This window comes from Nocardia nova (genome assembly GCF_002933465.1).
Classification (GTDB): domain Bacteria; phylum Actinomycetota; class Actinomycetes; order Mycobacteriales; family Mycobacteriaceae; genus Nocardia; species Nocardia nova_B.
Map to the genome: position 1 here is coordinate 230687 of NZ_PSZE01000001.1, position 57671 is coordinate 288357.

The 57671-nt window shown below is 67.9% G+C and carries 50 protein-coding genes, 4 tRNA genes, 2 pseudogenes and 1 riboswitch (1 of these 57 cut by a window edge); of the genes and pseudogenes, 28 read left to right on the top strand and 28 right to left on the bottom strand.

Annotated elements, in window-relative coordinates; genetic code table 11:
* Positions 1 to 2126: the 5' portion of a sacsin N-terminal ATP-binding-like domain-containing protein gene (locus C5E41_RS00900; protein WP_104373932.1), read on the bottom strand. The gene continues 757 nt to the left of window position 1, outside the view; the window shows 2126 of its 2883 coding nt (coding positions 1-2126); its start codon is at positions 2124 to 2126; its stop codon lies off the left edge, out of view.
* A 26-nt stretch (positions 2127 to 2152) separates the two neighbouring features.
* Positions 2153 to 3343 (bottom strand): DUF3027 domain-containing protein, encoded by a 1191-nt coding sequence (locus tag C5E41_RS35670; RefSeq protein WP_181063036.1) that lies wholly within the window; start codon positions 3341 to 3343, stop codon positions 2153 to 2155.
* 17 nt (positions 3344 to 3360) lie between these two features.
* Between C5E41_RS35670 and C5E41_RS00910 the strand changes: the two genes are divergently transcribed.
* From C5E41_RS00910 to C5E41_RS00920, 3 genes are all read left to right on the top strand, one after another.
* The gene (locus C5E41_RS00910) at positions 3361 to 4140 is read left to right on the top strand and encodes a glutaminyl-peptide cyclotransferase (protein WP_104373933.1); all 780 of its coding nucleotides are present in this window, start codon (positions 3361 to 3363) and stop codon (positions 4138 to 4140) included.
* An 89-nt stretch (positions 4141 to 4229) separates the two neighbouring features.
* Complete coding sequence (locus C5E41_RS00915; protein WP_258080650.1) at positions 4230 to 5978, top strand: MFS transporter; 1749 nt, start codon at positions 4230 to 4232, stop codon at positions 5976 to 5978.
* A complete protein-coding gene (locus C5E41_RS00920; protein ID WP_104373934.1) occupies positions 5975 to 6514 on the top strand; it encodes a DUF2771 domain-containing protein in 540 nt (179 codons plus the stop codon). The genes C5E41_RS00915 and C5E41_RS00920 overlap by 4 nt, the downstream gene beginning before the upstream one ends.
* Before the next feature lie 34 nt (positions 6515 to 6548).
* On the opposite strand, the gene C5E41_RS00925 is transcribed toward C5E41_RS00920, so the two are convergent.
* A complete protein-coding gene (locus tag C5E41_RS00925) occupies positions 6549 to 6977 on the bottom strand; it encodes a cold-shock protein (protein WP_174552762.1) in 429 nt (142 codons plus the stop codon).
* 206 nt (positions 6978 to 7183) lie between these two features.
* Here C5E41_RS00925 and C5E41_RS00930 point away from each other — a divergent pair, with 206 nt between their 5' ends.
* Both C5E41_RS00930 and C5E41_RS00935 read left to right on the top strand, forming a co-directional pair.
* Positions 7184 to 7417: a hypothetical protein gene (locus C5E41_RS00930; protein WP_030513265.1), complete on the top strand. Its 234-nt coding sequence runs from the start codon at positions 7184 to 7186 to the stop codon at positions 7415 to 7417.
* Between the two features lie 321 nt (positions 7418 to 7738).
* Positions 7739 to 7891: riboswitch (cyclic di-AMP (ydaO/yuaA leader) on the top strand.
* 9 nt (positions 7892 to 7900) lie between these two features.
* Entirely contained in the window at positions 7901 to 8542 is a 642-nt protein-coding gene (locus C5E41_RS00935; RefSeq protein WP_062961924.1) for a resuscitation-promoting factor Rpf1 domain-containing protein, read from the top strand.
* Between the two features lie 214 nt (positions 8543 to 8756).
* Here the strand turns inward: C5E41_RS00935 and C5E41_RS00940 are convergent, their stop codons facing one another.
* The gene (locus C5E41_RS00940; protein WP_104373935.1) at positions 8757 to 8945 is read right to left on the bottom strand and encodes a hypothetical protein; all 189 of its coding nucleotides are present in this window, start codon (positions 8943 to 8945) and stop codon (positions 8757 to 8759) included.
* Positions 8946 to 8986: 41 nt separating this feature from the next.
* Between C5E41_RS00940 and C5E41_RS00945 the strand changes: the two genes are divergently transcribed.
* Positions 8987 to 11341, top strand: coding sequence for a helicase-associated domain-containing protein (locus tag C5E41_RS00945; RefSeq protein WP_104374169.1), 2355 nt, complete (start codon positions 8987 to 8989; stop codon positions 11339 to 11341).
* 18 nt (positions 11342 to 11359) lie between these two features.
* On the opposite strand, the gene C5E41_RS00950 is transcribed toward C5E41_RS00945, so the two are convergent.
* The gene (locus C5E41_RS00950) at positions 11360 to 11878 is read right to left on the bottom strand and encodes an LppU/SCO3897 family protein (protein WP_104373936.1); all 519 of its coding nucleotides are present in this window, start codon (positions 11876 to 11878) and stop codon (positions 11360 to 11362) included.
* Between the two features lie 276 nt (positions 11879 to 12154).
* Between C5E41_RS00950 and C5E41_RS00955 the strand changes: the two genes are divergently transcribed.
* Complete coding sequence (locus tag C5E41_RS00955) at positions 12155 to 12943, top strand: hypothetical protein (RefSeq protein WP_104373937.1); 789 nt, start codon at positions 12155 to 12157, stop codon at positions 12941 to 12943.
* Positions 12944 to 12991: 48 nt separating this feature from the next.
* Here the strand turns inward: C5E41_RS00955 and C5E41_RS00960 are convergent, their stop codons facing one another.
* The 4 genes from C5E41_RS00960 to C5E41_RS00975 form a co-directional block, all read right to left on the bottom strand.
* A complete protein-coding gene (locus C5E41_RS00960) occupies positions 12992 to 14422 on the bottom strand; it encodes a M1 family metallopeptidase (protein ID WP_104373938.1) in 1431 nt (476 codons plus the stop codon).
* A gap of 85 nt (positions 14423 to 14507) precedes the next feature.
* The gene (locus C5E41_RS00965; protein WP_104373939.1) at positions 14508 to 15173 is read right to left on the bottom strand and encodes a DUF3239 domain-containing protein; all 666 of its coding nucleotides are present in this window, start codon (positions 15171 to 15173) and stop codon (positions 14508 to 14510) included.
* 70 nt (positions 15174 to 15243) lie between these two features.
* The gene (locus tag C5E41_RS00970; protein WP_104373940.1) at positions 15244 to 16902 is read right to left on the bottom strand and encodes a DNA repair helicase XPB; all 1659 of its coding nucleotides are present in this window, start codon (positions 16900 to 16902) and stop codon (positions 15244 to 15246) included.
* A 152-nt stretch (positions 16903 to 17054) separates the two neighbouring features.
* Positions 17055 to 17645: a GNAT family N-acetyltransferase gene (locus C5E41_RS00975; protein ID WP_258080651.1), complete on the bottom strand. Its 591-nt coding sequence runs from the start codon at positions 17643 to 17645 to the stop codon at positions 17055 to 17057.
* Between the two features lie 66 nt (positions 17646 to 17711).
* Between C5E41_RS00975 and C5E41_RS00980 the strand changes: the two genes are divergently transcribed.
* A complete protein-coding gene (locus C5E41_RS00980; RefSeq protein ID WP_104373942.1) occupies positions 17712 to 18653 on the top strand; it encodes a sigma-70 family RNA polymerase sigma factor in 942 nt (313 codons plus the stop codon).
* 172 nt (positions 18654 to 18825) lie between these two features.
* Positions 18826 to 19995 carry a pyridoxal phosphate-dependent aminotransferase gene (locus C5E41_RS00985; protein WP_104373943.1) on the top strand — a complete coding sequence of 390 codons (1170 nt, stop codon included), beginning with the start codon at positions 18826 to 18828 and terminating at the stop codon, positions 19993 to 19995.
* 69 nt (positions 19996 to 20064) lie between these two features.
* Here C5E41_RS00985 and C5E41_RS00990 read toward each other — a convergent pair whose 3' ends face one another.
* From C5E41_RS00990 to C5E41_RS01000, 3 genes are all read right to left on the bottom strand, one after another.
* Entirely contained in the window at positions 20065 to 21153 is a 1089-nt protein-coding gene (locus C5E41_RS00990) for a 3-deoxy-7-phosphoheptulonate synthase (protein WP_104373944.1), read from the bottom strand.
* A gap of 287 nt (positions 21154 to 21440) precedes the next feature.
* Complete coding sequence (locus tag C5E41_RS00995; RefSeq protein WP_104374170.1) at positions 21441 to 21911, bottom strand: carboxymuconolactone decarboxylase family protein; 471 nt, start codon at positions 21909 to 21911, stop codon at positions 21441 to 21443.
* A 121-nt stretch (positions 21912 to 22032) separates the two neighbouring features.
* Entirely contained in the window at positions 22033 to 22914 is an 882-nt protein-coding gene (locus C5E41_RS01000; RefSeq protein WP_104374171.1) for an oxidoreductase, read from the bottom strand.
* A gap of 166 nt (positions 22915 to 23080) precedes the next feature.
* On the opposite strand from C5E41_RS01000, the gene C5E41_RS01005 reads away from it, so the two are divergent.
* Positions 23081 to 24727, top strand: coding sequence for a (2,3-dihydroxybenzoyl)adenylate synthase (locus C5E41_RS01005; RefSeq protein WP_104373945.1), 1647 nt, complete (start codon positions 23081 to 23083; stop codon positions 24725 to 24727).
* A gap of 97 nt (positions 24728 to 24824) precedes the next feature.
* Here C5E41_RS01005 and C5E41_RS01010 read toward each other — a convergent pair whose 3' ends face one another.
* On the bottom strand, positions 24825 to 26150 hold the full coding sequence (locus C5E41_RS01010) for a salicylate synthase (RefSeq protein ID WP_104373946.1): 1326 nt from the start codon (positions 26148 to 26150) through the stop codon (positions 24825 to 24827).
* 258 nt (positions 26151 to 26408) lie between these two features.
* Here C5E41_RS01010 and C5E41_RS01015 point away from each other — a divergent pair, with 258 nt between their 5' ends.
* Together C5E41_RS01015 and C5E41_RS01020 are read left to right on the top strand one after the other, a co-directional pair.
* Positions 26409 to 28787 (top strand): glycerol-3-phosphate 1-O-acyltransferase, encoded by a 2379-nt coding sequence (locus tag C5E41_RS01015; RefSeq protein ID WP_104373947.1) that lies wholly within the window; start codon positions 26409 to 26411, stop codon positions 28785 to 28787.
* Complete coding sequence (locus C5E41_RS01020) at positions 28784 to 30232, top strand: HAD-IB family hydrolase (RefSeq protein ID WP_104373948.1); 1449 nt, start codon at positions 28784 to 28786, stop codon at positions 30230 to 30232. The genes C5E41_RS01015 and C5E41_RS01020 overlap by 4 nt, the downstream gene beginning before the upstream one ends.
* A gap of 44 nt (positions 30233 to 30276) precedes the next feature.
* Here C5E41_RS01020 and C5E41_RS01025 read toward each other — a convergent pair whose 3' ends face one another.
* Positions 30277 to 30978, bottom strand: a complete 702-nt coding sequence (locus C5E41_RS01025; protein ID WP_104374172.1) for a polyprenol monophosphomannose synthase — start codon at positions 30976 to 30978, stop codon at positions 30277 to 30279.
* 120 nt (positions 30979 to 31098) lie between these two features.
* Positions 31099 to 31278, bottom strand: coding sequence for a hypothetical protein (locus C5E41_RS01030; RefSeq protein WP_030517474.1), 180 nt, complete (start codon positions 31276 to 31278; stop codon positions 31099 to 31101).
* 269 nt (positions 31279 to 31547) lie between these two features.
* Between C5E41_RS01030 and C5E41_RS01035 the strand changes: the two genes are divergently transcribed.
* From C5E41_RS01035 to C5E41_RS01055, 6 genes and pseudogenes are all read left to right on the top strand, one after another.
* The gene (locus C5E41_RS01035) at positions 31548 to 32735 is read left to right on the top strand and encodes an acyl-CoA dehydrogenase family protein (RefSeq protein WP_104373949.1); all 1188 of its coding nucleotides are present in this window, start codon (positions 31548 to 31550) and stop codon (positions 32733 to 32735) included.
* Positions 32736 to 32802: 67 nt separating this feature from the next.
* A pseudogene (locus C5E41_RS36100) lies at positions 32803 to 32886 on the top strand (acyl-CoA dehydrogenase family protein); the annotation flags it as partial.
* Positions 32887 to 32958: 72 nt separating this feature from the next.
* Positions 32959 to 33621, top strand: a complete 663-nt coding sequence (locus C5E41_RS01040; protein WP_104373950.1) for a TetR/AcrR family transcriptional regulator — start codon at positions 32959 to 32961, stop codon at positions 33619 to 33621.
* Between the two features lie 316 nt (positions 33622 to 33937).
* Entirely contained in the window at positions 33938 to 34816 is an 879-nt protein-coding gene (locus C5E41_RS01045; protein ID WP_104374173.1) for a DUF1295 domain-containing protein, read from the top strand.
* On the top strand, positions 34813 to 34995 hold the full coding sequence (locus C5E41_RS01050; protein ID WP_104373951.1) for a hypothetical protein: 183 nt from the start codon (positions 34813 to 34815) through the stop codon (positions 34993 to 34995). Before C5E41_RS01045 ends, C5E41_RS01050 begins: the two co-directional genes overlap by 4 nt.
* Positions 34992 to 35678 (top strand): hypothetical protein, encoded by a 687-nt coding sequence (locus C5E41_RS01055; protein ID WP_104373952.1) that lies wholly within the window; start codon positions 34992 to 34994, stop codon positions 35676 to 35678. Before C5E41_RS01050 ends, C5E41_RS01055 begins: the two co-directional genes overlap by 4 nt.
* A 59-nt stretch (positions 35679 to 35737) precedes the next feature.
* On the opposite strand, the gene C5E41_RS01060 is transcribed toward C5E41_RS01055, so the two are convergent.
* From C5E41_RS01060 to C5E41_RS01085, 6 genes and pseudogenes are all read right to left on the bottom strand, one after another.
* A complete protein-coding gene (locus tag C5E41_RS01060) occupies positions 35738 to 37156 on the bottom strand; it encodes a phytoene desaturase family protein (RefSeq protein ID WP_104373953.1) in 1419 nt (472 codons plus the stop codon).
* Positions 37153 to 37559, bottom strand: a pseudogene (locus tag C5E41_RS01065) (DUF3556 domain-containing protein); the annotation flags it as partial. The gene C5E41_RS01060 and the pseudogene C5E41_RS01065, both read right to left, overlap by 4 nt.
* 150 nt (positions 37560 to 37709) lie before the next feature.
* A tRNA-Phe gene (locus tag C5E41_RS01070) sits at positions 37710 to 37783 on the bottom strand.
* Positions 37784 to 37815: 32 nt separating this feature from the next.
* A tRNA-Asp gene (locus C5E41_RS01075) sits at positions 37816 to 37889 on the bottom strand.
* 28 nt (positions 37890 to 37917) lie between these two features.
* Positions 37918 to 37990: transfer RNA gene (locus tag C5E41_RS01080), tRNA-Glu, on the bottom strand.
* Between the two features lie 91 nt (positions 37991 to 38081).
* On the bottom strand, positions 38082 to 38747 hold the full coding sequence (locus tag C5E41_RS01085; RefSeq protein ID WP_104373954.1) for a TetR/AcrR family transcriptional regulator: 666 nt from the start codon (positions 38745 to 38747) through the stop codon (positions 38082 to 38084).
* 919 nt (positions 38748 to 39666) lie between these two features.
* On the opposite strand from C5E41_RS01085, the gene C5E41_RS01090 reads away from it, so the two are divergent.
* The 5 genes from C5E41_RS01090 (at position 39667) to phoU (ending at position 45629) form a co-directional block, all read left to right on the top strand.
* A tRNA-Lys gene (locus C5E41_RS01090) sits at positions 39667 to 39739 on the top strand.
* Positions 39740 to 40075: 336 nt separating this feature from the next.
* On the top strand, positions 40076 to 41041 hold the full coding sequence (locus C5E41_RS01095; protein ID WP_104373955.1) for an acyl-ACP desaturase: 966 nt from the start codon (positions 40076 to 40078) through the stop codon (positions 41039 to 41041).
* A 144-nt stretch (positions 41042 to 41185) separates the two neighbouring features.
* On the top strand, positions 41186 to 42307 hold the full coding sequence (gene dusB, locus C5E41_RS01100) for a tRNA dihydrouridine synthase DusB (protein ID WP_219823074.1): 1122 nt from the start codon (positions 41186 to 41188) through the stop codon (positions 42305 to 42307).
* A 176-nt stretch (positions 42308 to 42483) separates the two neighbouring features.
* Entirely contained in the window at positions 42484 to 44859 is a 2376-nt protein-coding gene (locus C5E41_RS01105; RefSeq protein ID WP_258080652.1) for an LCP family protein, read from the top strand.
* 98 nt (positions 44860 to 44957) lie between these two features.
* Complete coding sequence (gene phoU / locus C5E41_RS01110) at positions 44958 to 45629, top strand: phosphate signaling complex protein PhoU (protein ID WP_104373957.1); 672 nt, start codon at positions 44958 to 44960, stop codon at positions 45627 to 45629.
* A 67-nt stretch (positions 45630 to 45696) separates the two neighbouring features.
* Here the strand turns inward: phoU and C5E41_RS01115 are convergent, their stop codons facing one another.
* From C5E41_RS01115 to C5E41_RS01145, 7 genes are all read right to left on the bottom strand, one after another.
* Positions 45697 to 47394, bottom strand: coding sequence for an MFS transporter (locus C5E41_RS01115; protein ID WP_104373958.1), 1698 nt, complete (start codon positions 47392 to 47394; stop codon positions 45697 to 45699).
* 245 nt (positions 47395 to 47639) lie between these two features.
* The gene (gene pstB, locus C5E41_RS01120) at positions 47640 to 48416 is read right to left on the bottom strand and encodes a phosphate ABC transporter ATP-binding protein PstB (protein ID WP_036497807.1); all 777 of its coding nucleotides are present in this window, start codon (positions 48414 to 48416) and stop codon (positions 47640 to 47642) included.
* A 19-nt stretch (positions 48417 to 48435) separates the two neighbouring features.
* Positions 48436 to 49335, bottom strand: a complete 900-nt coding sequence (pstA, locus tag C5E41_RS01125; protein WP_104373959.1) for a phosphate ABC transporter permease PstA — start codon at positions 49333 to 49335, stop codon at positions 48436 to 48438.
* A complete protein-coding gene (gene pstC / locus C5E41_RS01130; protein ID WP_104374175.1) occupies positions 49335 to 50306 on the bottom strand; it encodes a phosphate ABC transporter permease subunit PstC in 972 nt (323 codons plus the stop codon). The genes pstA and pstC overlap by 1 nt, the downstream gene beginning before the upstream one ends.
* Positions 50307 to 50412: 106 nt before the next feature.
* On the bottom strand, positions 50413 to 51525 hold the full coding sequence (gene pstS, locus C5E41_RS01135) for a phosphate ABC transporter substrate-binding protein PstS (protein ID WP_104373960.1): 1113 nt from the start codon (positions 51523 to 51525) through the stop codon (positions 50413 to 50415).
* 228 nt (positions 51526 to 51753) lie between these two features.
* Positions 51754 to 52824 carry a mycothiol synthase gene (gene mshD, locus C5E41_RS01140; RefSeq protein WP_104373961.1) on the bottom strand — a complete coding sequence of 357 codons (1071 nt, stop codon included), beginning with the start codon at positions 52822 to 52824 and terminating at the stop codon, positions 51754 to 51756.
* Between the two features lie 231 nt (positions 52825 to 53055).
* Complete coding sequence (locus C5E41_RS01145) at positions 53056 to 53829, bottom strand: winged helix-turn-helix transcriptional regulator (protein WP_104374176.1); 774 nt, start codon at positions 53827 to 53829, stop codon at positions 53056 to 53058.
* 310 nt (positions 53830 to 54139) lie between these two features.
* Here C5E41_RS01145 and C5E41_RS01150 point away from each other — a divergent pair, with 310 nt between their 5' ends.
* From C5E41_RS01150 to C5E41_RS01170, 5 genes are all read left to right on the top strand, one after another.
* Entirely contained in the window at positions 54140 to 54946 is an 807-nt protein-coding gene (locus C5E41_RS01150; RefSeq protein ID WP_030517446.1) for an LmeA family phospholipid-binding protein, read from the top strand.
* Positions 54943 to 55389: a TlpA family protein disulfide reductase gene (locus C5E41_RS01155; RefSeq protein WP_104373962.1), complete on the top strand. Its 447-nt coding sequence runs from the start codon at positions 54943 to 54945 to the stop codon at positions 55387 to 55389. The genes C5E41_RS01150 and C5E41_RS01155 overlap by 4 nt, the downstream gene beginning before the upstream one ends.
* A gap of 359 nt (positions 55390 to 55748) precedes the next feature.
* Complete coding sequence (locus C5E41_RS01160; RefSeq protein ID WP_258080653.1) at positions 55749 to 56234, top strand: DUF4395 domain-containing protein; 486 nt, start codon at positions 55749 to 55751, stop codon at positions 56232 to 56234.
* 64 nt (positions 56235 to 56298) lie between these two features.
* Positions 56299 to 57132 carry a sulfurtransferase gene (locus C5E41_RS01165; RefSeq protein WP_063018087.1) on the top strand — a complete coding sequence of 278 codons (834 nt, stop codon included), beginning with the start codon at positions 56299 to 56301 and terminating at the stop codon, positions 57130 to 57132.
* 6 nt (positions 57133 to 57138) lie between these two features.
* A complete protein-coding gene (locus C5E41_RS01170) occupies positions 57139 to 57444 on the top strand; it encodes a DUF1416 domain-containing protein (protein ID WP_036497793.1) in 306 nt (101 codons plus the stop codon).
* Positions 57445 to 57671 lie beyond the last annotated feature (227 nt).

Sequence of the window (57671 nt, forward strand, 5' to 3'; positions counted from 1 at the left end):
TGCGGCCAGGCGCCGTCGGCGACCAGATCCAGATCCCGCACCGCGGCGAACTCCGGCGGATCTTCCGGCAACCCCTGCCACCAGCGGTCCTCGTCGTCGAGGTCGTGATCGGGGCCGGTCGGGTCGGTTTCGGTGACGACGGTGAAACCCCAGCCGACGCCGATCGCGCGCAGGGCCGCCGCCGGATGCCGCTGCGCGACGGCGGTGTCGAGCGTGCCGAACGGGGAATCCGCGATCAGCACCTCGGCCAGCGGGGCATCCGGGAGTAGAAGTTCGTCGGCCGGGCGCAATTCGCCGGTGTCGTCGGGCAATTCGAGCGCGCCGAGCCAGGTCGGCAGTGTGGTGTCCGGCGGCAGGTGGGCGGCCAGGCCCAGCACTGCCTCGCGCAGCTCCTCGTCGTCGGATCGATAGTCCAGTTCGGCTCGCAGCGCGGTATCGGTCAGCAGATCCTCGACCCCGGCCTGCTGTGCGCCGAGCCGGCCGAGTAGTTCGTGCGCGGCCTCCGGGTGGACCAGCCGCGCCCACGGCACCGCCACCGCTTCCTCGAGCTGATCGTCGAGCACCACCGTGCGCGGGCCGGTGACCAGGCGGCCGTCGGAGAGCGGCACGGCCAGCGCGCCCAGCTCCTCGGCCGCGAGCGGATCGGTCACGAACGGTTCCAGCGCGTCGTAGAGCGAATACCACCACTGCGGCGGGCGCTGCACACTTCCGGTCAGTTCGGCCACCCGAGCCAGGCCGATGCGATGCACGTCCAGCACGCCCAGCAGTTCGGCGCAGGCGCGACCGGACAGCTCCGGGATCACCAGCGGGCCGAGCAGACCTGCCAGCAGGTCCGCCAGTTCGGTTGTGACGCCGAGGAATACGCTCGCGCGATTCGGAGCCGCGTCGGCACGCCGCGGCCCGGCGGTGGTCGACAGCCCAGCGATCTCGGCAGGCAGCGGCGCCACACCGGTACGCATCACCTCATCGATACCCGGCAGCGTGATCGCGACGTCCAAATCGGCGGGAGCACTGTCGGCGGAGGCACGGTCGGGATCGGTGAGCACCGGCAGCCAAGGATGTTCGCGCAACTCGTTCACCAGCGCCTCGCGCAGCAGACCGTCGGCCTCGCTGCGGGCGAAACCGGGCGCCGGAACCAGCGCCAGGCGATCCTCCGGTGGCAGGGCGCGGGCGAAACCCGCATAGCCCTCGGCCAATTCGGCCACCCGGGCGCCGGGCATCAGGCGGCGCCGATCCGGTTGCAGCGCGATATCGGCGATCACCAGGGCGGGCAGGGAGAGTTCCTCGTCGGTGCGGGTCGGTGCGCGCAGCACATCAGGGCGCGCCGCAACGGCCCGGCCGTCTCGCAGCGGGAGCAGCCAGCGCGCCCGCGCGGTGGTGTACTGCCACCACCGGAAGTCCTCGCCGGACGGGGAGGTGATACCGACCTGCTGCAAGCCGTTGCCCGCATCCTCCACCGCACGCCAGGATTCGTCGTCCTCGATCCGGATCGAATGCAGGCCCGGCAGTTCCAGCAGCAGATCCACCACCTCGGCTCGCATGGCCGCGAGCAGTTGCGCGGCGTCGACGTCCTCGCGCAACCAGACCACGATCTCGCTGTCGAACCCGGTTGCCGGTGCGACCGGCACCGACCAGGCCAAGCGCAGTACCGGCACGGCGGGGCCGTCCGCACCGGCGGGGATGTCGATACCGTTGTCGCGCAGTTCGATCAGGGTCTGAGCACGGGAGAATCGCAAAGACCCGGTGGTGGAGCGAAATTCCACCTCGTCACCGGCGGAGAGCACCGCCGTGAACCCGACACCGAATCGGCCGACCGAGGTACCCGTCTTGCCCGACGCTCGCAAGGCCGTCAGCGCGTGCACACCGGAAAGATCCAGCGGGGCGCCGGTATTGGCGATGTGCAGGGCGCGGCCGCGCAGCCGCACCGACACCCGGCCGGAGACCCCGGCCTTGACCGCGGCGTCGGCGGCGTTCTGCGCCAGCTCGGTCAGCAACCGATCGCGATATCCGGCCCGGACCAGATCCGCCTCGGTGGCGGCGTCCTCGCGCAGACGAGTCGGCGAATTCCGCCATGCGGTAAGTACTCCCGCACGCAAGTCCGCGGTGCCGAACGGATCCTGTGTCACCCCTACGGCTCCCCCGCTCGCGCTCGTCAGTTCTCCTCCGCCGCCCCGGTCTCGCCCGGCTGCACCCGCACCGCGGACACCGCCCAGGCATCGCTGTAGCGCGTGATACCGGTGCCGGCACTCTCGGCAGCTTCGGTGGCGGGGCGGCCGGTGGCAGCATCCACCTCAGCGGCATCGCCAGCGGCCTCCGCGCCGGCGGGATCGGAGTTCGCGCCCCCGGACATGCCGGCAACGGCGACTGAGGGAACTTCGGCATCCTCGACCGCAGCGGCACCCTTCGTGACCTCGCCGCTCGTGACGGCATCCGACGCGCTGTCGGCGTCGTCGTCTTCAGCGGCGCCCGTAGTGGGGTCCGTCGCAGCGGGGTCCGTCGACGACTCCGTGCCTGTCGATGACTCCGTGCCTGTCGACGACTCCGGCTCGATGGTGGACGGCGCCGCGGCCTCGGCGGACCCGTCCCGCGCGGTCAGTTCCTCTACCGGAACGACCTCGATCGCCGCATCGTCGTAGGCCTCGTACAGCGGTGAGCCGGCACCGGTGGGCATTTCGGTGTCGGAATGGGCGCCACAGCCGTATTCGACGTGGACCACCCGGCCGTCGGCGCCCATCGCGTTGGCGCAGACACCGAAGGCGGCGCGCAACGCACCGGCGAGGGGCACGAAGAACCCGCACACTCCGCAGGTTCCGGGGGCCGAACGCGCCATCTCGGTGTCGGGGCCGAATTCGGAGTACCAGCGCTCGGCGGCCTCCAGGCGGCCCGCACGGCTGAGGACCTGGCGGCGGCCGAGGCCGACCTCCTCGCACACCTCGTCGACCACCGGGTCGCCGGTCTCCAGATATCCCGGCACCAGGCGCGGATCGTCGACGCGCGGGGCGAGCAGATCGCCGGGGGCCAGATCGCCGGGGCGGATGCGCTGATCCCACGGCACGAATTCCGGGGCCACCAGTGCGTCCGGCCCAGGCAGCAGGGCGGATTCGCTGACCGTCGCGTATTCGGCATCGGGCGCGGCCGCGACCACGACCTCCCACCGCCAGCCGCGGTACCCCGGCAGGGTCGCCGCGAAGTGATGGGTGGCCGCACACTCGTTCTCGCCGGTGACGCCCAGATGTTCGCCCACACCCGTGGGCTGCAACTCCAGGAGCGCACGGCGAGCCAGGTCGACCGCCCCCGCCAGGATCGGTCGCACACCGGACTCCGAAACAGACACTGCGCTCACGTCCTACATTTTGCCGTATGAAACGCCAACGCCGTGCGGCGGCCGCAGCAGTGCTGATCGCGGCGGCCACAATGCTGTCCGCCACGGCCTGTGAGCGCGACGACAACACCCCGCGCCTACGGGTCGAGGTGGTCGCCACCCGCCCGCACGACCGCACCGCGTTCACCGAGGGGCTCGAGGTCGACGGCCCGGTTCTCTACGAGAGCACCGGGATGGAAGGCGACTCCGGTGTCCGGGCCACCGACCTCGCCACCGGCGCGCCGATCGCCGCCGCGAAACTCTCCGACGCCTACTTCGGCGAGGGCATCACCCGTGCCGGGGACACCGTCTGGCAACTCACCTGGAAGAACGAGACCGCCCTCGCCCGCGATCCGCGAACACTCACCGAACGCCGCCGCGTCCGCTACGACGGCGAAGGCTGGGGCCTGTGCACCCGCGGCGACCGCCTGGTGATGAGCGACGGCAGCGACACCCTCACCTTCCGCGATCCGAACACCTTCGCGACCACTGGCACGATCCGGCTCACCAGCCATCACGACGCCCGGCTCAACGAACTCGATTGCGCCGCAGACGGTTCGATCTACGCCAACGTCTGGCCGACCGATCAGATTCTGCACATCGACCCGGTCGGCGGCGCGGTACTCGCCGAGATCGAGGCGGGCGGCCTGTTGCGCCCCACCGAGCGCACCGGAGCAGACGTTCTCAACGGCATCGCCCAACTCCCCGGCACCGACCACTTCCTGATCACCGGAAAATACTGGCCGACCATGTTCGAGGTCCGATTCGTCCCGATGTGACGCGGCAGTCACCACGACGGCGGCGGACACGCATCGGATCACAGCCCGGCCGATGTCCACGCACCGGCCGAGTGCGAGAGAATCGACATGTGACTGCCTCCCGCGAACCCTCCGGCACCGAACCCGGTCCGCGGGACGGCGAGGAGTATCCCGCTACCCGGCGGCATCCCGGCTACGACCGTTACCCGCCGCCGAACACCCCGTCGTCCGCCTCGTCGTCCGCGCCCCTGCCTCCGCTGCCGCGCCGCAGCGGCGAACCGGACGTGCCCGAATTCGTGACCCGGCGCATGGCGACGGGTGAGCCACCGCGGGCCCTTCCGCCGCGCGGATCGCCCGGCGACGACCGTTCCGCAGAGGCCACCGAGGCACCGAGCGCAGCCGAGCGCCCCCGGCCCAAGGACGCGAAAATCGCCGAACGCCAACGTGTCCCTCGCAAGATGACCGTGACGCGGGTAATGGCGATGCGCACCAGGGACCTCACCGAGAAGGGTTTCCACACCTTCCAGCGCGCGGCGCGAGCCGACGGTGCGGGCGAATCCGGGCTCACCGCACTCGTTTACGCGACCATGGCCAACTTCGCCCTCGACGCCGCGATCGCGGTGGCGCTGGCCAATACGCTGTTCTTCGCCAGTGCCACCGCCGAATCCAAGACCAAGGTGGCGCTGTATCTGCTGATCACGATCGCACCGTTCGCGGTGATCGCGCCGCTGATCGGGCCGCTGCTGGACCGGCTGCAACGCGGGCGCAGGCTCGCGCTGTCGGCCTCGTTCGCGATCCGGGTGGTCTTCGCGATCCTGCTGATCTTCAATTTCGACAGCTGGGCGCTGTATCCGCTGGCGCTGTGCATGATGATCTCGAGTAAATCGTTCGCGGTCCTCAAGAGCGCGGTGACGCCACGGGTGTTGCCGCCCGGTATCGATCTGGTCCGCACCAATTCCCGGCTCACCGTGTTCGGTCTGGTCGGCGGGACGCTCGGTGCGGGCGCGGTGGCCGGAGCGGTCGCCGCGGTGGCCGGATCCGTCGGTGCGCTGGTGTTCGCGGCGTTGATCGCGGCGGCCGGGGCGTATCTGAGCCTGCGGATTCCGTCCTGGGTCGAGGTCACCGAGGGCGAGGTGCCGGCGACCCTCGGCTACCACAGCCGCAGCGGCACCGAAGTGCTGGACCGCGGTGAGAAGTCCGCGGCGAAACCCAGTCGGCGCCGGCAGCCGCTCGGCCGGTCGGTGGTCACCGGACTGTGGGGCAACAGCGCGATCCGGGTGCTGACCGGCTTCCTCACCTTTTATGTGGCCTTCGTCGCGAAATCGACCGAACACCGGCCGGTGCAGCAGGCCGCGATGCTCGGACTGGTCGGCGCGGCCGCGGCGATCGGCAACTTCGCCGGCAACGCGACCGGCGCCCGGCTGAAATTGGGCCGGCCCTCGCTGATCGTGGTGGGGTGCACCGCGGCGTGCACGGCCGTCGCCGTGGTCGCGATGCTGCTCGACAATCTGATCGGCGCCGCGGTCGCAGCGCTGGTGGCGGCCTGTGCCAGCGCACTGGCCAAGGTCTCGCTGGACGCCTCGATCCAGGACGATCTACCGCCGGAATCGATCGCCTCCGGATTCGGGCGCTCGGAAACGGTGCTTCAGCTGTCCTGGGTGGTCGGCGGCGCCGGTGGCGTGCTGCTGCCGACCGTGTACTGGCAGGGCTTCGCGGTGGTCACCGCGATCCTGGTGCTTGGTTTGGCGCAAACCTTCGTGAGCTACCGTGGGCATTCGCTGCTCCCCGGATTGGGCGGTAACCGTCCGCAGCACGTCAAACAGGAAGTCCCCCTACCGACAGGAAAACAGCCACAGTGACCAAGCCCAGCACCCGCACGATCCTCGCGCTGGCCCTGGCGGCAGTTCTGGTCGTCGCCGCGGCCGTCGCCGGCATCGTGGCGGTGGCGGTGCACAACGCGCACGAGGCCGATCCCACGGTTACCGCCTACGCGCACGGCAAGACCGTCACGGTTCCGCCCTATCTGTACTGCACGATCGGCGAACCGGATCCGCACGGCCGGGTTTCCCCGGACTGTAAGCGCACCGAGATCACCGCGGAACTGAATCCGCCGCTGGGCTACCCGGTGCAGCTGTCGCTACCCCGGCACATCGCCGACGCGCCCTGGGTGATGGTGCTGGAGTACCAGCAGATCGACAATCCGGGCAAGACCGTGCAGCACCTGGCGTCCTACCGCGACTACCCGCAGGGCACCCTGGCCGTGACGGTGGACAGCCATCCCGAACCGAACCTGCGCCTGATCGGCGTCGAGGTGCAGCTGCTGCTGCTCATGCGCGACGAGGCCGGCAACGAAGCGTTCTCGCCGTATCAGGCGTGGTCTATCAAGGCGGCGTGACCGCGGTTCCCTCGCGAATTCGACGCTCGCGAACTCAGTGATCGAGTTCGCGGGCCACCCCGCGCACCACTTCGGCGATCCGCTGCGCGGTCTTGCGATCGGGGTACTTGCCCTTGCGCAGCTCCGGCTGCACCGTCGCCTCCAGCAGGGTGATCATGTCCTCGATCATCCCGTGCAGGTCGTCGGGCGCCTTGCGCGGATGGGCCGGAGCTTCCTTGCGCACCCGGTCGTTGCGGCCCTGCGCGGTGCGCACCGAGGGCAGCGGATCGAGCAGCTTCAGGCTCAGCGCCTGCGGGCCGCGGCGACCGGCGGCCATTCCGAACTCCACGCGCTGGCCGGGCTTGAGCGCCTCGACACCCTTGGGCAAGGCGGACGACCGAACGTAGACGTCCTCACCCTCATCCTGGGAAAGGAAGCCGAAGCCCTTGTCGACGTCGTACCACTTCACCTTGCCGGTCGGCACTGCGCTCACCCGTTCGTCATCGTTGTCCGGTCCGTCCGAATCCAGCGGGGTCACGAACGACCCCGGACACGGACGTAGGTTCCGGCGTTTCGCCGGAACCTATCTCTGTGCGAAAAGAACGCGCCCCACACAGCTATGCAGGACGCGATTGATTCGAGTCTACCCCGGTGGGGATAGGGCGAGCACATCCGTTTTACGGTGCACCCATGCCGGACTCCTCCTCGCCCCGCGCGCCTCGGGGCTCCAGCGACGTGCTGTTGCGCGTGGCCGTGGGCCTGTTCGCGGTCGGCGTGCTCGCGATCGTCGCCATTTTCCTCACGCCGATCCTGACCGACGCGGACCCGCCGCTGTGGCTGTATCTGGTGGCGATGGCGGCGACTCCGCTCGGCCTACTGCTCGCGATCGCGTTTGCGCTGTGGTCGGGTCGGCGCGCTCGCTGACCGTCTCCCCAACACGCCGGACAGTTACACGTGTGACGTTCGTCACATAACGACACGATAACGCCACGGTCACGGCCCGCACTCGGTACAGACACGCCGCACTCACCTGCACAGACGCGGATTCGGAAGCTCTTGCTACACAGCACGACCGGCCATACACGCCGGTTACCAAATAGTGATTTTTCAGCCGGATCGTCGTACCGTCTATCGCAGCCGGGACATCCCGGCACCACCGGCCCGCCGCACCGAGCCTCGCCCCGCGGGTACGGACCCCGACGGAACCAGGGGCGAGGGCGGGGAACCCACGTTCCCACAGAGGTTTTCGGAGCTCAACCGAGTTTCGAAGCCTCCGCAGGAAAGCGGGAACGGCCGGCAACGACCGATCCCTTGGGGTGAAGTCCCGGCAAGCCGGGACCGGACGGCCTCTCAGTCCGAACCCGACAGCTCACCTCGCAGGCGCGTACGAGAGGAAGACGACCCGACATGAGTGGACGCCATCGCAAGCAGACCAACACCGGTCGCACCGTCGCCAAGGTCGCTGTTTCCACCGCGATCATGGGTGGCGCGGGTGTGGCTCTCGCTGGACACGCCGCCGCGGCTCCCGATTCGGAGTGGGACCGCCTCGCACAGTGTGAATCCGGTGGTAACTGGGGCATCAACACCGGCAACGGCTACCAGGGCGGTTTGCAGTTCTCGCAGTCGACGTGGGCCGCTCACGGCGGCACGCAGTACGCTCCCTCCGCCAACCAGGCCAGCCGCGACCAGCAGATCGCGGTCGCCGAGAAGGTGCTCGCGACCCAGGGTTGGGGCGCGTGGCCTTCCTGCTCCTCCAGCCTCGGCCTGCACGGCAGCGCCACTCAGCGCGATGTGCCGGCTTCTCCCGCTCAATCCCCGCGCTGGCAGCCGGGTGCCGCCGAGAGCGAAGCCTCGACCCAGGCCCCGGCCGATGGCAACCAGCAGGTGTTCTCCGCCGTCGACAAGGCCGTCACCGCCGCACAGGCGCAGGGCGTGCAGCTGCCGCAGCCGGCGCTCGATGCGTACAACGCCTTCAAAGCCAGTGGCGCCAAACTCGATCCGTCGATCGTGAACTTCTACGAGGCGAACAAGGGCCTGCTGCCCAACTAGACCGCTCACATGGTTTCCCCCTGCAGGGAAGGCCCGCATCTCGCGATGCGGGCCTTCCCTGTGTTGCCGGGCCACGAAGTGCATGCCGGCCGCCGGCGTCCCCGCGACGCGCGCTCGACGATGCCCGCGCGAACAGGAAGCCCGGATACGGAGCCCGCATACAAAGAAGGCCCGCATCCCTATCGCAGGAACGCGGGCCTTCTTCGTGTTCGCGTCAGCGGTTGACCACCGTGTGCGGATGCACGTAGGGCAGGGCGTCAGCCGGCACCGGAAACTCGGTGTCCTCGCCGTAGGGCGACAGGCCACCGGAACGGGTCGACGACAATTCGGTAACCGCGTGGTCACCGTGGTCCACCTGGGGCCAGCCGTTGTCGACGTAGGGTTTCTTCGATTTGTTCACCACGGCCTCATTCTGGCATGTTCGCTCGCCGTAGTCTGGATTGGATGACCACGACCGATGCCCGAGCCTCCGACGACGGCGCCGGGACGCATTCCGGGGCCGACGCCGGGCCCGCCGAGTTCGGCACACTCACCGACTGGCTGAGCTCCCGCAACGACGACGATCTTGTCCGGCTGCTGGGTTTGCGCCCCGACCTCGCCGTGCCGTTGCCCGGTTCGATGACCGTACTGGCCGCGCGCGCGGAACAGCGGGCGTCGGTACTGCGCGCCGCCGACGATCTGAACACACTCGAGTTCGCCGTGATCGAAACCCTCGCCGCGCACAACGCATTCGGCGGCGGCCGCCACGAGCGCCCGTTGCCCCGCCGACGCCTCCACGAACTGCTCGCCGATCGGGTATCCGCCGCCGCCGTCGACACCGCGCTCACGCGTCTGATCGAGCGCGCGTTGGTATGGGGCACGGACGAACTGTTCGTCGTGCCCGCCGCGCCGGAGGCACTGCCGTGGCCGATGGGGGCCACCACGGAACTTCCCGACGCACTGACCGAACCCGAGATCGAGTCGGCGCTGCGCGAGATCGGCGGCGCCGAACGCGCTCTGCTCGACAAGCTCGCGACCACCGGCCCCCGCGGCCGCACCCGCGACGCCGCGCCCGGCACCGATCCGGAGCGGCCCATCCAGCGGCTGCTGGCCCGCCGGCTGCTGATCTGGATCGACGACGAGACCGTCGAACTCCCACCGGCCGTCGGCCAGGTGCTGCGGCGCGAACCGGTCACTGATCCCCACGTGCTCACACCCCCGCAGCCGCAGACCCGCGAGCGCTCCGCCGCGGACGTGAACGCCGCGGCCGCCGGTGAGGTCGGCGAGTTGCTGCGCCACGCCGGCGACATCCTCGAGGTTGTCTCCCAGGTACCGGCGCCGGTGCTGCGGGCGGGCGGCCTGGGGGTGCGAGAACTGCGGCGTATCGCCAAACAGACCGGACTCGACGAGGCCCGGGTAGGGCTGCTCGTGGAGGTGCTGGCCGCAGCCCGGCTGCTGGACAAGGGAATTCCCGAGCCGCCGCCGGACAGCGACGCCGGTGAGGATTACTGGGCTCCCACGATCGCCTCGGACGGCTGGCTGGAGGGCCCCGCGGCGCGCCGGTGGGCGGTGCTCGCGCATGCCTGGCTGGAGTTGGACCGCTTTCCGTGGATGATCGGCCTGCGCGATGTGAACGACAAGCCACTGGCCGCCCTCTCGGCTGAGCTGCGCACCGCGCACGCGGTCCCCGATCGGCGCGCGATCCTGGCGGTGACCGCGGAGTTCCCACCGGGTACGGCGATCACGGCCGCCGATGTGGCGCGGGTGCTGAGCTGGCGAATGCCGCGGCGGCGCAGACATTTCCGCATCGAGGCGGTCGAGCGCACGCTGTCGGAGGCGGCGGCGCTGGGCGTCATCGGCCGCGGCGCGCTGACCTCCGCGGGACGGGCGCTGCTGCACGGCACCGTCGCCGACGCCGAGGCCGAAATGGACGCGGCACTGCCCGAACCGGTCGATCACGTGCTGGTGCAAGCCGATCTCACCGTGGTCGCGCCCGGACCGCTCGTGCCGGAACTGCGGGAACGCATCGCCCTGGTCGCCGATATCGAATCCGCGGGCGCGGCCACCGTCTACCGCATCGGCGAAGGGTCGGTGCGGCGCGCGCTCGACGCCGGCATGACCGCCGCCGAACTGCATCAGCTGTTCACCGCCCATTCGCGCACCCCGGTCCCGCAATCGCTGACGTACCTGATCGACGACGTGGCACGCCGGCACGGGCGCTTGCGCGCCGGGATGGCGCAATCGTTCGTGCGCAGTGAGGATCCGGCGCTGCTGGCCGAGGTGCTGGCGGCACCCGTGGCCGGACAGCTGGCATTGCGAGCCGTCGCGCCGACGGTGGCGATCTCGCAGGCGCCGCTGGGCGAGGTGCTCGAGCAGCTGCGCGCGGCGGGGTTCAGCCCGGCCGGCGAGGATTCGTCGGGGGCGATCGTGGATCTGCGCACCCGCGGGGCGCGGCTGTCCACCCGGCCGAACGAACGCCACGCCTGGCGGCCCACCCCGCCCAGTGCCGAACAACTGCGGCTGCTGGTGGGCGAACTGCGCGCCGGGGAGAAGGCTGCCCGCAGCCGGTCCGGGCAGCGGGTACGCAGCGACGGCACCCGCACGAGTACCGCGGCCACGCTGGCGCTGCTGCAACTGGCAGTGCGGGTGCGCCGCCCGGTGCATATCGGTTACGTCGACGCCCAGGGCGTGGCCACCCAGCGCATTGTGGAACCGGTGCGGGTGGCCGGCGGCCAGTTGGATGCCACCGATCCGGACACCGGCGCGATCCGGCACTTCACCCTGCACCGGATCGCGTCGGTGGCCCTGGTCGAGCCGTGAGCCAGGCTCGCAGCGGCCTCAGCTCTTGGGGTTGGCCAGACAGAACGTGGTCTTGGGCTCCGAGAGCGTCAGGAAGGTCGAATTCGCATCGCACAGGAATTCGTCGTTCTGACCATCGACCCGCTTGACGACCTTGACCGTCGCGGCCGCCGAGTCGCATTCGGCGTAGGAGTATCCGGTCGTCTTGTCCTCGTGATAGCAGCTGCCCTGTTTGAGATTGGGCGCCAGGCACAGGAATGCGGTGGTACCGCCGTTGAAGGTCTCCTCGTACGAGGAGTATTCGGCCCCGCAGTCCTGCTTCTTGTCGGAGGTCGATTCGACTGTGTAGACGGCCTTGGCCGAGGAGCAATCCACCGGCTCGGTCTTGGAATCTGCGGGCGATCCCTCCAGCACGTTGATGCAGTCACCGACCTTCGCGCGGGCGGTGTCGGATTTTGCCGCATCGGAAAACATCGAGCAGCCGGTCACAGTCAGGGCGGCGACCGCCATGAGCGCCAGCACGAGACCCTTGACCGGTCTCGGTCCTGCGAACTTCACCTACGAAAACCTTTCTCGCCGAGCCGTTCACCTATGGCGAACGTGGTGGGGAGGATACCCGCCCGCCCTGCCGGACGGGTCCTGCCTCACATGCGCAGCGAGTGCAGACCGTACATACCCATCAGCGAATAGTCGACGATGCTGGGCAGCAGGTGGTTGAGAAGCAGGAGCCCGAAATAATTCACGATCCGATACACCTTTCGAAAATCTGCGAGTGCAGCCGCACGCGCGCGATCTGTAGTCGATATCCTCGCCCGAATCGTTACGCTCTGCAGCATGAAGCTCGAGCAGACAACCGCAGAGCTCTATGCCCTCGACCCTGCCGAATTCGTGGCCGCTCGTGACGAAGCAGCCCGCACCGCGCGCGCGAACGGCGATAAACAGCTGGCCACAGCGATTTCGCGACTGCGACGTCCAACCGTCGCCGCGTGGGCGGTGAATCTGCTGGCGCACAAGGCAACCCAGGAATTGGGGGCACTGCTGGATCTCGGCGAGGCGTTGCGCGAGGCACAGCGCACCCTGTCCGCCGACCGGATGCGCACCCTCGCCGACCAACGCCGCAAGGCGGTGAACGCGTTGACGGACAAGGCAGCTCGCCTCGCCTCGGAGGCGGGGAAGAAGCTCACCGATCCGGTGTTGCGCGAGGTCGCGCAGACCCTCAATGCGGCACTGGCGGATCCGGAGGTCACCGACCAGGTCCGTGCCGGCGTGCTGAGGGCCGCGGTCGACTACGCCGGTTTCGGCCCGGCCGGGCCCGCCTTGGCCGCCGTTCCCGACGAGCAGACCGAGGAACCGGCCGGCGCCGGCGCCGACGAGCTGGCTGCCGCCCGTGAAGCGCTGGAAGCCGCTCGGGCGGAACGGGATTCGACAGCGGCCGATCTCGAACGGCAGCGCTCCGACGTGGCCGCCCTGGACGAGCGGATCACCGCGCTGCGCGACGAACTCGCGCAGGCCGAGGAATCCCGCCGATTCGCCGCCGCCGGGGTGAAATCCGCCGAAGCGGCGTTGCGACGAGCCGACACGGAAGTGGAGCGGACGCAGCAGCGCGTGGACGAACTGGGCTGAGAACAGCGAAAAATGTTGCTGCCGAGTGACTTCGGCGACGCGAGCGGATCAGCCGCGCAGCGAACCCGGGTACAGGTACCGGTCCGGCGGCGGGGTGGTGGTGTCGAGCCAGGCGGTGAAGAATCCGCTCATATCCGTCGTGGTCTTCGTTTGGATGAAGCTGCGGAATTCCGGCATGGAAGCGTTGCCGTAGGCATGTGACCGCACGAATTGCGCCACGGCGGGAAAGAACACGTCATCACCGAGTTCGTGGCGCAGCGCGTGCAGGAACAGCGGTCCGCGCGAATACACCGTGGTGAATTCGTTTCCGGCCCCGGGATTCTGCAGCGGAATCTCCCAGTACCCCGGCTTGTCGAGCGTTTTGGCGAGCGTGCTTCGGTAGAGGGCATCGACATCCTTACCCTCTTTCCGTTCCGGCCACAGGTAATCGGCGGTATAGCTGGCGAAGCATTCATTGAGGCAGATATCCGACCAGTTCCGCACCGACATCGAATCACCCCACCACTGGTGGGTGTTCTCGTGGACGACGGTGTTCACATCGGTCCACGGCGCGTAGATGGGCCGGGTCTGGGTCTCCAGCGAGAAATGCAGGTCGGTGTCGACGTAGATACCGCCGCCGCTTTCGAACGGATACGGGCCGTAGAGGGATTCGAGGAAATCGAGCACCTCCGGCAGCCGCTGCTCGAGCGCCCTGCCTTTGTCCGCACCCGGCGCGAAGGCGCTGATCAGCGGAGTGCCGTTCGCGCGGCGCTGTTCGAGGAAATCGAAGTGGTCGATCGCGACGGTGGTGAGATAGCCGATCGAGGGATGTTTCGAACTCCACTTCACGGTGCGCTCGTCGCCGGCGACGGTATCGCTGATTCGCAGTCCGTTCGAAACCGCTTGCCACTCTTGCGGAATCGTCACCTGCAAGTCGAAAGTCGCCTTGTCCAAGGGTGTGTCGTTGAGCGGGTACCAGGTGGTCGCCGAATGCGGTTCACCGGCGGCGAAGGCGCCGCCGCTCGGTGAGATGGTCCAGCCGGAGTCGGGGTCGTCGGATTCGTTACCCGCGTAGTCGACCGTCACCGTGAACGGCAGCCCGGGCAGCACCGGCAGCGCCGGTGTGACGGTCAGTTCGTGTTCACCGCCGGTGGTGAAGCCCGCCGGCAGGTTGTTCACCGACACCTTCGAGACCGCGGGCCCGGCGTAGTCGAGGTTGAACGCGCGCAGCGGCTGCGTCGACACCGCGTCGATCCGCGCTGTACCGGTGAGATGCCTGCTCGGCGGGTCGTAATCGATGGCGACGTCGTAGTGCTGCACGTCGTAGCCGCCGTTGCCGTCGTCGGGATAGTAGGAGTCGCCGAGGCCGGGCGCCCCGGTGAACGGATCGGCGGCGGGCTGGGCCTGCGCCGGAACCGATGGCACCTGGGCGGGAAGCACCAGCGCCACCGTGCACAACGCTCCCGCCGTGAGACACCGTGCCCAGGCGTGCGACTTCATCGACCCTCCACCCTTTCGCGGCACGGCGTGCCGACCAACCGACGATGCTAGTCGGCCCCGCACCACGCGGGAACCGCCACGCGCGTCAACCGCGCAGTTCGTGGGGCAGTTGCTGAGGATCCAGCAGCAGCCGGCGGGAATCGACGCGACCCACCTTCTCCGCGAGGCCGAGATTGTCGGCCAGCAGTTTCCATTCCACATCGCTGATCGCGGCGCGGGCACGCTCGATCACCCTCAGGTCGCGGGTACCCCAGGCGATCGGCATGGCGCTCATCGGCTGGCGCAGATCGCCGACCGAGCGCGGCGCGCGATCGGCTCGCACGGTCACCGCCGGAACCTGTTCGCCCGCGTCGGTGTCGTGTCCCGGCAGGGCACGCACGACGCGGGTGATCAGCGCGTAACGCGGCACGGCGCCGGGTTTGGCGAGGTTCACCAGCGCGAGCAGCGTGACACCTTTCGGGTGCCGCCCCGATACGACAGCCGGAACCAGCTCGCCCTCGGCGTACAACTTCTCGATGCGCGAGCGGTACGGCGTCCACAGCGCCACGAACAGCGCGCTGATGGTCGCCAATGCGAAGGCCACCGCCAGCAGGAACGAGTACGGGTGGTTCAGCCAGATCAGCCCGGCGGTGCCGAGGCCGAGCACGATGGCCGCGGTGAAGGCCAGGATCCGCAGCCGCCGGATATCGCGGACGACTTCGTTCACCGCCCGGGCATGTTCGCGGTCGACCGCGAATTCGAAGCGTCGCACGTCTCAAATCCTCACATCTGTCCGGCAGCGGTAACCCAGCGGCGCGCCCACCGCGGCCCGATCGGCTGCCCTACCCGATCGCGGGGCCCAGCAGGTCGTCCGCATCGGTGATGCGGTAGGCATACCCCTGTTCGGCAAGGAAACGCTGGCGGTGGGCCGCGTATTCGGCATCCAGCGTGTCACGTGCCACCACCGAGTAGAAGTGGGCCTGACCGCCGTCGGACTTCGGGCGCAGCAGCCGGCCCAGCCGCTGGGCCTCCTCCTGACGGGAACCGAAGGTGCCCGAAACCTGAACGGCCACGGACGCTTCCGGCAGATCGATGGAGAAGTTCGCCACCTTGCTGACCACGAGGACCGGGATTTCGCCGTTGCGGAACGCGTCGAACAGCGCCTCACGCTCCTTGGTGCGGGTCGAGCCCTGAATCACCGGAGCGTCGAGATGTTCGCCGAGTTCGTCGAGCTGATCGAGATAGGCCCCGATCACCAGGCTGGGCGCATCGCGGTGCCGGGCCAGGATGGATTCGACGACGGGGAGTTTCGTGCGCGCGGTGGAGCAGAGCTTGTAGCGTTCCTCCGGTTCCGCGGTGGCGTAGGCCATGCGTTCGGCTTCGGTGAGCGTGACCCGTACCTCGATGCAGTCGGCCGGCGCGATCCAGCCCTGGGCCTCGATATCCTTCCACGGCGCGTCGTAGCGTTTCGGGCCGATCAGTGAGAAGACGTCGCCCTCGCGGCCGTCCTCGCGCACCAGCGTCGCGGTGAGCCCGAGCCGGCGCCGCGACTGCAGATCGGCGGTCATCCGGAACACCGGGGCGGGCAGCAGGTGGACCTCGTCGTAGATGACCAGGCCCCAGTCGCGGCTGTCGAACAGTTCCAGGTGCTTGTATTCGCCCTTCGTCTTGCGGGTGATCACCTGATAGGTGGCGATGGTGACCGGGCGGATCTCCTTGCGCTCGCCTGAGTACTCCCCGATCTCGTCCTCGGTCAGCGAGGTGCGCGCGAGCAGTTCTCGCTTCCACTGCCTACCGGCCACGGTGTTGGTGACCAGGATCAACGTCGTCGCCTGCGCCTTGGCCATCGCGGCCGCGCCCACCATGGTCTTGCCCGCCCCGCAGGGCAGCACCACCACACCGGATCCGCCGGCCCAGAACGAGTCGGCGGCCAGCTCCTGATAGTCGCGCAGATGCCATTCGTGCGTGGCGAAGTCCAGATCGATGCGATGAGCCTCGCCGTCGACGTAGCCGGCGAGGTCCTCGGCGGGCCAGCCGATCTTCAACAGCATCTGTTTGATCCGCCCGCGCTCGGACGGGTGCACGACGACCGTGTCGTCGTCGATGCGGGCGCCGAGCATGGGCTGAATTTTCTTGTGCCGCAACACCTCTTCCAGCACCGCGCGATCCAGACTCACCAGCACCAGGCCGTGCGCGGGATGCTTGACCAGCTGCAGCCGCCCGTAGCGGGCCATGGTCTCGACCACGTCGACCAGCAGCGGCTGTGGCACCGCATAGCGCGAATAGCTGACCAGCGCGTCGACGACCTGTTCGGCGTCGTGCCCCGCCGCCCGCGCGTTCCACAGCGCCAGCGGCGTGACCCGGTAGGTGTGCACGTGCTCGGGTGCGCGTTCGAGTTCGGCGAACGGCGCGATCGCCTGCCGGGCCGCATCGGCCTGCTCGTGGTCGACCTCGAGCAGCAGGGTCTTGTCGCTCTGCACGATGAGCGGTCCGTCCGTCACGGCACCTCCTCCAGATTCTCGGGCCGGGCCCCTGCGCCCCCCTGCGCTCGGGGAATACGTCCCACATTGTTGCCGGGACCCCCGACAAATCTTCATCAACCCTACGCGAGCTGGGCAGATGTTCGCTGTGAGCGCACTCGCAACCGGAAGCGTCAGAGCGCCGGTCCGGACCCGCGCAGGGGCGGCCAGTCGGCGGCCGGCTCCGGCGGGTCGCCGGCCAGCCGCCCGGCGACCCAGGAATCCCTGCGCGCGCCGCGTTGCACACCCGCCCCGCGCAGCAGCCCTTCGTAGTGGAAGCCGGTCCGCCGCACCACCGCGGCGGAGGCGATGTTGCCGACGAACGCCCGCCACTCGATGCGGGTCAGACCGAGCCCCTCGACGGCGAAACCGAAATCACAGGCCAACCGGACGCTGCGGGTCATCAACCCGCGGCCGCGCATCGCGTCGCTGAGCCAGAATCCGATCTCCGCGGCCCCGGGCTGCGGGCCGGCGTCGAGGCCGACCATGCCGGCCACCGGCCCGTCCGCTGCCGTGCGCACGGCCCAGACCGGACTGTCGGCCGCCCACCCGGGCGCGACGATATCGGTCAGGAAACCCACCGCCTCGGCGCGCCGATACGGCACCGGCACCGTCGTCCACTCCGGTATCGACGGCTGCCGGCAGCACGCGACGATCGCGTCGATATCGGCCTCGACCGGGCGCGACAACCACACCGTCCCGTCGGTCAGTACACAGTCCTCCACCGCTTCATGCTGACACGCAACCCAGCGATGGCCCAGCGGATTTCCGGCGACCGTAGAATCGGACCAATGGTTGCCGCGTTGCTCGCCGATTTGTTCGAATCTCATCGGGCGCATCTGCTCTCGGTGGGCTATCGGCTGACCGGCAGCGTGGCCGACGCCGAGGACGCGGTGCAGGAGAGCTGGCTGCGGCTGGCCACCACCCATCAGTCCGAGATCGAGGACCTGCGCGCCTGGCTGACGACCGTGGTCAGCCGGATCTGCCTGGATCGGCTGCGCAGCGCCGCTCTCCGGCGGGAAAGCTATGTGGGACAATGGCTTCCGGAGCCGATCGTCACCGGCGTGACGCCCTCGAATTTGCCGGATCCGCTGGAATCGGTCGTGCGCAAACAGGATTGCCGGTTCGCCGCGCTGGTAGTCCTCGACACCCTGACGCCGCCGCAGCGGGTGGCCTTCGTGCTGCACGACGGGTTCTCGGTGCCGTTCGACGAGATCGCCGAACTGCTCGAGGTGACGCCGGAGGCGGCCCGGCAGCTCGCGGTCCGGGCCCGGAAATCACTGGCCGCGGCCCCGGAACCGGTATCGGACACCGAACATGTGGCTGCCGTCCAGCGACTGCTCGAGGCGCTGTATTCCGGCGATGTGGCCGCCGTCGTCGCGGCCCTGCATCCCGATTCGGTGTTCATCGGCGATACCGGCGGCACCGCGAAGACGGCGGCGCGGACCATCGTCGGCGCGGACAAGATCGCGCGGTTCGTCCTCGGACTCATCCGGATGTATCAGGTGGAACAGGCCGAACTCTCGCCCACGGATTCCCATCGATTCGAATTCGTCGGCGTCAACGGCCAACTCGGGTTGCTGTTGCATGAGCGCGCCCCGCGCAACGGTGCGCCGGGATCACCCCCGCGCGTGGTCGGCTTCACCGTCCGCGACGGACTGGTCTGGGGCACTTACGATGTCGCCAATCCCGCGAAGCTCGGCGGCATTCGTCCACCCCGAGATCCGGCGTAGCCGCCGGAACGCATCGCGCGTCCCGGCGGCTCGACCTCCTTCTTCCCCTGGGGGAACCCACACCACGACAGGGTCGTCACTGCTGTATCGACGGACTACGGAGTGGACGAACCGGTCCACATGTCCGGGGTGTGCGCCGCGGGCACGACGGCGGTATCGCTACGTTGGGACCATGTCAGCCATCCCCACCGTCGCCCGCCTGCGCCCGTTCCGCGCCACGATCTTCGCGGAGATGACCGAGCTGGCCGTGCGCCACGACGCGGTCAACCTCGGCCAGGGATTCCCCGATTCGGACGGCCCGGCCGCGATGCTGGAGGTGGCCCGCACCGCCATCGCCGACGGGCTGAACCAGTACCCACCCGGGCGCGGAATGCCCGTGCTGCGTCGGGCGATCGCGGCGGACCGGAAGCGCCGCTACGGGGTGGACTACGACGTCGAATCGCAGGTCGTGGTCACCGTAGGCGCTACCGAGGCGATCGCGGCGGCGGTACTCGGCCTGGTGGAGGCCGACGAGGAGGTGGTGCTGATCGAGCCGTACTACGACTCCTACGCCGCGGTGGTCGCCCTGGCCGGCGCCTCCCGCCGCACCGCGCGGCTGGTGCCGGACGGCAACGGATTCGTCCTCGATCTGGACAGCCTGCGCGCGGCGATCACGCCGAAAACCCGTATGTTGCTGCTGAATTCGCCGCACAACCCCACCGGCGCGATCCTGCCCCGAGCCGACCTGGAGGCGATCGCGGAACTGGCCCGCGAGCGCGACCTGATCGTGGTCTCCGACGAGGTGTACGAACATCTCGTCTACGACGGCAACACCCACATCAGCATCTCGACGCTGCCCGGGATGTTCGAACGCACGATCGTGATCTCCAGTGCGGCGAAGACTTTCAGCGTCACCGGCTGGAAGATCGGCTGGGCATGCGGCCCGGCGGCACTGATCGACGGGTTGCTGGCCGCCAAGCAGTTCATGAGCTTCGTCGGCGGCGGACCGTTCCAGCCCGCGGTCGCCTACGCGCTCGAACACGAGCAGCAGTGGGTCGCCGATCTCCGTAACAGCCTGTCCGACAAGCGAATTCGCCTATCGGAGGCGCTGGCCGACGCCGGCTTCCTGGTCAAGCGCAGCGATGCGACCTATTTCGTCTGCGCCGACATCAGCCCGCTGAGCAACGCCGACGCATTGGTTTTCTGCCGGGAGCTGCCGCAGCGCCTCGGCGTCGTCGCGGTCCCGATCGAAGTGTTCGCCGACGACCGCGACTCGTGGAACCGCCTGGTGCGCTTCGCATTCTGCAAGCGGGACAACACACTCGACGAGGCGGTCCGCCGTCTGCACGCGGCCCACGTGTGATCGGCGCGGCGCACGATCGAGCGGTCACCTTCGCCCCGAGCCGCGGACGAAGGTGACCGCAATCGTGTCTCAGCCGCGGCGGCGGGCCACCGCGTCGGCGAGGCGGTCCAGCTGCGCCGCCGTGGTCTCCCAGTCCAGGCAGGCGTCGGTGATGGACTGGCCGTAGGTCAGATCGCCGGCGTGGCCGAGGGTGAGGTCCTGGCGACCGGCCACCAGGAAGCTCTCCATCATCACACCCACTACCGCGCGGTCACCGGCGGCGATGCGCTCGGCGACATCGGTGACCACGTCGACCTGCTTGTTGTGGTCCTTGTTGCTGTTGCCGTGGCTGGCGTCGACGACCACCCGCTGCGGCAGTTCGGCCTTCTCCAGGCGCAGGCAGGCCTCGGCGACGGAGGCGGCGTCGTAGTTCGTGCCGGCGCTCCCGCCGCGCAAGATCACGTGGCAGTCGGGGTTGCCGCTGGTGCGGATGAGCGCCGAGCGACCGTCGAGGTCGGTGCCGGGGAAGACGTGGCTGGCCCCGGCCGCGCGTACCCCGTCCACGGCCACCTGTACATCGCCGTCGGTGCCGTTCTTGATCCCGACCGGCATCGACAGCGCACTGGAGAGCTGCCGGTGCACCTGGCTGGCCGCGGTGCGCGCGCCGATCGCACCGTAGGAGACCAGATCCGCGATGTACTGCGGCGTGATCGGATCGAGGAATTCGCAGGCCACCGGCAGGCCGAGACCGGTGATGTCGACCAGCAGCCGCCGTCCCAGTCCGAGACCGGTGTTGACGTCGAACGAACCGTCCAGATGCGGATCGTTGATCAGGCCCTTCCACCCGAGGGTGGTCCGCGGCTTTTCGAAGTAGACGCGCATCACGATGTGCAGGCGATCGGAGAGTTCGGCGCTCTTGGCGGCCAGGCGGCGCGCGTAGTCGAGGGCGGCCTCGGGGTCGTGCACCGAACACGGGCCGACGACGACCATCAGGCGGTCGCCGACGCCGTCGAGGACTTCCACGGTGGCGGCCCGACCGGCCCGCACGGTGTCGGCGAGCGCGTCGTCGATCGGATGCTCGCGGCGAACCTCGGCGGGCGAGAGCAGGGGGCTGATACTCAGCGTGCGCTGATCGTCGAGGTCACTGTGTGAGGCATCGACATCGGCTGCGGTGGTCATGATGGGTTCCTTTTCTCAGGCCGACCCACCGAACGAGATCCCGTGGAGCCGGTCTGCGGTCCGGCTCGGGGTGGGAGAGGTCAGCGCGGGTCACCGACCGACCCACCCAGGGCCGGCTTGGTAAACCAGAAATACGCGCGCTGCACGAGGGCGACTGTACCAGGGGCGCGGCGCGGGTGGATTCGGCCGGGCAGGCGAACGTGACGGTCCCCACAGACTCGGTACCCGCGACGGGGCCCGGCCGGGATCGAACCATCCTGTGCCGGGCCCGAATTCGCGTGCGGCGGTCAGAACATGCCGGGCTCGTAGGTGCCCGCCGGAGTGCCGGCGATGACGTTGAGCCGGTTGTAGGCGTTGATCAGCGCGATGAGCGAGATCAGGGCGCCGATCTGCTCGTCGTCGTAGTGCTTGCGCACCTGCTGCCAGGTCTCCTCGCTGATGCCGCGGTGGACATCGGCGAGGCGGGTGCCTTCCTCGGTCAGCGCGAGCGCGGCCCGCTCGGCGTCGGTGAACATGATCGCCTCTCGCCACGCGGCGACCAGGTTGAGCCGCACCGAGGTCTCGCCCGCGGCGGCCGCATCCTTGGAGTGCATATCGGTGCAGTAGCCGCACCCGTTGATCTGGCTGGCGCGCAGCTTGACCAATTCCTGCGTCGCCTTGGGCAGCGGCGAGTTGTCCACGACCTGGCCGGCGTTACCGATCCGCTTGACGAACTTGGCCGCGATCTCGTTGGTGAACAGAGCGAAACGGGGTTCCATGACCATCCTCCTGCGCACAGTGAGCCGCGCTTCGCGGCGTCGCTACACAGAGATGACGGCGCGGCACCCACCTGGTGTGACATCTGCAGAAGTGATACCGATCACGCCGATCCGCACCGGCTCAGCGGCGGGTGAACGAGTAGGTCACGTCGGTGAGTTGTTCGGACAGGTCCCAGAGGCGCCGCGCGGTGACCTCGTCGCGGGAGGCGGCCGAGGAGCCGCAGCGCTCGGGGTAACCACGCAGGCCGCCGAGGTGGGTCGGGCCGTAGAACGCGCCGGGTTCGACCTTCGCAGTGGCGGCGTAAAGGCTTGGCAGGGCGCCCATTTCGGCCGACTGAGCGAGAATCCGGTTGCCCAGGGCCATGATCGCGTCCAGGAACGACTCGGTATGCGATTGCAGTTCGGTGCTGGCGTAGCCGGGATGGGCCGCGACCGAGACCTTCGGCGAACCGGCCGCGGACAGGCGGCGCTGGAGTTCGTAGGCGAACATCAGATTCGCCAGTTTCGACTGACCGTAGGCGCGCCAGCGCTCGTAGCGCCGATGCTGGTAGTTCGGATCGGCGAGGTCGATGCGGCCGATCACATGGGCACCGCTGGATACCGTGACGACGCGGTCGGAGATCTTGTCGAGCAGCAGTCCGGTCAGCGCGAAATGGCCGAGATGGTTGGTCCCGAACTGCATTTCGAAGCCGTCGGCGGTGCGGCGCAGCGGCAGGGCCATCACGCCGGCGTTGTTGATCAGCACATCGGCGCCCTCGATCGTGCGCGCGAATTCGCGGATCGAGGCCAGGTCGGCCAGGTCGAGCCGGCGTACCTGCACCCGCTCGCCGATGGTGTCGGCGACCGCACGGGCCTTCACCTCGTCGCGGCAGGCCATGATCACCTGCGCACCGGCCTGCGCCAGAGCCCTGGTGGTTGCCGCGCCCAGTCCGCTGTTCGCGCCGGTCACGATGATCGTGCGCCCGCTCTGGTCCGGAATATCGGAGATGTTCCAACCGCTCACCCGCACGAGTCTAGGCGGGCACCGGCCGCCACGCGCTGTTGTCGCCGAGCCGGGCCGTGGCGTTTCGGGTCACCCGCGACGCGACCCGAGCTCTCTCTAATGTAGGGTTGCCTAACCTATCTGAGGCAGCTCGACACTGCGCAGCTCGACCCGTGAGGCGATACCCGTGACTTCGATATCCCCCGCCCAGCAGGACCTGCTCGACGGTTTCGTACCGTTTCCGGCCGAACTCGCCGACAGCTACCGAGCCGCGGGCTACTGGCGCGGCGAACCGCTGGGCGACCTGCTGCGCGACGCCGCCCGCCGCGGGCCCCGGCGTCCCGCCCTGCACACCGACAGCGGGCCGATCGACTATGCCGAACTCGATCGCCGCGCCGATCGCACGGCCCACGGGCTGCTCGCCTCCGGACTCGAGCCCGGCGACCGCGTGGTGGTTCAACTGCCCAATGTGACCGAATTCGTGGAGGTGCTGTTCGGGCTGCTGCGCGCCGGAATCGTGCCCGTACTGGCCCTGCCGGCGCATCGGCAGGCCGAGATCGAACATCTGACCCGCCTGTCGGGCGCTACCGGCTACATCGTGGCCGACACGGTCGGCGACTTCGACTACCGCGAGCTGGCGGCCGCGGTGGCCGCGCGGGTGCCGTCGTTGCGCACGATCTTCGTGCTCGGCGATCCCGGCGCTTACGTCGATCTGAGAACGGTAGCGCGCGAAGGAGATTCGCTGCCGGAAGTCGACGCGTCCGGTATCGCGGTGATGCTCGTTTCCGGCGGCACCACCGGCCTGCCGAAACTCATCGCCCGCACTCACGACGACTACCACTACAACGCCCGGGCCAGCGCCGAGGTCTGCGCGTTGACCTGCGACGACGTGTACATGGCGACGCTGCCCGCCGCACACAACTTCCCGCTCTCCTGCCCGGGCATTCTGGGCACTGTCGCCGCGGGCGCGTCGGTCGTCATGCTGGCCGATCCGAGCCCGGAGAACGCGTTCGCGACCATCGAACGGCACGGCGTCACCGTGACGGCGGTGGTGCCGCCGCTGGCCCAATTGTGGTGTGCCGCGGTGGAATGGGAGGAGGCCGACCTGTCCAGCCTGCGGCTGCTGCAGGTCGGCGGCGCGAAACTGGCCGAGGTCAATGCCCGCGAGGTGACTCCGGCCCTGGGCGCGACACTGCAGCAGGTGTTCGGCATGGCCGAGGGACTGATCAACTACACCCGCCTCGACGATGCCGAGGAAACGATTCTGATCTCCCAGGGCCGCCCGCTCTCCCCTGCCGACGAGGTCCGCGTGGTCGACGGCGAGGGTAACGACGTCGCGCCCGGCGAGGAGGGCGAACTGCTGACCCGCGGCCCGTACACCATTCGCGGCTATTACCGTGCGCCGGAGCACAATTCCCGCGCCATCACCCCCGACGGCTACTACCGCAGCGGTGATCTGGTGCGGCAACTGCCGAGCGGGCATCTGATCGTCTCGGGCCGGATCAAGGATGTGATCAACCGCGGCGGCGAGAACGTATCCTGCGACGAACTCGAGGAACACCTGCTCGCCCACCCAGCGGTCCGTCACGCGGCCGCGGTCGGCCTGCCGGACGCGGCCCTCGGCGAAAAGGTCTGTGCCGTCTTGGTGATCGACGGCGAGATGCCGAGCCTGGTCGAGATCAAGAAGTTCCTCACCACTCGCGGCCTGGCGACCTACAAACTCCCCGACCTTCTCGAACGAGCTGACGCGCTGCCGTTCACCGCCGTGGGCAAGATCGACAAGAAGGCTCTGCGGGCCCGCTACGACACGCAGACCGCGACCGCGCCGAACTGAGCCTCGCCGCCCTCCCGCGTCCTCCGGTCGAACCGCCTCCCGGCGAACGGCCACCCGGTACGAGAACACCCGGCGGGAACTTCCGCCGGGCTCGCTCTCAGGCTTCGACGACGTAAGGCGCTACGCTGCCCAGCTTTTCGCAGGTCTCGGTGAATTCGCGTTCCGGGCGCGACTGGGAGACGATGCCGGCTCCGGCGCGCAGCCAGGCGCCCTCCGTAGTCTGATAGATCGCCCGCAGCACCAGTGTGGCCTCGAGCGCACCACCCGGCGAAACGGTCACCACCGCACCGGAATACAGGCCGCGGGGGTCGTGGTCGAGGCGGAACACCGCGTCTACCCCGGTGCGCTTGGGGATACCGGAGGCGGTCACCGAGGGGAACAGCATTTCCAGCGCATCCCAGGCGCTCTTCCCGTCGGCGAGGGTGCCTCGCACGGTGGAGGCCAGATGTTGCACACTCCCGCGTTCGCGCACCGCCATGAAATCGGAGACGGCGGTGCTGCCCGGCTCGGCCACCGCGGCGATCTCGCCGAACGAGGTCTGCACCGAGATGGCGTGCTCGACAATCTCTTTCGGATCACCGACCAGCTCTTCGCGCGCTGCGGCATCGGCCGTCTCGCCGCGACCGAAGGCACGGGTGCCGGCCAGCGGCTCGGTGGTCACCACCCGATCGCGGTCGACCGAGGCCACCAGCTCGGGACTGAATCCGGCCGCCTCCAGGCCGCCCAGCCGCAACAGGAACGAGCGGGCGGGCGTGTTGTTGGCGCGCCCGAGCCGATAGGTCTGCGGAACGTCCACGGGGAAGGGCAGATCCACCTTTCGCGACAGGATCACCTTCTGATACCGCCCGGCCCGGATCTCGTCGACCGCCTCGGCTACCCGGCCGCGGTAGTCGGTGGGATCGATGGTGACATCCACCGGCCGTGACGACGGCGGAGGTGTCGCACTCGCCTGCGCGATGAGTTCGTGGATCTCCGCGGTCTCGCGGGGCGTCGCACCGGACACCCGCACGCCGGAGGCGTCGATGCGTACCTCGATGCGCGGAATCATCAGGTGCGCGAGGGTGGTTCGCGCCGGAACGTGCGCGTCGGCGCCCAGCGCCCAGGCGCAGAATTCGAATCCGATCCAGCCGTAGGCGGTGCGGCCCCGCAGCGGCAGCGCGGCCAGCGCCGCGTCGACCACCGCGGCCGGGCGGCCCTGCCACGGCTCGGCGGTGGCCCGACCCTCCCATTCGACCCGCAGTTCGGCGGAATCCAATTCGATGCCGCCGATCGGATCGGCGGCGAACACCCAGCCGTCGGGCCCCTCGTAACCGACGTACTCGCCGAAGCGGTCGGCCGCGGCGAGCGCCGCCATGGCGTCGGCGGGTGCGATCGCCGGCGCCGTCCCCGTCACCTCCGTCCCCGTCACCTCCGTCTCCGTCATCTCCGTCCCCGTTGCCAGCTGCCCCGTCGCCCCCGGACCGTCCCCGTAACCGTTTCGCACCCGCTCGTCCGTGGTCGACACCGTTCCTCCAAGGTTATGCTTACCTAACTACAAGAGGTGAGGTTAGCATTACCTGCCCTTTTCGGTATTGTGCCGGAGCACACATCGGACTCGCTTTGCGAGCGTCGTGGTCAACTTCCTGCGCGAATACGCTTCCGCGAGCTTGAATGGTGGAGCGCCGTCGAGGGAGGGCTCGCCATGATCGATCACGCTGCCGGCAATCCGGCTCCGAGTACCGCGAAGGATCTGCCGCGCTCGGCGGTCGCCCTGGTCGACGCGGTGTCTCCGGTGGAACGCGAATTGATCGGCGGCTGGCTCGCCGAGGGCGGGATCGCCGCCGAACTCGGAATCGACGCCCCGGTCACGCAGATCGACCTGGACGCCGCCGCCGTCGCCGCCCGGCTCGTCGGCCGCCGCGACGATCCGATGGTGATCCCGATCCGGGTGCTGTGGCTGCCGCCGGAACGAGACGGCGTGCGGCGCACCACCTTCGCCGATCTGGCTCTGCTGAGCGATCCGCGCCGGCCGCACCGGTTGTTGCAGCGCCGGCTGGTGGCAAAGGCGCCCGACCGGCATCTCATCCTCACCGGACAGCCCGCGCGGCTCAGCGATCTGCGCGCGAACAACCCCGGCGTCGCCGAAAACTCGGAACCGTTCGCGCGGGCGATCGTGCGCGCGGGCACGGTGGCGCTCGAACGCGCCGAACGATCGGTGATCGGCGACCGTTACAAGGTCCCCCGGATGGTGGTCGAGGAGATTCTCGACTTCCCCGACTTCCTACGCCGCCTCGACACCATCGCCACCGAAACCGGAACCGAACCGCGTGAGGTGTACCGCCGGGCCGAGAAGTCGCTGCGGGAACTTGTGGCCGCGCAGAGCCGGTTGATCTCGGATCTGTTCACCCAGGCGATGCGACCGGTGCACGCCTCGGCCTGGAAGATCGACTGCGACCGGTCCGGGCTGGCGGCGCTGCGGCGACTCAATCGCAACTACCCGCTGGTATTCCTGCCCTCGCATCGGTCCTATGTGGATGCCTTCGTCCTCGGTGACGCGCTGGCGCGCAACGACTTTCCCCCCAACCACGTCATCGGCGGCGTCAATCTCAGTTTCTGGCCGATGGGGCCGATCGCGCGCCGAACCGGCACCGTCTTCATCCGCCGCAGCTTCGGCGACGACGAGATCTACAAGGCCGTGGTCGAGGAGTACTTCGCGTATCTGCTCGCCAAACGCTTCAATCTGGAGTGGTACTTCGAGGGTGGGCGCACCCGTACCGGGAAGTTGCGCCCACCCCGGTTCGGACTGCTGAACTACCTGGCCTCGGCCATCCGTTCGCGGCGCATCGACGATGTGATGCTGGTGCCGGTGTCGATCACCTACGAGCGGCTCAACGAATTGGGATCCATTGCGACCGAACAGGTCGGCGGCGTCAAGAAGCCCGAGGGGCTGACCTGGCTGGCCCGCTACATCCGCAGCCAGCAGCATTCCGCCGGGCGGGTCTACGTCCGCTTCGGTGCCCCGCTGTCGGCGCGCGACCGGCTGGCCGCGCACGGTGATCCGATGCAGCCCATCGAGGAACCGCTGGCCCCGAATCCCGAGGACGTGTCGGACCGGCAGCGTAAAGCCGTGCAGCGCTTGGCCTTCGAGGTGGCGGTCGGCATCAACGCGGTCACGCCGGTCACGGTCAACGCCCTGGTGACGCTGGCCCTGCTCGGTGTGCACGAGCGCGCACTCACCCTCGGTGAGGTGCGTCGGACGCTGGAGCCGGTCTGCGGGTACATCGAGCGCCGCGCCCTGCCGACCGGCGAGCTGGATACGCTGCGCGACGATCAGGGCCTGGCGGTGGTCCTCGGACAACTGTCGCTGACCAAGGTGGTGACGGTCTATCGCGGTGGGCTGGAACCGGTGTATTCGATCGAGGCCGGCGCCCATCTCGAGGCGGCGTTTTACCGCAACAGCGCGGTGCACTGGTTCGTCGACCGCGCGATTCTGGAATTGGCGATTCTCGAGGTGGCCGACGAACAAGCCGGCGCCGCTCCCGGCATCGAAGTCATCTGGGACGCGGCCTACCGACTGCGCGACCTGCTGAAGTTCGAATTCTTCTTTCCGGACCGGGTCGAATTCGCAGCGGCGATGAACGCGGAGTTGCTTCTGCTGGATCCGCACTGGGAGCAGCGCGCCAGCGCCGCCGAACTGGTCTGCGCGCTGGCCGATTCGGGATTCATCATGGCGCACCGCGTGGTGCGCTCGTTCTTCGATGCCCAGCTGGTGGTGGCCGAGCGGCTGGCCGCCGCCGATCCGGCCGCACCGCTGGACCGCACACAGTTCATCGACGAATGCCTGGCCGTCGGACGCCAGATGTTGCTACAGCAGCGGCTGCACAGCACGGAGTCGGTATCATCCGAATTGTTCTCCAGTGCAGTGAAACTCGCGGAGAATCAGGGCCTGCTCGATCCCGGCACCCCGGATCTCGCGCAGCGTCGCCGCGAGTTCGCCGACGAACTGCGCACCATCGGCATCCGCATCTCCCGTGCGGCCGCCCTCGACCCGTCCAACCGCGCACCGCAGGGGACAGTGTGAACCTTTCCGAAGCGATTTCCGCCATCCGGACCGGGCCACAGGGCCCGCGAGTGGCGGCCGTATTCGACTTCGGCGGAACGGTGGTCGCGGGCTTCGCCCCCGCCGCCGCGCCGCTGCGCCTGCTGCGCGGACGCGACTCGCGCCAGGCACTGACCGACACGCTGCTGTACAGCATCCGCGGTTCGCGGACCGAGGGTGAGTACGAGCGCTTCCTGCAGCGCGTCGCCCGGGTCTGGGTGGGCCGCACCGAGGAGGAGCTCAACGAACTCGGCGAACACCTGTTCCGCAGCACCGTCTACGGGCACGTGTATCCCGAAGCGTGGCACCTCGTCCGGGAGCACGAGGCCGCCGGGCACACGGTGGTGCTGGTCACCAGCCTCACCCGTTTCCAGGTGCTACCGGTGGCCCGGGAACTCGGGGTAAACCACGTGCTCTACACCGCGATGGCCACCGCCGACGGCGTCCTCACCGGCTTTACCGAGGGAAAACCGCTGTGGCGCAACGAGAAGGCCGCGGCGGTGCGGCGCTTCGCCGCCGAGCACGATATCGATCTCGCCGACAGTTACGCCTACGCCGACGCGGCCCCCGATATCCCATTGCTGGAAACGGTCGGCCATCCGGTCGCGGTCAATCCGGGACCGCGCATGTCCATGACCGCCGGTGAACGCGACTGGCCGACCCTCACCTTCAAACCGCGGGAGCCGGCCGGGGTCACCGACTTCGCCCGTACCGCAGTCGGTTTCACCGGGCTGCTCAGCGGCGCGGCCTTCGGGGTCGCCTCCCGCGCCGCTACCCGCCGGCACCGGGCGATGGCCGACGCCATGATCGCCACCGCCGCCGACGCCACCCTGCGCACCACGGGCGTGCGGGTGCGGGTGGTGGGCGCCGAGCACGCCCGGCAGCCGCGTCCGGCCGTCTTCCTGTTCAACCACCAGAGCCAGTTCGACATGGTGGTGCTGGCCGCGGTGCTGCGTTCGGGATTCACCGCGGTGGTCAAGAAGGAGGTCACCACCAACCCGGTCTTCGGTCCGCTGTTGCGATTCGCCGAGGCGACCTTCATCGATCGCTCCGACACCACGAGTGCGAAGGCGGCGCTGGAACCGGTCGTCGACACCCTGCGCGGCGGGCTCTCGCTCGTGGTGGCGCCGGAGGGCACGCGCTCGATGACGCCGCAGATCGGCCCCTTCAAGAAGGGTGCCTTCCATATCGCGATCGAGGCCGGGGTGCCGATCATTCCGCTCGTCATCCGCAACTCCGGCGAAATCGCCTGGCGCAATTCGGCGATCGTGCGCAAGGGCACGGTGGATGTGGCGGTCCTGGCGCCGATCGATGTGAGCGGCTGGGATCCGCAGCACATGGACGCCGACATCGCGCGCGTGCGGCAGCTGTTCATCGACACGCTGCTGGACTGGCCGGTCGATGCGGCCGTGGAGGCGGTGCCCTAGCCCGGACGCCTAACCTGACGCCCTAGCCCCGGACGCCGCAGCCGCTAGACGCGACGGCCGAACAGCAGCTTCCACGGCATCAGGGCCGATTCCAGCTGCACTTTCAGGCTCATCTTCGACGCGCCCTTGGTGCGCTCCTCGAAGCGGATCGGCACCTCGGCGATCGAGATACCCTGCTTGATCGTGCGGTAGTTCATCTCGACCTGGAAGGAATAGCCGTTGCTGTGGATCGAGGCCACATCGATGGCCCGCAGCGTCTGCGCCTTCCACGCCTTGAATCCTGCGGTCGCGTCCTTGACACCGAGCCGCAGGATCGCGTTGACGTAGAAGTTCGCCCAGGCCGAGAGGGCCTTGCGGTACCACTTCCACTCCGCCGCGGTGGAGCCGCCGTCGACGTAGCGCGACCCCAGGACCACACCGGCATCGGAGGTCTCGAGCTTCTCCAACATGATCGGAATCACCTCCGCCGGATGGGAGAGGTCGGCGTCCATCTGGATGACCACGTCGGCGCCCTGGTCGAGCGCCGCGGTGATGCCGGCGATGTAGGCGCGGCCGAGGCCGTCCTTCTCGGTCCGGTGCAGCACACCCACCACGGACGGCAGCTCGGCGGCCAGCTTGTCCGCGACCTCACCGGTACCGTCCGGGGAGTTGTCGTCGACCACCAGAACGTGCAGATCGGCGACCGGTAGTGCGGTCAGCCGCTCCACCGCCACCGGCAGGTTCTCCCGCTCGTTGTAGGTCGGCACCACCACGGTCACCTTCACAAGTCGCCCTCCACTCGATTCGACCTGACTGCGCGCCCCCGGATCCGGGCACGACGTGCTCTGGAGAACCGTAGCCCACCCACCTGAGAGGGCACGAGCGGCTCAGTCTCTCCCGTCGCGGGCATCCTCGCGGGCATTGCGTTCGCGCACGATCTCGAGCGCCCGCTCGGCGGTGGCACGGTCCGGATACGGCCCCATTCGGTCGGCGAACCAGCACCGCTTGCTCTGTTCCGCGCGGTGATGTTTGAGGCAGTAGTACCACTGATCGTCGGAATCGCCCATGCCGATCATCGTCGCACCCGCCGCCCGCCCTGTCAGGGAACCGGCGAATCCGCACGTCGGGCCGCCCGCTCACCGCCGGCAACGATTGTGGCCCTTGATACACCCCGGTGGTGCGGGTACTCGACGACCGGCCGGCCGAGCCCCGAGGAGACCGGCCTATGTGGTCGCCCGGTGTGGGCCACCGACAAGAAGTTGCATGGCAAACTCACCGAACAGGCCCGCGACGATGCCGCGGCCCGCCTGTTCACCTATCCGGACAAGGAAGACGCATGAGCGCGAAACGTCCCCCCGCATTCGACGCACTCGACCCGCTGGCCATCGATTCGCTGCTGTCCGAGGACGAACGGGCCGTGCGCGACAGTGTGCGCGGCTTCTGCGCCGAGCACATCACCCCGCATGTCGCGGACTGGTTCGAAGCGGGCGATCTGCCCGGCGCGCGTGATCTGGCCCGCGAATTCGGCAGACTCGGCGTACTCGGTATGCACCTCGAGGGTTACGGATGCAGCGGTGCCTCGGCCGTGCACTACGGCCTGGCCTGCCTCGAACTCGAGGCCTGTGATTCCGGTATCCGCTCGCTGGTCTCGGTCCAGGGCTCGCTGGCCATGTTCTCCATCTGGAACAACGGTTCGGAGGAACAGAAGCAGGGCTGGCTGCCGGGTATGGCCACGGGCGAGATCATCGGCTGCTTCGGCCTCACCGAACCGGATGTGGGAAGCGATCCGGCGGCCATGCAGACCCGCGCCAAGCGCGACGGTGACGACTGGATTCTCAACGGACGCAAGATGTGGATCACCAACGGCTCGATCGCCGATGTCGCGGTGGTGTGGGCCAACACCGACGAGGGCATCCGCGGTTTCATCGTGCCCACCGACACCCAGGGATTCAGCGCACACACCATCAAGCACAAACTGTCGCTGCGCGCCTCGATCACCAGCGAACTGGTCCTCGACGATGTGCGCCTGCCGGCCGCGGCGATGATGCCCGAGGGCCGGGGTGTGAAGGCGCCGCTGTCGAGTCTGTCCGAGGCGCGCTACGGCATCATCTGGGGTTCGATGGGCGCGGCGCGCACGGCCTGGCAGGCGGCTCGCGACTATTCGATGCAGCGCAATCAGTTCGGGCGTCCGATCGCCGGATTTCAGCTGACCCAGGCCAAACTCACCGATATGGCTGTCGAACTGCACAAGGGCCAACTGCTTTCGCTGCATCTGGGACGGCTCAAGGATTCGGTGGGATTGCGGCCCGAACAGGTGAGTTTCGGCAAACTCAACAACACCCGCGAGGCGATCGAGATCTGCCGCACCGCGCGAACAATCCTGGGCGGCAACGGTATTTCGCTCGAATATCCGATCATCCGGCACATGGTGAATCTCGAGTCCGTTCTCACCTACGAGGGAACGCCGGAGATGCATCAACTCGTGCTCGGCCAGGCCTTCACCGGCCAGAACGCCTTCCGCTGACAACAGGTCCCATGAACGCACGATTGGAGTACGACTCCGAACACCGCCAATTCCGTTCCGTGGTCCGTTCGTCGACGCGCTCATCCAGAGCATCTACGGCGGCACCACGGAGATCATGAAGACGATCATCGCGAAGGCGCTGGGCATCTGATTTTCGGTGGACCACTCTAGAGTTGAGTGAACCGTCGTTCATTCGACTGCGCAGATACGAAGGGTATGCCCGATGGCGAAGCGATCCGCACCGATGGAACTCGAGGAGGCGGTGCGCGCGGTGCGAACCAACTCGCGCCGGCGCCAACTCCTCGACGCGGCTGTCGCGGTCATGCAGACCACGGGCTTTCATCAGATGTCGATGCAGGCGCTCGCGGATCGGGCCGATGTGAGCGTCGGGCTCATCTACAAGTATTTCGGCGGTAAGCAAGACCTGCTGCTGGCGGCCATCGTCGATATTCTCGACGCCTTCCGGGACGAATTGGCCCCGGCCATGGACGCGGTCGGCGACGATCCGGTGGAACGGCTCGTCGCCGGTTTGCGGCGCTATGTGGAAATCGTCGACGAGAACCTCGACGCCGTGGTCCTGACCTACCGGGAGAGCCGGACCCTCGATCCGGAGGGCCGCGAACGGATCAAGGAGCTCGAGGTCGAAACCTCCGCCCCGCTGCGAGCCGCCGTCGAGGCGGGTATCGCTGCGGGTCTGATGAACAACCTCGATCCGGATCTCGTCGTCTTCAATCTGATGATGCTCGCCCACGCGTGGGCCCTCAAACAGTGGCATTTCGCGCCGCGCTACACCGTCGAGCAGTACATCCGGGCGCAGGTGCGTTTCGTGCTGCCCACGGTGCTCGCCCCCGGAGTCGCCGAGCGCTATCGACATCTCATGGACTGAAATATCTTGTCGGTCACGCTGTCTCGTACCGGCGCCGTCGGCGTCATCACCCTCGACCGCCCGCCGGTCAATGCCTTCGTTGCCGAGGGGATGCCCACACCGCCGCCGAACGGTGTATCGACGCGGCGGGCACCGGAGACGGGTATGCCCTGGAGCGCACCGAATCGGGGCACTCATCCACACCGAGAAACCGGGCACCGACCGGACCGATTCGTTTCCCGCTAGGGCGAATTATTCGTCCGGCGGCGATTCGGCGGAGCTGCCGGTGTTGTCCGAATCCGGCTCCGCTCGGCCGCGCAATGCCTACAGTGCGCTCATGAGCAGAGTGGGCGCCCTGGTTCGAGTCGCGCTGGCCTATGTGATCGCCGTCCTCGTGGGACTCGCCTGGCTGCTGTGGGGTCCGGATACCGGTCTGCTGTGGCTGAACGGCCTGATCGCCGATCTGATCGCGACGGTCGTGGTCTTCGTCTTCAGCCGGATCTACAAGAATTCCAGTTTCTACGACCCGTACTGGAGCGTCATCCCGCCGCTGCTGGCCTTTTACTGGTGGATTCGCAGCGACGAGCCCTCGAATTCGGTCCGCTGGTGGCTGATGATGGCCGTCATGCTGGTGTGGGCGGTGCGGCTCACCGCCAACTGGGTGACGACGTTTCCCGGTATGCACCATGAGGATTGGCGCTATCCGATGGTGCGCGAACGAGCGGGCCGGTTCGCCTTCGCCGCGGATCTGTTCGGAATCCACGTCTTTCCGACGCTGCAGGTCTTCGCCGGGCTGATTCCGGTGTACGTGGTGGCGACCCGCGCCGGCGAACAGTTCGGTGTGCTCGACATCGTCGCCGTCGTGATCGGTGCGGGTGCGGTCACGTTGGAAACCGTCGCCGATCTGCAGATGCATCACTTCGCCGCCACCAGATCGCCCGGGCAGGTCATGGACCGCGGGGTGTGGGCGTGGTCGCGGCATCCGAACTATTTCGGCGAGTGCGGCGTCTGGCTCTCGTTCGGCCTGTTCGGACTCGCCGCCGCTCCGGGCAGCTGGTGGGTTCTCGCGGGTGTGGTGGCCATGGTGGCGATGTTCGTGGGCGTCAGCATTCCGATGATGGAACAGCGCAGCCTGCAGCGGCGGCCGGCGTATCGGGATGTGGTGCGCAGGGTTTCGGTATTCGTTCCCCTGCCACCCCGGAAACGAGCGGCATGACCGGACCTCGGGTCGTCATCGTCGGGCTGGGCGATACCGGTGTTCTCACCGGCACCCGGCTCGGCCGGGATGCCGACGTCGACGCCGACGAAGAACTCCGGCCCCGCCGAGCACAGGTAGCAACCCGAGCGCGTGCCATGCTGCCGACGGGCACAGAGCGGGCAATACTGCACGGGTGAGCGGTTCCGAGAAGGACACCGACGACGTTCCGGCGTGGGCACGCCGCACGGCCGGCGAATCGCGGTGGGCGGCGACCGGGGCGATGGTGGGCATCATCGTCCTGCAACTGCTGCTGCCCGATCACTTTCAGCTGCGCCCGGTCTGGCTGCTGCCGATGCTGGAAACGGTGCTGCTGATCGTGCTGGTGGTGAGTAGCCCGGTGCGGTTGGACCGGGAGGAAATGTGGCTGCGGTGGTGCAGCCTGGGATTGTCGGCGCTGCTCGGCATCGCCACCGCCTGGTCGGTGTTCCGACTGGTGGCCGGCCTCATCAACGGCACGCTCAGCAACGATCCGCCGGTCCTGCTCGGTTCCGGCGCGGCGATCTGGCTGACCAATGTCACCGTATTTGCGCTCTGGTTCTGGGAATTCGACCGTGGCGGCCCGGCCGCACGAGCGCACGCCCGCACACAGCTACCCGATTTCCTGTTCGTCCAGATGCAGAATCCCGAGCTCTCCCCTGCCGACTGGGAGCCGGAATTCCTCGACTACCTCTACCTGTCGTTCACCAATGCCACCGCGTTCAGCCCCACCGATGTGATGCCGATGACGCGCTGGGCCAAGACGCTGATGATGGCCGAATCGGCGTTGTCGCTGATCACCGCGACACTGGTCATCGCGCGGGCGGTCAACGTCTTGAAGTGAAGACGGGCAGAGTTTCCCGAGCCGATCTCCGCCACAACAGTCTTGCCGGGGCGGATCGCCTACCGGTCCACCAGTTCGGCCACCGCGAGCCGGGCGGCATTGGCGCCGCACATGCCGTGTGCGCCCGGTCCGGGCGGGGTCGCTGCCGAGCAGATGTACATGCCGCGAACGCCGAGGCTGTAGGGGGACAACGTGGTTCGCGGTCCGAACATCAGCTGGCGAATGTCCTTGGCGCCGGTCATGATGTCACCACCCACATAGTTCGGGTTGTAGCGAGCCATCTCGGTGGTCGAGCGAACCGCCTGTCCCACAATGCGTTCCCGGAAACCGGGGGCGAACCGCTCGATCTGCGCGATGATCGCCTCGGTCGCATCGCCCGAATAGCCATTGGGCACATGGGCGTAACTCCACACCGGGTGAATGTCACCGGCCGAGCGCTGCGGATCGGCCAGATACTGCTGTCCGACCAGCACGAAGGGCCGCTCGGGCATTCGGCCCGCGTGGATCTCGCGTTCACTCGCGGCCAACTCCGCGTAGGTCCCACCGAGGTGCACCGTCCCGGCTCGGTGCGCGTGCGCAGCGGTCCACGGCACCCCGCCGGCGACCGCGAAATCGACCTTGTAGGCCCCGGGCCCGCGCCGGAAACGGGCGAACGCGTGCCGAACTCGCCGCGGTAATCGATCGCCGAGAATACGAGCGACGGCATCGGGCGCCAGATCGAACATGGTGATGTCGGCCGGTGGCAACTGTGCCGCCGACTCCACCCGCACCCCGGTTTCGATCTTTCCGCCCAGCTCCCCCAGCAGTGCCGCCATCGCATTCGCAATCGCCTGTGATCCGCCTTCGGCCACCGCCCAGCCGTACCGATGGCCGGCGGTGAGGATGCCGAGGCCGACGGCCGAACTGAGCGGATGGTGGAGCGGCCGGAAGGCATGGGTCGCGACGCCTCCGAACAATGCTCGCGCCTGCTCGGTGCGGAACACGCGGGCGAAGGCCGAACCGGGCAGTACGGTCGGCAACCCGAAGCGAGCCAACGTCAGCGGGTGATGCGGTACGCGCAGCAACGGCCGCATGATGTCCTCGCTCAACGCGTCGTAGCGGCGCACCGGGCGGTCGAAAATCAGCCGCCAGCGCGATTCGTCGCGTCCGAGTCCGGCCGCGGTCCGCTCCACCGAGCGATACAACACACCGGCCGTGCCGTCGTCGAGCGGATGCACGCAGTCGATCTCCGGCAGCCGCCAGGTGAGTCCGTAACGATCCAGGCCGAGGCCCGCGAGGAACGGCGAACCGACGGCCATCGGGTGGATAGCCGAGCAGTGATCGTGCAGCAGACCGGGAACGATCGCCTCGCTGCTGCGCGTACCGCCGCCGATCTGCTCGGCCGCCTCGAGCACGGTGACCTCGACACCTTCGGAGGCGAGGGCGACGGCGGCGGCGAGCCCGTTGGGTCCGCCGCCGACCACCAGTGCGGTTGTCACGCCACCACTCCGAATTCGTCAGGGGTGGGTTCGGTGTGCACCGGACGAACCCAGGGCCGTAACGGGATCGGCCCGTGGGGCAGCCACGGCTGCTCGGCGACGGCATCGGCGACGTTCCAGGTGCCGCGTTCGATCACGCCCAGCGCGGCGTCGATCAGCGTGTAGTGCTGCACGCCGCTGCCGAACGCCTCCGACTCCACCCGGGCGATCACACGTTCGCCGGGTTCGAAGCAAGCCTCGTCCTGCACCGCGCGGATCATCTCCTCGTCGTGGAAGTGGCCGTCACCGAAATTGAACCCCACGATCGAGTTGCAGAGGAACTCCCCCTCCGGACGGTGCGCGAATCGATATCGGAAAGCCGCGAGATCAGCAGCGAGAACAGGCCGCGGCCCTGGTTTTGCGGGGTGCGCCAGGAGGCCCCGGACCCCAGCCCGACCGGCGTTCCCGCCCGAATTTCGTCCTCCCGAGACGAAGACAGGCATGCAATCTGTCTTCTCGAGATCAGCGAGCGGACACGAAAAATCCCCCCGACCACAGGCCGAGGGGATTGAAGTGGCCAAGGCCGGGATCGAACCGGCGACCTTCCGCTTTTCAGGCGGACGCTCGTACCAACTGAGCTACCTGGCCGGGGCACCCGAACCGAATGCCATATAACAAAGCGACCCTGACGGGACTCGAACCCGCGACCTCCGCCGTGACAGGGCGGCGCGCTAACCAACTGCGCCACAGGGCCTTGCATGCTCTCAACGGTGTTGCCACCGTACCCCCTACGGGATTCGAACCCGCGCTACCGCCTTGAAAGGGCGGCGTCCTAGGCCGCTAGACGAAGGGGGCCCGCCGGATCTCTCCGGTCCGTACCTCAACGGCTTCCGTTGGGAGCTCGCATAGCTTATGACAGGCTTTACGCTATTCCCAAATCGGCTGGTCAGAGGCCCAGATTCAGATCTTCCAGCCGCGCCGAGGCCTTCCAGCCGTGCCGGCGGAACTCCTCGAGCCAGTCCTGAGTCGCCATCGCCTCGATGATCACCTCCAGCGCCTCGGTGAACCGGGTGCGCAGATCGACCCCGCCGCCGAGCAGATCGATGATGTAGCGCTGCCCGGCCAGCGCGGCCGCCAGGGTGCGGGTGAACCGGTCCGGGTCGGTGTCCAGGCGCAGCTGCTTGCGGTCGATGGCGCGCACCACGAGCAGTCGCGCCGACCGGCTGACGATCCGGCTGCCGCCCGCCCGCGCGTCCTGATAGAACTCGGGTTCGATCACCAGCCGGAACTCCGCCTGGGCGATGATGTCGTTCTCCAGGCGCAGCGCGACCTCGTCGATCATCCCGTGCATGACGTCCAGCGGCTCGAGATCCGTTCTGGCCAGCCACCTTTCGGCGGTCGCCCGATATCGTTCGAGGGCAGCGTCCAGCACCGCCCGGGCCAGATCCTCCTTGGAATCGAAATGGAAGTACATCGCGCCCTTGGTCGCGCGCGATCCCTCCAATATGCGATTCAGCGATGCCGCGGCGTAGCCGCTCTTCCCGAATTCAACGGCGGCGGACCTGATGATCGCCGCCCGTGTCCGGCGGGCCCGCTCTTGCTGCCGTGCCATGCTCGAAACGCCTCCGAAGCTGCTTGCCGCCGGAGGAACCGATAGGAGACGGTCCTCGACGAGAAGTTATTAGATTTTCAAATACTTAATTTCGGGCTACCGCCCGGTTTTCAGACTTTTGGTACGGAAATTCGCAGGGATACCTGAAACACACCAGCTGGTATAGTTTCGACGTCCGGGTGCGCCGCAGGGGGTGCGCACCCGGGCGCTTTGTTCGTCTCGGATCCGCCTCCTGCGACGTCGTCTCCTCCGACCTCGCGACCAGCCCGGCCGGTCGCGACTGTCTGGCACAACAACCTTCGGCCGAATCCCAACCGCCGGAAGATCTCCCGGTTTCGCCGGAATTCACCAAGCGATCACCGTACCCCGAATCCCGAGACGACGCGCCACGTACCGAGGAGTCACTTCACCGGAAACCGGGACCGCTCGCGGCAAATGCCCGGTTAGCGTCCGCGTATGCGAATTCCGGCGCGCCCCAGCAGTGTTCACCACCACAGCCGCCACCGCGGATACCCGGGACTCATCCCGGCCGCTGCGGTCGGCCACCGAGCGGATCCACGGACACGATCACCTCCCGTACCAAATATGTTGTCACGCACTACGTTTGGACAATGTTTCCACACTTCCGCGCTGAAACAAATTGCTGAGCAAGGAGATTGCCCGGGAATCGGCGGGGTATACGGGAACGTCCCGGCCCTCCCGGGCCGGCGGGCCCGGGGCTCAGGTCCACCGGGCCGGGGTGGGCGGCCACCACCCGGCGTTCCGGGGGGTGCCCGGATCTCGTCGGCGGCGATCCCGCTCCCGGGAGCCGCCACCCCGCCACGGAAGGCCGCGCTACCAGCACAGATAACCACCGCCACACCATCACACGGATACCGGTTACCATTTCCGCGCGCGAAACATTAGACTTGCGGACCGCGCCCCTATAGCTCAGTTGGTAGAGCTACGGACTTTTAATCCGCAGGTCCCAGGTTCGAGCCCTGGTGGGGGCACACCGATGGGCCGGAGCGAAAGTTCCGGCCCATCATCGTCTCGGGACGTTTCGTGCCGCGACCAGGGACGCAAGCGCCCGGGAACCGGGAAATCCGATGCTCGGCTAACGTTCACGACTCCCAGGCGATACACCGTTGACGCACAGGTCCCCCACCTACACTCGCAACCGGTTGGGACATGTGCCGACCGCCCTTATGAATTCCGTCACCGGCGCTGTGAACTCGTACAGGTGCGCTTCGCATCACACCTACGGTGCCGTAAGGTATGGGCGGCTGCGGCACGGCCAGCGGGGGGGCGACCAGCAATATCGCAGGACAACACCGAAGGGCGTATGTATGGCAAGGGATCTGACTCAACTCGAGCTGCTGACGGAGTTGGAGCCGGTTGCCGAAGAAAACGTCAACCGGCACCTTTCGATGGCCAAGGAATGGCACCCGCACGACTACGTGCCGTGGGACGAGGGGCGCAACTTCGCCGCGCTGGGCGGCGTCGACTGGGATCCGGAGCAGTCGAAGCTCAGTGAAGTGGCGAAGGCCGCGATGATCACCAACCTGCTCACCGAGGACAATCTGCCCTCCTACCACCGCGAAATCGCCGAGAACTTCTCCCAGGACGGCGCCTGGGGAACCTGGGTCGGCCGCTGGACCGCCGAGGAGAACCGCCACGGCATCGTGATGCGCGACTACCTCGTGGTCACCCGCGGCGTGGACCCGGTGGCGCTGGAACAGGCCCGCATGGTCCACATGACCAACGGCTTCGCCTCCCCCGCCGAGGCCGACGCCGGCTTCCTGCACTCGGTCGCCTATGTGACCTTCCAGGAGCTGGCCACCCGCGTCAGCCACCGCAACACCGGCAAGGTGTGCGACGACGCGATCGCCGACCGCATGCTGCAGCGCGTCGCCGCGGACGAGAACCTGCACATGATCTTCTACCGCAACATGTGCGGTGCGGCGCTGGATCTGGCGCCCGACCAGGCCCTCGACGCGATCACTCTGATTCTCGAGAACTTCCAGATGCCCGGCGCCGGAATGCCGAACTTCCGCCGCAACGGTGTGCTGATGGCCAAGCACGGCATCTACGACCTGCGCCAGCACCTCGAAGATGTCGTCCAGCCGGTGCTGAAGAAGTGGCGCATCTTCGAGCGCGACGACTTCACCGCGCGCGGCGAGCAGACCCGCGAGCGGCTCGGCCTGTTCCTGGACCGGCTGGGCAAGGACGTCCTGAAATTCGAGGAGCAGCGCGACCGTATGCTGGCCCGCGAGGCCGCCAAGCGCGAACGCGACCTCACCGCGGTGAGCTGAGCTCGTTCCGCACGACTTCGACCGGGACCGGTGCCGCACGGCACCGGTCCCGTCGCACGCACAGGACACCCCTGTGATCTCTCGCACTGTCATTCGGATGGGACACTGGAACTCGTGACCGCGGCACTCGACACCAGAACCGGATTGCGAATCGGCCCCTACCCCGTCGATCCGCCGGTGGTGCTCGCGCCGATGGCGGGGATCACCAATGTCGCGTTCCGCAAACTGTGCCGCGAATTCGGCAGCCGCACCTCGATCTACGTCTGCGAGATGATCACCGCCCGCGCGGTGGTCGAGCGGCACGAGAAGACGCTGCACATGATGGCCTTCGACGAGGACGAGCATCCCCGCTCGATGCAGCTCTACGGCGTCGACCCGAAGACGCTCGGCGAGGCGGTGCGCATCATCGTCGGCGAGGGATGGGCCGACCACATCGACATGAACCTCGGCTGTCCCGTGAAGAAGGTCACCCGGCTGGGCGGGGGTGCGGCGCTGCCCTACAAGCGACGCTTGTTCGCCGAGATCGTGCGGGAGATGGTCGCGGCGGCCGAACCCGCCGGTGTTCCGGTGACATTCAAATTCCGCATCGGCATCGACGACGACCATCAGACCTATCTCGACACCGGACGCATCGCAGAGGCCGAGGGCGCCGCCGCGGTGTCGCTGCACGCCCGTACCGCCGCGCAGCTGTATTCCGGCACGGCCGACTGGTCGGCCATCGCGCGGCTCAAGGAGGCCGTCACCACGATTCCGGTACTCGGCAACGGCGATATCTTCAGCGCCGCAGACGCACTCGCGATGATCGCCGAAACCGGTTGCGACGGTGTGGTCGTCGGACGTGGCTGCCTGGGCAGGCCGTGGCTGTTCGCCGAGCTAAGCGCCGCACTGCGCGGGGAGCCGATTCCGGAGGGACCGCGACTGGGCCGGGTCGGCGAGATCCTGTACCGGCACGCGACGCTGCTCGTCGACCACGACGGCGAAGACAAGGCCATGCGCGATATCCGCAAACATATGGCCTGGTACTTCATGGGCTTTCCGCTCGGTTCGCAGCTGCGCCGCAGCTTCGCGACCGTGGGCAGCCTGAGTCAGCTGCGCGAGCTGATCGACCAGCTGCCGCCGGATGTGCCGTTCCCCGCGGACGCGCAGGGACCGCGCGGGCGACAGGGCTCACCGGCCGCGAAGGTGGTACTGCCGGAGGGCTGGCTCGACGATCCCGAGGATCCCACCGTGCCCGCGGCCGCCGATGTGATGCACAGCGGAGGCTGACGCGCAGGTACTCTCCGACCTGCGCCGACAGTGATGGCTGGTTTAGAAGTGGCCAACTGTGGCGTAATCGTTATCATGGCTGGGACCGATTCGGCCGGATGTGACTGCGCGTGCCGCCACCGGAGTGATGGAATCGACAGCTCCGGTCGCGACGAAGAGTGAAGTGAGGTTCGTTGGTGGGTGACGACGATCGGCGCGGGCGTTCGTCCCGGCCCGGAGGTCGCGCCCCGTGGGAGCGATACCCTGCGCCGGACTCCGACGACGCCCCCCGCAACCGGCGTGCGGACGAACCGCAGACCTCCAAGCCGATCACCGTCCACGACCTCGTCCAGCGGGTCGACAGTGAACGTATCGAGCGCCGCCGCAAGGACGAGGCCGCGGACAAACGCCGCGACGCCGGCGAGAGCGGCTCCGGCCGCGGTCGTAACGCGCAGCCAGAGAACGCCGGCCGTCCGGCCGGAAATCGCGGGCGCACAACGGATAACACCGCCCGGCCCGCCACCGGCGCGAACCGGACGGCCGGTCCCGGCAACCCGCGAGCCGCCCAGCCGGGGAATCCGCCCGGCCGGGGCGGCGGCGAACGCCGGGGCGACCCACGCGACCTCGCCCCCGGCGCCGGGCCACGCCCCGCCGCAGCCGGACCCGCGGCCCGCGGGAAGGCGGCGACCGGCGCATCGGGCGCCATCCCGAACGCACGCGGCCGCACACCGGCCGACGGCACCGCTCCGGTCGGGCCGGGTACGGCCGCCGACCCGCGGCGCGTCGGGAGCGCATCCGATCCACGCGCAGCGTCGAAACCGGGGTCACAACGACCGGAATCCACCGCAACGCGAAGTGGCGCACCGGTTTCCGCCGATGTACAGGCCACCGCGGTCCACCGCGCCCCGGCCGCCGACAGTCCGGTCGATCGGCCGGCCGCCGGTAAGGCGCCCGTCGCCGAGCAGGTGACCGACCAGCTGCCCGTACCCGACGACGAATCCGGTGCGGAGGCAACAGCTTCCGTCGCACCCGAGGTGGTCGGCAAGCCGCCGTTGTCACGACTGGCGGCGAGCAGGCAGCGCCGGCGGCGGCGCGCTCGGCTCGCGGCCCGGGTGACCACCTCGATGTGTGCGGTATTGGCCCTCGTCATGACCGGTGTCGGCTGGAACTATCTGCGCGCCACCGACAACGGTTTCACCCAGGTGTCGGCGTTGGACGAGAATTCCGCCGATATCATCGATCCCGGCGGCCAGACCGGTGACGAGAATTTCCTCATCGTCGGCACCGACACCCGCGCCGGCGTGGACAGCCAGCTCGGCGCCGGCACCACCGACGATGCCGAGGGCGCCCGGTCCGACACCGTGATGCTGGTGCACATCCCGGCGAACCGCTCCCGCGTGGTGGCCGTCTCGTTCCCGCGCGACCTCGACGTCAGTCGCCCCGAATGCGAGGGCTGGGACAACGAGAAGGCCAAATACACCGACGCGAAATTCCCCTCCGCGATCGGCGACAAGCTCAACGCCACCTATGCCCTGGGTGGTCCGAAATGCCTGACCAAGGTGATTCAGAAACTGTCCGGTCTGAAGATCAGCCACTTCGTCGGCATCGACTTCAGCGGTTTCCAGTCGATGGTCGACACCATCGGCGGGGTCGAGGTGTGCACCAACCGCCCGCTGGTCGACGAGGAACTCGGCACGGTGCTGCCGAACCCCGGCCGCCAGATCCTCAACGGCCCCACCGCACTGGACTACGTCCGTGCCCGCCACGTGCAGGGTGAGGAACGCAGCGACTACGACCGCATCCACCGCCAGCAGCTGTTCCTGTCCTCGCTGCTGCGCAGTGCCCTGTCGTCGAAGGTGCTGTTCGACATCGGCAAACTCAACGGCTTCATCGGCGCGTTCAGCAGCCATGCCTTCATGGACAACGTCAACACCAAGGACCTGCTGATGCTGGGCCGCTCGCTGCAGAAGGTCAGCGCGGGCGCGATCACGTTCCTGACCGTGCCGACCGCCGGCACCACCTCCTACGGCAACGAGATCCCGCGCGAATCGGATATCAAGGCGATCTTCACCGCGATCATCGACGATCAGCCGCTGCCGGGTGAGAAGAAGGCGCCGGAACCGTCCAAGGCCGCGCAGGCGCCGGCCCCGCCGCAGTTGACCGCGGTGGATCCGAGCACGGTATCGGTGCAGGTCTCCAACGGTTCCGGAGTGACCGGCGTGGCGAGCACGGCCGCGACGAGGTTCGCGGCCGACGGCTTCCAGATCTACAACGTCGGCAACTACTCCGGCGGCACGATCGACACCACTACGGTCCGCTACTCGGCCGGTCACGAGGCGGAAGCCGCGACGGTGGCCTCGGCGTTGCCGGGCGCGAAACTGGCCGTGGCCTCGGGACTGGGCAGCATCGTGGAGGTAGCGCTCGGCGCGGACTTCTCCGGCACCGTTGGCACGCCGACCGCCTTCGGCTCACCGGTTCCCGCCCCGGCCGCGACCACCGATGCCGCGGCGATGCCGGTCACACTCCCCTCCGATCTCGAACACGTCAACGCGGGTGACGACCTCTGCAAGTAAGCCACGCTCACCTGCGCCTACGTCACCGAGCGCCCCGGCACCGACGATTCACCCGCCGTTCGTGACTTGGTCAGAGCCGGGAACTAGTCTTTGGTTTCATGCGTGTCATCTACAACGAACAAATGGCCGAACTCGCCGATCTGCTGGGCGAGATGGCCGGGCTGGCCGGCTCGGCCATGGAGCGGGCGACCCAGTCGTTGCTGCAGGCCGATATCGCCCTGGCCGAACAGGTGATCACCGAGTACGACCGGATCGCCGAGATGATCGCGCAGGCCGAGGAGAAGGCGTTCGCACTGCTGGCGCTGCAGGCGCCGGTGGCCGGCGACCTGCGACAGGTGGTCAGCGCCATCCAGATCGTCTCCGATGTGAATCGGATGGGCGTGCTGGCGCTGCACGTGGCCAAGGTGGCCCGGCGTCGGCACCCGAACCACGCGCTCCCGGAATCGGTGAACGGCTACTTCGCCGAGATGGGCCGCATCGCGGTGAATATGGGCGCCGCCGCCAAGGAGGTCCTGGAGACGCGCGATCCGGAGCGGGCCGCGCAGCTCAACGAGGACGACGAGGCGATGGACGATCTGCATCGCCACCTGTTCTCGCTGCTGATGGACCGCGAATGGAAGTACGGCGTGGCCGCCGCCGTCGATGTCACGCTGCTGGGCCGCTACTACGAACGCTTCGCCGACCACGCGGTCGAGATCGGCCGCCGGGTCGTCTTCCTCGTGACCGGTGTGCTGCCGCCCGACCCGGACACCGAAACCGAGAAGATCTGAGAAAGTGCTGTTCCGTGTCCCGCGCGGACGCCGCTGCCCGTCCGGTTCGCGGACGGGCAGCGAGCTCTCATGTGCCACTGAGGGATTCGGCTCTTTCCGAGTTCTCCGAGGTCTCCGAGTTCTCCGAGGTCTCCGAGGGGCGGCCAACTGTCGCCGGGTCCTCCTCCGAGGTTCGGCCCAACAGTAGCGACGCGCCGCGCTCGGGCTTCCAGGGCAACAGCACCGCGACGAGCACCGCGCACACCAGCAGGGCGCCGACCGCCGCCCAGGATGCGGCCGCCGAGCCGGCCAGTGCGGCCACCTTCATGGCATGCACCAAGTCGGCTTTCGCACCGGCGAGGAACGGGCTGATCGGCGCCTTGACGATTTCCAGCACGCTGATGGGGGTGTCGCGAGCCAGGCTCTTCTGAGTCGGATTCATGATCGCGTCCGGGATCGCGTCGATGCGGCCGCCGACTCGACCGGTGTAGACCGAGGTCATGATCGAGCCGAGAACAGCGACGCCGAGGGTGCCACCCACCTCGCGGGTGGTGTCGTTGACGGCCGATCCGGCGCCCGCCTCCTCGATCGGCACCGCGCCCATGATGGCTTCGGTGGCCGGTCCCTGCACGACGCCGAAGCCGATGCCCATCAGGACCATCGAGAGCAGAACCGTTCCCAGATAGGGTGTTTCGACGGTCACCCGGCCCGCGAAGAACATGCCGGCGGCCAGCAGGAGCAGGCCGCACACGACGGTGGCGGTGGTGCCGATGCGCTGCGCGGCCAGCGTCGCCGCGGGCGCGCCGAAGCCCACCGCGGCCGCGAAAGGCAATGAGTGGATGCCGAATTCGAGGGCGCTCAATTCCTTCACGCCCTGGAAGTACTGAGTGATCAGAAACAGGAATCCGAAGGCGCAGAAGTAGGAGACGGTGATCGCCAGGGCCGGAACCGAGAAGCGCCGGATCCGGAACAGCCGCATGTTCAGCACCGGTGATTCCACCCGCAACTCCCAGATCACATACAGCGCGAGCAGAATCAGCGAGAGCGCGTAGCCGCCGACGCTGCGACCGGACAGCCAACCGTGCTTCGGCGCCTCGATGATCGTCCACACCAGCGTCGTGACCGCCACCAACGAGAGGCCGATGCCGAGCACGTCGAGCCGGCCGCTGCGATCGGCCCGCGATTCCGGCACGACGACGAGCACTGCCGCGATCGTGATCGCGGCGATCGGCACATTGATCCAGAACACGGCGTGCCAGCTGAAGTATTCGAGCAGCCAGCCTCCGGTCACCGGCCCGATCGCCACCGCGATACCGGCCATGGCGGTCCACAGCGCGATGGCCGCGGCCCGGGCGCGCGCCTCCGGAAACAGGTTGATGATCAGGGCCAGCGTCGCCGGAAACACCGCGGCGGCGAAGACGCCCATGCCGGCCCGCGCGGCGATCACCTGGCCGAGGCCCGAGGACATCGCACCGGCGGCCGACATGACGGCCACACCCGCCAGGCCGATGATCATCAGCCGGCGGCGGCCGTAACGATCGCCCAGGTGCCCGAGCGGCAGCAGCAGCCCGGCGAAGGCCAGGGTGAACGCGTCCACGATCCACTGCAGCCCGCTCATCCGAGCCTGCAATTGCACCGCCATCGACGGCAGGGCGACATTGACCAGCGTGTTGTCCAGCACGACCAGCAGTTCGGCCAGACAGATCGCGACCAACGCGAAGATCCGCATGCGCGTCGCGATCGCAATCCCCTGCTGGGTCACAGTTCTCGCCGTTGACACCGACATCCCGCCTCCTGACTATAACGATCGGTTTAGTTCAGAAGGAAGGTAACTGTTACCAAGAGTGTCAGACAACCGACTGCGGTATGAGATGAGGTAGCGCACATCCCGGCCTGTGCTGTGATATGCGCCATAGCTGCCTATGCGCGCGCTAGCGAAAACCCCGTCCACCAGGGACGGGGTTTCGAAACACGGATGGAACCACGGATGGAACTCAGCCCGCGATCACAGGGCTCAGCGACGCGGGAGACTCACCCGAAGCGGCCGGAGATGTAGTCCTCGGTCGCCTTCTGGGTGGGATTGGAGAAGATCCGCTCGGTCTCGTCGATTTCGATGAGCTTGCCCGGCTTGCCCTGGGCCTCCAGGTTGAAGAACGCCGTCTGGTCACTCACACGCGCGGCCTGCTGCATGTTGTGGGTGACGATGACGATCGTGTACTCCTTCTTCAGCTCGGAGATCAGATCCTCGATCGCCAGCGTGGAGATCGGGTCCAGCGCCGAACACGGCTCGTCCATCAGCAGCACATCGGGCGAGACCGCGATCGCGCGGGCGATGCACAGACGCTGCTGCTGGCCGCCGGACAGGCCACCACCCGGCTTGTCGAGACGATCCTTCACCTCGTTCCACAGGTTGGCGCCACGCAGCGAGCGCTCGGCGACCTCATCGAGCTCCTTGCGGTTGCGCACACCCTGCAGCTTCAGCCCGGCCACCACATTGTCGCGAATCGACATGGTGGGGAACGGGTTCGGACGCTGGAACACCATGCCGATGGTGCGCCGCACGCCGACCGGGTCGACCGCGGAGCCGTAGATGTCCTCGCCGTCGAGCAGCACCGCGCCCTCGACGCGGGCGTTCGGTGTCACCTCGTGCATGCGGTTGAGCGAACGCAGCACCGTCGACTTACCGCAACCGGACGGACCGATGAAAGCGGTAACGCTGCGCGGCAATACGGTCAGCGACACATCGGATACGGCATGAAATTTGCCGTAGTAGATGTTGAGATCTTTGACGTCGATCCGCTTGGCCATTGTCGTATTCCGTTCGCTTCTATCGATTCCGCGTGAGCAGTTTGTTGACCACGGCCGCGCCGATGTACAGCAGGGCGATGATCAGGATCAGCGTCAGCGACGCGCCCCACACTCGCATCCGGCCGGCCGCTTCCGGGTTGGCCAGTTCCTGGTAGATCATCAGCGGCAGCGACGCCATGTTTCCGTTGAAGATGTCGAAGTTGATCGACTTCGAATAGCCGACGAGGACCAGCACCGGCGCGGTCTCCCCCATGACGCGGGCGACCGCCAGCAACATACCGCTGATCATGCCGGGCAGAGCGGTCGGCACGACGATCCGCAGAATCGTCTTCCATTTCGGGATGCCCAGGGCGTAGGAGGCCTCGCGCAATTCGTCGGGCACGAGTTTGAGCATTTCCTCGGTGCTGCGCACCACCACCGGCAACATCAGCAGCACCAGCGCCAGCGACACCGCGAAGGCCGACTGCGGGAAACCGAAGGTGGCGATCCACAGCGCGAAGACGAACAGCGCGGCCACGATCGAGGGCACACCGGCGAGGATGTCGACCATGAAGGTGGTCGTCTTCGCCAGCCAGCCGCGGCCGTACTCGACCAGATACACGGCGGCCATGATGCCCAGCGGCACCGCGATCACCGCGGCGACCGCGGATTGCACGATCGTTCCGTAGATCGCGTGGTACACACCGCCCGCGAACTGGTCGGGCAGCACGCCCTTCTGCGACTTGGTCCACCAACCGCTGGTGACGATCGCGTGAAAACCCTTGCTCAGCACCAGAATCAGCACCCAGCCCAGCGGGACCAGCGCGATGCCGAAGCATAGCCACATGACCGAGGTGGCGAGGTTGTTGCGGACCTTGCGGCCCATGCTCACGTGGCGGAACGTGGGCGCCTTGATCGGCTTGTCCAACGTGGTGGTCATCACCCGTTCACCTTCCCGCCGGCGGCGATCCGAGCCAGGGCATTGACGACGAAGGTCAACGCGAACAGTACGAAGCCCGCCGCGATATAGGCGCCGGTCGGCAGCGCCTGGCTGAATTCCGAAGCGGCCGAGGCGATCTTGGAGGCGAAGGTGTAGCCACCGTCGAACAGCGACCAGTGGCCGGGGGACGCGGCGGTGCGCAGCACGATCAGCACCGCGATGGTTTCACCGAGCGCGCGGCCGAGCCCCAGCATGGAACCGGCGATCACACCGCTGCGGCCGTACGGCAGCACGGTCATCCGCACCACCTCCCACTTGGTGGCGCCCAGGGCCTGCGCGGCCTCGATGTGCGCGCGGGGAGTCAGATGGAAGACCTCGCGGCTGACCGAGGTGATGATCGGCAGGATCATCACCGCGAGCACGACACCAGCGGTGAAGATCGTGCCACCGCCGCTGATGGACACGTTGCCGTCCTTGAACAGGAAGAACCAGCCCAGTTTGTCGTTCAGGAACTGCTCGAAGGGCGCCAGCTTCTCGGCCAGCACCAGGAAACCCCACAGACCGAACACGATCGAAGGCACCGCCGCGAGCAGATCCACCAGCATCGCGAACGGACGCGACAGCACCTTCGGCGCGTACTGCGTCAGGAACAGCGCGATACCGACGCCGAGCGGCACGGCGATCAGCAATGCCAGCAGCGAACTCAGCACCGTGACCATGAACAGGTCGCGGATGCCGAAGTGCATGTTGTCGGCATTGGTGACGTTGAACTCGGCACTGGTGAAGAAGTTCGCCTTGTTCGCCGCGACCGACGGCACCGCGCGAATCAGCAGAAACAGCGCGATGAGCGCGATCGCCGCGACGATCGTCGCCCCGGCGGCCGTGGCCAGGGAACGGAAAACGGTCTCTCCCCGGCGGCTGTCGCCGCCGGTGTCGCGACCGGCCGGCTTGTTGCTCGACTCACTCGGCATGGAGGAAGTATCTCCCGGCGGGACTTCATTGCCCGACCGCGGGCCGGTCGAATCCGACTGGCCCGCGGCGGTGACTTCGTCGTGGACGGTCATTGGGGTTTCGCAATCAGGAGATGGCGTTGATCGCGGTGGTCAGCTTGGTCTTGAACGCATCCGGGATCGGCACGTAGCCGGAGTCCTCGAGTCCGTTCTGACCGTTGGTGATCGCCGAGGTCAGGAACGCCTTGACGGCCTTGCCGGTGTCGGCGTCGGCGTACTTCGAGCACACGATCTCGTAGGTGGCCAGCATGATCGGGTAGGCGCCCGGATCGGTCGGCTTGTAGAACGAGTTGGTGTCGATGATCAGGTCGTTGCCCTCACCGACGATCTTCGCGGCGGCGATGGCCTTACCGGCCGACTCCGCGTTCAGCGGCACCGGCTTCACGGCGGCATCGGTGATGATCTGCGCGGTGGACAGGTTCTGCGACCGCGCGAAGGACCACTCGTTGTAGGTGATGGAGCCCTTGGTGCTCTTGATGGCGGCCGAGGTGCCCTCGTTGCCCTTCGCGCCCTCGCCGACACCGCCGGCGAACGCCTTGCCGGCGCCCTTGCCCCACGCGCCGTTGGAGGCGGCGTCCAGGTAGCGCTGGAAGTTGTCGGTGGTGCCCGACTCGTCACTGCGGAAGATCACGTGGATCTGGTCCGAAGGCAAGTTCACGCCCTGGTTCAGGCCCTTGATCGCCGGGTCGTCCCACTTCGTGATGGTGCCGTTGAAGATCTTCGCCGCCGTCGGGCCGTCGAGGGTCAGGTTGGTGACACCGTCGAGGTTGTAGGTGATGGCGATCGGTCCGAAGACCGTCGGCAGGTTCCAGGCCGGTGCGCCACAGCGGTCGGCGGCCTTCTTCGGCTCGTCCTTCTTCGGGTCCAGCGCCGAGTCCGAACCACCGAAATCGGTCTGACCGCCGACGAACTCGTTCACGCCGGCGCCGGAGCCGCTGGAGGTGTAGTCCAACTTGGCGCCGTCGCAGTTCTGCTCGTAGGCGGCGATGAAGCGGTCCATCGCGTTCTTCTGAGCGGAGGATCCGCTGGCCTTGAGAGCCTTCTTGCCACCGCAGGCCACATCGACCTTGGTGGCGTTACCGGTCGCGGCCGAGTTGTCGTCGCTACCACAGGCAGTCAGTGTCAGAGTGCCGGCTGCCGCCAGCACGCCGAGGAGAGCGCCGCTGCGCTTGAAATTCACCTGTTCCTCCGGGAAACGCTTCGTACGCGTCCGATCCCTCAACGACCGGACGAGTCCTGTGGGTGGCCGTTCGCAGAGAACTTGCGCACCGAGCAGCGAATGCCGCCCACGATCAAGGTAGATTCGCCCGGTTGACAGCGGGACCTGGGCAAGTGAACGCAGAGTGAACAACCCGGCGCGATTGCGGTTCGAACCTGTGAGATTTGCCGCAGTGTTACTGCGAGGGTATCAACGAGCAGTGTAGGCGGCGTCGATGTGGGCCGTCTCGAACCCGAGACGGGTATAGGTGTGCACCGCCGCGGTGTTGTCGGCCTCGGTATAGAGGATCACCGCGCCGAGACCCCGATCGCGCAGGTAGTGCAGGCCCGCGAGGGTCAGCACGCGCCCCAGACCGCGGCCCTGCGCGGCCGGATCGATGGCCACCACGTAGACCTCGCCGACCGCGTCGGAGGTCTCGTCCGGCTCGTGCACCTTGGTCCAGTGAAAGCCCAGGATATGCGAGGGGTCCGCGGGATCGGCGGCGATGAACAGGCCCTTCGGGTCGAACCAGGGCGCCGCCCGTCGGACCGCGATCTCGGCCTCGGTCCAGCCGCCCTGTTCGGGATGCCAGTCGAAGGCGGCGTTGTTGACCCGCAGGATCTCCGCGTCGTCTGCGGGCCCGGCATAGGTCCGCAGCACGATGTCGGCAGGCACCTCCAGCTCCGGTAGCTCGACGGTTGCCTGATCGCCGTCCGGAGCCTGTGTCAGGGGCCGCCGCATCTGCCACAGCTCGCGTGCGATCGTCAGCCCGAGCCGGCCGGCCACCGCCCGCGCCGGCGCCAGATTGCCGTGCGCCCAGATCCGCGCACCCGGACCACCCGCTTGCAGGGCCGCCGCGACCAGCGTCGCGCCGATCCCGCGCCCGCGCGCCCGCGGATCCACCACCGCCTCGGCCATCGCCGGGTGATCACCGTGCGCCGGAACGAGATTCGCGTACGCGACGAGTTCGCCGTCGCGCTCGACGGGGAGATGGCGCGTCCTGCCGGTCGGCGGTTCGACATCGCCGTGGTCGTGATCGGCAGCGGCGGGGTCGGTTTCGGGCGATGCCGGGGCCGCGGAGCCGGAGTCGGTGGCAGCGGGACCGGCAGGGGCGGTGGCCGACTCGACCGTGCCGGACGCGGTCACCGAGAGCACTGCTTGTTCGGAGATCGGCGCGACTCCGTCGGCGGCACCCGCGCGTTCCAGCAACTCGACGATCCTCGCGGCGGTCGCTGGGGCCAATTCGGTGGTCCACTCCGGCACCTGCACGCTCACACCCATCCCTCACTCATCCGATTCCGTTCCGCCGGCAACCGGCCATTCCGACAACCGGCCCCTCCCACACCGGCCCCTCCGACAACAGGCTCGGCTACCGCCGTGATTCCCGGCTGCGGCGGTCCGTTGTCTCGGCGACCGCTTTCGTTTCGCCGCAATCGTTTTCGAAGCCGATCGTCCGCGCCGCGAGGAAGCACACCGATTCCTCGCCCACCGCGCCCCGGTCTGCCGGCGAACTCACGAGGGACTTCCGTTGACCTGCGTCAACTGCGAGTCGTCGGCGCCGTCGTCGCCCTCGTCCGGGAAGCCGGCCGCCTGCTCGCCGCCCTTGTTGGTGGCCGAGCGCGCCGGGCGAACCGCCTTGTAACCGACGTTGCGGACGGTGCCGATCAGGGATTCGTACTCGCTGCCGAGTTTGGCCCGCAGCCGCCGCACGTGCACATCGACCGTGCGGGTGCCGCCGAAGAAGTCGTAACCCCAGACCTCCTGCAGCAACTGGGCACGGGTGAAGACCCGGCCGGCGTGCTGGGCGAGATATTTCAGCAGCTCGAATTCTTTGTAGGTCAGGTCGAGCGGGCGGCCGCGTAATCGCGCGGTGTAGGTGCCCTCGTCGATGACCAGTTCGCCGAGCGTGATCTTGCCGGTGTTCTCCGGGCTGGCCGCGCCGCCGTTGCGGGCGACCAGCAGGCGCAACCGGGCATCGAGTTCCGCCGGGCCGGTTCCCGGCAGCAGGATGTCGTCCAGCCCCCAATCGGCATTGACCGCGACCAGACCGCCCTCGGTCAGCACCGCCACCACCGGCACCGAGGATCCGGTGCTGCCGAGCAGTCTGCACAGTCCGCGCGCGGCGGCCAGATCGGTGCGGGCATCGACCAGAGCCACATCCGCGGTACCCGCTTCGAGCAGCGATGCCACCTCGGTGGGCGCGGGCCGCACATTGTGCGGGAGCAGCGCCAGAGACGGCAGCACCGCTTCCGGGTTCGGATCGGAGGTCAGCAGGAGCAGCTCCACCGGCTCTCCTCCCAATCTGGCATGTCCGCGGGCAACCTCGACGTCAATCGCGAATCCATGCGCGTCGGCACAGGTAATTCGTGCCTACATTAGCGCGTGCAGGGCGCCGGTCATGTATTCCGCACTCCGCCGCACCCGCGCGGAGACCAGCGGTGATGGCCGCCGCCGCGCCCACGCCCGCGCGCCCGCGTGGTCCGGGCAGATATCTTCGTACCGGGTAACCTCTCCTCGAGACGCCCACGCCTCGTACCGCTCCGCGCGCGACCGCAGTGTTCCGCGCGCCCGGACGGCCTGAACTCGGAGCATGTGGATGAGAAAACTGATCGTCGGGCTGCTGCTGGTGGTCGCGATCGCCGTAGTGGTCGATTTCACTGCGGCGGCCTACTCGGAGTACCGGGTATCGCGGTCGCTGCGCGCCGGCGGTGAACTCAGCGCCGACCCCGAAGTGACCATTCACGGATTCCCGTTCCTGGCCCAGACCGCGCGCGGTGACTACCGCAATCTCGAGATCCGGGCGCGCGCGAACCGGCCCGACATCCCCGGTGAGATTCTCGTCGAAGCCACGCTGAACGGTGTCCACCTATCGATGCACGATCTGGTGGACAACGACATGCGCTCGGTGATGGTCGACCAGGTAGCCGGCCGGATGCGGATCGAACCGGTCGAGCTCGGGCGGCTGTTCAACATTCCGGACCTCGAGGTGGTCACCCGCCCGGCCGACAAATCCGACGGCACCGGCGGTTCCGGCGGCTCGGGCATGACCACCCAGGGCGCCCTGGTCCTCACCGGCACCATCCAGCTCGGCCCGGAGACCCGCAGTACCGACCGGGTGAGCGTGAAGGCCGATCTGTTCCTCGACGGTGATCAGATCAAACTGGTCGCCACCGACCTGTATCACGGCGGCGTGGACACCACCGCGCCCACCACCACCGCCGCGGAACTGGGCCCCGACCTGGACAAGGCCGCCGTACTGGCCCGCTTCACCCGCACCATCGACACCAAGGATCTGCCGTTCGGGGTGCCCCCGAAGAAGGTGCAGGCCATCGGGGGCAATATCGTGGTAGAGGGGGAAGGGGAGAATATTCGCATTGATATGGACAGGTTTGCCCGACCATGATTGAACTCACGATTCTGGCCGTCGTCCTGCTGGCCGGGGTGGCCGCGGGTGCCGCCCTGCGTTACCGCGAGGGCCGCGTGCGGACGGCCAAGACCACCGAGATCGCGGGTTCGCGCACCGAACTGCTCAGCGCCGTCGGTGTCACCGAGGCGGTGCCGACGGTCCTGCATTTCTCCGCCGAATGGTGCGGTCCATGCGCCGCGGTCCGGCGGGTGGTGGCCGGGGTCGTCGCCGATCTGGCCGATACCGTGCAGCCGCCCCGCGACGTCGAGATCGATATCGACACCGAGGCCGACCTGGCGCGCGAGCTCAATGTCCTGTCGCTGCCCACCACGTTCGTCTTCGACGCCCACGGGCGTGAGCGGTTCCGGATCTCCGGTGTGCCCAAGGCCACGGACCTGCGTAGCGCACTGGCTCCGCTGACAGTTCCAGAGGCGGCCTGAACTTCCTGCTCACAAGGGCTTTTCCGGCGTTGCTCGGACCGGTGCGGGCGCCGTCCGCGCGCCCGGCGTCCGCCCGAGTTTCGTACCCCGGGTCCAATTCCCTCCCGAAACCGGGTAAACTGCTTGGCGTGCAAACCCGCCGAGAGCTGATGCTCACCCGACGCCGCACAGTCGATCTGTGCCGCCTCGGCGGTTGTTGCTGCCTGTGCATGTAGCCGGTCGGCCTTTCGTATCCCTGCCGCCGACCGGTTTCTCCACCGCGTGTGAGATCTCGTCGATCCCCCGGTGATCCGACCTATCTGACGGATAACCCGCAACCGGATAAGCCAGATAAGCCTTCCTTCAGCGCAGGAGCCCCCGTGCCTCAGAACACCAACTCACCCACCGGTCAGGTGGACGTCCGCGGACCGCGATTCGCGGCGTGGATAACCACCGGTGTCCTCGTACTGGTCCTGATCGTCTCCGCGTTTTCGACGGCCGCCGCCGCGGTGCTGATCGCCCTGCAAGCGATCGTCTTCGCCCTCGGCGCGCTGTACGGTCCGCGGCGCAGCCCCTACGGCTGGGTCTTCGCCACCTTCGTCGCGCCGCGCATCGGCCCGGCGACCGAAACCGAGCCGGTGCCGCCGCTGCGGTTCGCACAGTTGGTCGGTTTCGTCTTCGCGATCGTCGGTTTCATCGGCTTCGCGGCCGGGGCCGGCGTGGTGGGCGCGGTCTTCACCGCCTTCGCGCTGTTCGCGGCGTTCCTCAACGCGGCGTTCGGAATCTGCCTGGGCTGCAAGATCTACCCGCTCACCCAGCGGCTCGGTGCGCGCACCCCGCTCACGACGAGCAACTCGGCGAACTGACCGCCCCTACGAACCACACCTCATCTCTCCACATACCCCGGCAAGTCACATCGAAAGGAACAACATGGCTCGCTCCGATGTCCTGGTCTCCGCAGACTGGGTCGAAGAGAACCTCAACACCCCCGGCGTCGTGATCGTCGAGGTCGACGAGGACACCTCCGCCTACGACACGGGCCACATCGAGGGTGCCGTCAAGATCGACTGGAAGAAGGATCTGCAGGATCCGGTTCGGCGTGACTTCGTCAACCGGGAGCAGTTCTCGGATCTGCTGTCGGCCCGCGGTATCGGCAACGACGACACCGTCGTTCTCTACGGTGGCAACAACAACTGGTTCGCGGCCTACGCGTACTGGTACTTCAAGCTCTACGGCCACCAGAACGTCAAGCTGCTCGACGGCGGCCGCAAGAAGTGGGAGCTCGACGCCCGCCCGCTGTCGACCGATGCGGTGACCCGTCCGGCGACCACCTACAAGGCCTCCGAGCAGGACCTGTCGATCCGCGCCTTCCGCGACGACGCCATCCAGGCCATCGGCGTCAAGAACCTCGTCGACGTGCGTTCGCCCGACGAGTTCTCCGGCAAGATTCTCGCTCCCGCGCACCTGCCGCAGGAGCAGAGCCAGCGTCCCGGCCACATCCCCGGCGCCATCAACGTGCCGTGGAGCAAGGCCGCGAACGAGGACGGCACCTTCAAGTCCGACGAGGAACTGGCTTCCATCTACAAGGAAGCGGGCCTCGACGGTGAGAAGGAGACCATCGCCTACTGCCGCATCGGTGAGCGCTCGTCGCACACCTGGTTCGTGCTGCAGGAGCTGCTGGGCCACAAGAACGTCAAGAACTACGACGGGAGCTGGACCGAATACGGCTCCCTCGTCGGTGCACCGATCGAGTTGGGAGCGTAAATAGATATGTGTGCAGCACCTACCCAGGGTCAGGCCCTTCCGGCCAACGTCGACACCGAGAAGGAGACCGTCCTCACCGGACGCGTCCTCGATGCGGACGGTAACCCGGTAGGCGGCGCCTTCGTCCGCCTGCTGGACTCGAGCGACGAGTTCACCGCCGAGGTCGTGGCCTCCGGCACCGGTGATTTCCGCTTCTTCGCCGCGCCCGGCACCTGGACCATCCGGGCCCTGTCATCGGCCGGCAACGGATCGGCCAAGGTCAGCCCCGAAGGGGCGGGCGTCCACAACGTCGACGTGAGCGTCGCCAAGTAATACCGACGCCGAGCGTCGAAGGCACGCGCCGAAAACTGCGCTCATCGCACGCGAACGGCCCCGGGATTCGTTTTCCCGGGGCCGTTTTCGTATTCGCCGAGCGGGTCGTTAAACTCCGATATGTGGTCTTAACCTTCGAGATTCTCCTGGTCATCTGCTCCGTGCTGATCGCCTGGTTCGGGCTGTACGTCCTCTACCGGCTCTTCACCGAGTCGTGACCGATTCGG

Excerpts from the sequence above, each read along its gene's own strand:
- C5E41_RS00910 (WP_104373933.1), top strand. The coding sequence starts at position 3,361 with ATGAAACGCCAACGCCGTGCGGCGGCCGCAGCAGTGCTGATCGCGGCG.
- C5E41_RS00930 (WP_030513265.1), top strand. The coding sequence starts at position 7,184 with ATGCCGGACTCCTCCTCGCCCCGCGCGCCTCGGGGCTCCAGCGACGTG.
- C5E41_RS00935 (WP_062961924.1), top strand. The coding sequence starts at position 7,901 with ATGAGTGGACGCCATCGCAAGCAGACCAACACCGGTCGCACCGTCGCC.
- C5E41_RS00945 (WP_104374169.1), top strand. The coding sequence starts at position 8,987 with ATGACCACGACCGATGCCCGAGCCTCCGACGACGGCGCCGGGACGCAT.
- C5E41_RS00955 (WP_104373937.1), top strand. The coding sequence starts at position 12,155 with ATGAAGCTCGAGCAGACAACCGCAGAGCTCTATGCCCTCGACCCTGCC.
- C5E41_RS00960 (WP_104373938.1), bottom strand. The coding sequence starts at position 14,422 with ATGAAGTCGCACGCCTGGGCACGGTGTCTCACGGCGGGAGCGTTGTGC.
- C5E41_RS00980 (WP_104373942.1), top strand. The coding sequence starts at position 17,712 with ATGGTTGCCGCGTTGCTCGCCGATTTGTTCGAATCTCATCGGGCGCAT.
- C5E41_RS00985 (WP_104373943.1), top strand. The coding sequence starts at position 18,826 with ATGTCAGCCATCCCCACCGTCGCCCGCCTGCGCCCGTTCCGCGCCACG.
- C5E41_RS00990 (WP_104373944.1), bottom strand. The coding sequence starts at position 21,153 with ATGACCACCGCAGCCGATGTCGATGCCTCACACAGTGACCTCGACGAT.
- C5E41_RS00995 (WP_104374170.1), bottom strand. The coding sequence starts at position 21,911 with ATGGAACCCCGTTTCGCTCTGTTCACCAACGAGATCGCGGCCAAGTTC.
- C5E41_RS01010 (WP_104373946.1), bottom strand. The coding sequence starts at position 26,150 with ATGACGGAGACGGAGGTGACGGGGACGGAGGTGACGGGGACGGCGCCG.
- C5E41_RS01015 (WP_104373947.1), top strand. The coding sequence starts at position 26,409 with ATGATCGATCACGCTGCCGGCAATCCGGCTCCGAGTACCGCGAAGGAT.
- C5E41_RS01030 (WP_030517474.1), bottom strand. The coding sequence starts at position 31,278 with ATGGGCGATTCCGACGATCAGTGGTACTACTGCCTCAAACATCACCGC.
- C5E41_RS01035 (WP_104373949.1), top strand. The coding sequence starts at position 31,548 with ATGAGCGCGAAACGTCCCCCCGCATTCGACGCACTCGACCCGCTGGCC.
- C5E41_RS01040 (WP_104373950.1), top strand. The coding sequence starts at position 32,959 with ATGGCGAAGCGATCCGCACCGATGGAACTCGAGGAGGCGGTGCGCGCG.
- C5E41_RS01045 (WP_104374173.1), top strand. The coding sequence starts at position 33,938 with ATGAGCAGAGTGGGCGCCCTGGTTCGAGTCGCGCTGGCCTATGTGATC.
- C5E41_RS01050 (WP_104373951.1), top strand. The coding sequence starts at position 34,813 with ATGACCGGACCTCGGGTCGTCATCGTCGGGCTGGGCGATACCGGTGTT.
- C5E41_RS01085 (WP_104373954.1), bottom strand. The coding sequence starts at position 38,747 with ATGGCACGGCAGCAAGAGCGGGCCCGCCGGACACGGGCGGCGATCATC.
- C5E41_RS01095 (WP_104373955.1), top strand. The coding sequence starts at position 40,076 with ATGGCAAGGGATCTGACTCAACTCGAGCTGCTGACGGAGTTGGAGCCG.
- phoU (WP_104373957.1), top strand. The coding sequence starts at position 44,958 with ATGCGTGTCATCTACAACGAACAAATGGCCGAACTCGCCGATCTGCTG.
- C5E41_RS01115 (WP_104373958.1), bottom strand. The coding sequence starts at position 47,394 with ATGTCGGTGTCAACGGCGAGAACTGTGACCCAGCAGGGGATTGCGATC.
- pstB (WP_036497807.1), bottom strand. The coding sequence starts at position 48,416 with ATGGCCAAGCGGATCGACGTCAAAGATCTCAACATCTACTACGGCAAA.
- pstA (WP_104373959.1), bottom strand. The coding sequence starts at position 49,335 with ATGACCACCACGTTGGACAAGCCGATCAAGGCGCCCACGTTCCGCCAC.
- pstC (WP_104374175.1), bottom strand. The coding sequence starts at position 50,306 with ATGCCGAGTGAGTCGAGCAACAAGCCGGCCGGTCGCGACACCGGCGGC.
- mshD (WP_104373961.1), bottom strand. The coding sequence starts at position 52,824 with ATGGGTGTGAGCGTGCAGGTGCCGGAGTGGACCACCGAATTGGCCCCA.
- C5E41_RS01150 (WP_030517446.1), top strand. The coding sequence starts at position 54,140 with ATGAGAAAACTGATCGTCGGGCTGCTGCTGGTGGTCGCGATCGCCGTA.
- C5E41_RS01155 (WP_104373962.1), top strand. The coding sequence starts at position 54,943 with ATGATTGAACTCACGATTCTGGCCGTCGTCCTGCTGGCCGGGGTGGCC.
- C5E41_RS01165 (WP_063018087.1), top strand. The coding sequence starts at position 56,299 with ATGGCTCGCTCCGATGTCCTGGTCTCCGCAGACTGGGTCGAAGAGAAC.
- C5E41_RS01170 (WP_036497793.1), top strand. The coding sequence starts at position 57,139 with ATGTGTGCAGCACCTACCCAGGGTCAGGCCCTTCCGGCCAACGTCGAC.